The organism is Desulfosporosinus sp. FKA (genome assembly GCF_002196785.1).
GTDB lineage: Bacteria > Bacillota > Desulfitobacteriia > Desulfitobacteriales > Desulfitobacteriaceae > Desulfosporosinus > Desulfosporosinus acididurans.
Genome location: NZ_NAHZ01000013.1, coordinates 1 through 57,671 on the forward strand (window position 1 = coordinate 1; position 57,671 = coordinate 57,671).

The 57,671-nt window shown below is 40.2% G+C and carries 49 protein-coding genes, 2 pseudogenes and 2 riboswitches; of the genes and pseudogenes, 4 read left to right on the plus strand and 47 right to left on the minus strand.

The window, feature by feature from the left end; translation table 11 throughout:
* Positions 1 to 112: 112 nt before the first annotated feature.
* Both B5771_RS24080 and B5771_RS02685 read right to left on the minus strand, forming a co-directional pair.
* Positions 113 to 253, minus strand: coding sequence for a hypothetical protein (locus B5771_RS24080; RefSeq protein ID WP_172408129.1), 141 nt, complete (start codon positions 251 to 253; stop codon positions 113 to 115).
* Between the two features lie 66 nt (positions 254 to 319).
* Positions 320 to 478, minus strand: a complete 159-nt coding sequence (locus B5771_RS02685) for an aspartyl-phosphate phosphatase Spo0E family protein (protein WP_088186130.1) — start codon at positions 476 to 478, stop codon at positions 320 to 322.
* A gap of 365 nt (positions 479 to 843) precedes the next feature.
* Between B5771_RS02685 and B5771_RS02690 the strand changes: the two genes are divergently transcribed.
* Positions 844 to 1,209 carry a response regulator gene (locus B5771_RS02690; protein ID WP_088186131.1) on the plus strand — a complete coding sequence of 122 codons (366 nt, stop codon included), beginning with the start codon at positions 844 to 846 and terminating at the stop codon, positions 1,207 to 1,209.
* A gap of 309 nt (positions 1,210 to 1,518) precedes the next feature.
* Here the strand turns inward: B5771_RS02690 and B5771_RS02695 are convergent, their stop codons facing one another.
* From B5771_RS02695 to B5771_RS02785, 19 genes and pseudogenes are all read right to left on the minus strand, one after another.
* Positions 1,519 to 1,854: an Hsp20/alpha crystallin family protein gene (locus tag B5771_RS02695; protein WP_088186132.1), complete on the minus strand. Its 336-nt coding sequence runs from the start codon at positions 1,852 to 1,854 to the stop codon at positions 1,519 to 1,521.
* A gap of 123 nt (positions 1,855 to 1,977) precedes the next feature.
* Positions 1,978 to 2,067, minus strand: a riboswitch (cyclic di-GMP riboswitch).
* 169 nt (positions 2,068 to 2,236) lie between these two features.
* The gene (locus B5771_RS25005; protein ID WP_088186133.1) at positions 2,237 to 3,043 is read right to left on the minus strand and encodes a methyl-accepting chemotaxis protein; all 807 of its coding nucleotides are present in this window, start codon (positions 3,041 to 3,043) and stop codon (positions 2,237 to 2,239) included.
* Between the two features lie 78 nt (positions 3,044 to 3,121).
* On the minus strand, positions 3,122 to 3,583 hold the full coding sequence (locus tag B5771_RS02705) for a MarR family transcriptional regulator (protein ID WP_172408130.1): 462 nt from the start codon (positions 3,581 to 3,583) through the stop codon (positions 3,122 to 3,124).
* 123 nt (positions 3,584 to 3,706) lie between these two features.
* Positions 3,707 to 4,075 carry a TfoX/Sxy family protein gene (locus tag B5771_RS02710; protein ID WP_088186135.1) on the minus strand — a complete coding sequence of 123 codons (369 nt, stop codon included), beginning with the start codon at positions 4,073 to 4,075 and terminating at the stop codon, positions 3,707 to 3,709.
* A 64-nt stretch (positions 4,076 to 4,139) separates the two neighbouring features.
* Positions 4,140 to 4,244: pseudogene (locus B5771_RS24660) on the minus strand (YjbQ family protein); the annotation flags it as partial.
* An 89-nt stretch (positions 4,245 to 4,333) separates the two neighbouring features.
* A complete protein-coding gene (locus tag B5771_RS02720) occupies positions 4,334 to 5,059 on the minus strand; it encodes a SprT family zinc-dependent metalloprotease (RefSeq protein ID WP_088186137.1) in 726 nt (241 codons plus the stop codon).
* Position 5,060: 1 nt separating this feature from the next.
* The gene (locus B5771_RS02725) at positions 5,061 to 8,219 is read right to left on the minus strand and encodes an HsdR family type I site-specific deoxyribonuclease (RefSeq protein ID WP_088186138.1); all 3,159 of its coding nucleotides are present in this window, start codon (positions 8,217 to 8,219) and stop codon (positions 5,061 to 5,063) included.
* Between the two features lie 95 nt (positions 8,220 to 8,314).
* The gene (locus B5771_RS02730; RefSeq protein WP_088186139.1) at positions 8,315 to 8,548 is read right to left on the minus strand and encodes a DUF2188 domain-containing protein; all 234 of its coding nucleotides are present in this window, start codon (positions 8,546 to 8,548) and stop codon (positions 8,315 to 8,317) included.
* A gap of 11 nt (positions 8,549 to 8,559) precedes the next feature.
* Positions 8,560 to 8,886, minus strand: a complete 327-nt coding sequence (locus B5771_RS02735; RefSeq protein ID WP_088186140.1) for a DUF4160 domain-containing protein — start codon at positions 8,884 to 8,886, stop codon at positions 8,560 to 8,562.
* On the minus strand, positions 8,883 to 10,208 hold the full coding sequence (locus B5771_RS02740) for a restriction endonuclease subunit S (RefSeq protein WP_088186141.1): 1,326 nt from the start codon (positions 10,206 to 10,208) through the stop codon (positions 8,883 to 8,885). Before B5771_RS02740 ends, B5771_RS02735 begins: the two co-directional genes overlap by 4 nt.
* 48 nt (positions 10,209 to 10,256) lie before the next feature.
* Positions 10,257 to 11,822 (minus strand): type I restriction-modification system subunit M, encoded by a 1,566-nt coding sequence (locus tag B5771_RS02745; RefSeq protein WP_088186142.1) that lies wholly within the window; start codon positions 11,820 to 11,822, stop codon positions 10,257 to 10,259.
* On the minus strand, positions 11,819 to 12,415 hold the full coding sequence (locus B5771_RS02750) for a restriction endonuclease subunit S (protein WP_088186143.1): 597 nt from the start codon (positions 12,413 to 12,415) through the stop codon (positions 11,819 to 11,821). The genes B5771_RS02745 and B5771_RS02750 overlap by 4 nt, the downstream gene beginning before the upstream one ends.
* A 58-nt stretch (positions 12,416 to 12,473) precedes the next feature.
* Positions 12,474 to 12,677, minus strand: a complete 204-nt coding sequence (locus B5771_RS02755) for a hypothetical protein (RefSeq protein ID WP_088186144.1) — start codon at positions 12,675 to 12,677, stop codon at positions 12,474 to 12,476.
* 460 nt (positions 12,678 to 13,137) lie between these two features.
* Positions 13,138 to 14,295: a hypothetical protein gene (locus B5771_RS02760; protein WP_088186145.1), complete on the minus strand. Its 1,158-nt coding sequence runs from the start codon at positions 14,293 to 14,295 to the stop codon at positions 13,138 to 13,140.
* The gene (locus B5771_RS02765; RefSeq protein WP_088186146.1) at positions 14,292 to 15,602 is read right to left on the minus strand and encodes a hypothetical protein; all 1,311 of its coding nucleotides are present in this window, start codon (positions 15,600 to 15,602) and stop codon (positions 14,292 to 14,294) included. The genes B5771_RS02760 and B5771_RS02765 overlap by 4 nt, the downstream gene beginning before the upstream one ends.
* Positions 15,603 to 15,679: 77 nt before the next feature.
* The gene (locus tag B5771_RS24090) at positions 15,680 to 15,826 is read right to left on the minus strand and encodes a hypothetical protein (RefSeq protein ID WP_172408131.1); all 147 of its coding nucleotides are present in this window, start codon (positions 15,824 to 15,826) and stop codon (positions 15,680 to 15,682) included.
* A gap of 234 nt (positions 15,827 to 16,060) precedes the next feature.
* Positions 16,061 to 16,849 carry a DUF6602 domain-containing protein gene (locus tag B5771_RS02770; protein ID WP_088186147.1) on the minus strand — a complete coding sequence of 263 codons (789 nt, stop codon included), beginning with the start codon at positions 16,847 to 16,849 and terminating at the stop codon, positions 16,061 to 16,063.
* 689 nt (positions 16,850 to 17,538) lie between these two features.
* The gene (locus tag B5771_RS02775; RefSeq protein ID WP_088186148.1) at positions 17,539 to 18,423 is read right to left on the minus strand and encodes a VOC family protein; all 885 of its coding nucleotides are present in this window, start codon (positions 18,421 to 18,423) and stop codon (positions 17,539 to 17,541) included.
* Positions 18,424 to 19,225: 802 nt separating this feature from the next.
* Positions 19,226 to 19,600, minus strand: coding sequence for a YlbF family regulator (locus tag B5771_RS02785; RefSeq protein WP_088186149.1), 375 nt, complete (start codon positions 19,598 to 19,600; stop codon positions 19,226 to 19,228).
* 621 nt (positions 19,601 to 20,221) lie between these two features.
* Here B5771_RS02785 and B5771_RS02790 point away from each other — a divergent pair.
* On the plus strand, positions 20,222 to 21,409 hold the full coding sequence (locus B5771_RS02790; protein WP_088186150.1) for an MFS transporter: 1,188 nt from the start codon (positions 20,222 to 20,224) through the stop codon (positions 21,407 to 21,409).
* 118 nt (positions 21,410 to 21,527) lie between these two features.
* Here the strand turns inward: B5771_RS02790 and B5771_RS02795 are convergent, their stop codons facing one another.
* From B5771_RS02795 to B5771_RS02805, 3 genes are all read right to left on the minus strand, one after another.
* Entirely contained in the window at positions 21,528 to 24,032 is a 2,505-nt protein-coding gene (locus tag B5771_RS02795) for an FtsX-like permease family protein (protein WP_088186151.1), read from the minus strand.
* A 113-nt stretch (positions 24,033 to 24,145) separates the two neighbouring features.
* The gene (locus B5771_RS02800; RefSeq protein WP_088186152.1) at positions 24,146 to 25,240 is read right to left on the minus strand and encodes an efflux RND transporter periplasmic adaptor subunit; all 1,095 of its coding nucleotides are present in this window, start codon (positions 25,238 to 25,240) and stop codon (positions 24,146 to 24,148) included.
* Positions 25,234 to 25,905: an ABC transporter ATP-binding protein gene (locus B5771_RS02805; RefSeq protein ID WP_088186154.1), complete on the minus strand. Its 672-nt coding sequence runs from the start codon at positions 25,903 to 25,905 to the stop codon at positions 25,234 to 25,236. The genes B5771_RS02800 and B5771_RS02805 overlap by 7 nt, the downstream gene beginning before the upstream one ends.
* Before the next feature lie 337 nt (positions 25,906 to 26,242).
* On the opposite strand from B5771_RS02805, the gene B5771_RS02810 reads away from it, so the two are divergent.
* Positions 26,243 to 26,452, plus strand: coding sequence for a hypothetical protein (locus B5771_RS02810; RefSeq protein WP_047810628.1), 210 nt, complete (start codon positions 26,243 to 26,245; stop codon positions 26,450 to 26,452).
* 88 nt (positions 26,453 to 26,540) lie between these two features.
* On the opposite strand, the gene B5771_RS02815 is transcribed toward B5771_RS02810, so the two are convergent.
* From B5771_RS02815 to thiD, 6 genes are all read right to left on the minus strand, one after another.
* Positions 26,541 to 26,798 (minus strand): hypothetical protein, encoded by a 258-nt coding sequence (locus tag B5771_RS02815; protein ID WP_088186156.1) that lies wholly within the window; start codon positions 26,796 to 26,798, stop codon positions 26,541 to 26,543.
* Positions 26,799 to 26,828: 30 nt separating this feature from the next.
* Positions 26,829 to 27,149 (minus strand): heavy metal-binding domain-containing protein, encoded by a 321-nt coding sequence (locus B5771_RS02820; RefSeq protein WP_047810626.1) that lies wholly within the window; start codon positions 27,147 to 27,149, stop codon positions 26,829 to 26,831.
* A 71-nt stretch (positions 27,150 to 27,220) separates the two neighbouring features.
* Positions 27,221 to 28,015 carry a DUF3786 domain-containing protein gene (locus tag B5771_RS02825; RefSeq protein ID WP_088186158.1) on the minus strand — a complete coding sequence of 265 codons (795 nt, stop codon included), beginning with the start codon at positions 28,013 to 28,015 and terminating at the stop codon, positions 27,221 to 27,223.
* A 212-nt stretch (positions 28,016 to 28,227) separates the two neighbouring features.
* Positions 28,228 to 28,941: a purine-nucleoside phosphorylase gene (gene deoD, locus B5771_RS02830; protein ID WP_088186160.1), complete on the minus strand. Its 714-nt coding sequence runs from the start codon at positions 28,939 to 28,941 to the stop codon at positions 28,228 to 28,230.
* A gap of 918 nt (positions 28,942 to 29,859) precedes the next feature.
* Positions 29,860 to 30,597 (minus strand): SDR family oxidoreductase, encoded by a 738-nt coding sequence (locus B5771_RS02835; RefSeq protein ID WP_088186162.1) that lies wholly within the window; start codon positions 30,595 to 30,597, stop codon positions 29,860 to 29,862.
* Between the two features lie 187 nt (positions 30,598 to 30,784).
* Complete coding sequence (gene thiD / locus B5771_RS02840; RefSeq protein WP_088186164.1) at positions 30,785 to 31,588, minus strand: bifunctional hydroxymethylpyrimidine kinase/phosphomethylpyrimidine kinase; 804 nt, start codon at positions 31,586 to 31,588, stop codon at positions 30,785 to 30,787.
* 194 nt (positions 31,589 to 31,782) lie between these two features.
* Positions 31,783 to 31,898: riboswitch (TPP riboswitch) on the minus strand.
* A 277-nt stretch (positions 31,899 to 32,175) separates the two neighbouring features.
* Here thiD and rmuC point away from each other — a divergent pair.
* Positions 32,176 to 33,501: a DNA recombination protein RmuC gene (rmuC, locus tag B5771_RS02845; RefSeq protein WP_088186166.1), complete on the plus strand. Its 1,326-nt coding sequence runs from the start codon at positions 32,176 to 32,178 to the stop codon at positions 33,499 to 33,501.
* Positions 33,502 to 33,825: 324 nt separating this feature from the next.
* Here the strand turns inward: rmuC and cydC are convergent, their stop codons facing one another.
* The 17 genes and pseudogenes from cydC to B5771_RS25175 all read right to left on the minus strand — a co-directional run.
* The gene (gene cydC, locus B5771_RS02850) at positions 33,826 to 35,553 is read right to left on the minus strand and encodes a thiol reductant ABC exporter subunit CydC (RefSeq protein WP_088186168.1); all 1,728 of its coding nucleotides are present in this window, start codon (positions 35,551 to 35,553) and stop codon (positions 33,826 to 33,828) included.
* Positions 35,550 to 37,295 carry a thiol reductant ABC exporter subunit CydD gene (gene cydD, locus B5771_RS02855; RefSeq protein WP_088186169.1) on the minus strand — a complete coding sequence of 582 codons (1,746 nt, stop codon included), beginning with the start codon at positions 37,293 to 37,295 and terminating at the stop codon, positions 35,550 to 35,552. The genes cydC and cydD overlap by 4 nt, the downstream gene beginning before the upstream one ends.
* A gap of 118 nt (positions 37,296 to 37,413) precedes the next feature.
* On the minus strand, positions 37,414 to 38,418 hold the full coding sequence (gene cydB, locus B5771_RS02860) for a cytochrome d ubiquinol oxidase subunit II (protein ID WP_088186171.1): 1,005 nt from the start codon (positions 38,416 to 38,418) through the stop codon (positions 37,414 to 37,416).
* Positions 38,409 to 39,794 (minus strand): cytochrome ubiquinol oxidase subunit I, encoded by a 1,386-nt coding sequence (locus tag B5771_RS02865; protein WP_088186173.1) that lies wholly within the window; start codon positions 39,792 to 39,794, stop codon positions 38,409 to 38,411. The genes cydB and B5771_RS02865 overlap by 10 nt, the downstream gene beginning before the upstream one ends.
* A gap of 403 nt (positions 39,795 to 40,197) precedes the next feature.
* Entirely contained in the window at positions 40,198 to 42,084 is a 1,887-nt protein-coding gene (locus B5771_RS02870; RefSeq protein ID WP_242966712.1) for an LTA synthase family protein, read from the minus strand.
* A 154-nt stretch (positions 42,085 to 42,238) separates the two neighbouring features.
* On the minus strand, positions 42,239 to 42,508 hold the full coding sequence (locus B5771_RS02875; RefSeq protein WP_088186175.1) for a hypothetical protein: 270 nt from the start codon (positions 42,506 to 42,508) through the stop codon (positions 42,239 to 42,241).
* 126 nt (positions 42,509 to 42,634) lie between these two features.
* A complete protein-coding gene (gyrA, locus tag B5771_RS02880; protein WP_088186177.1) occupies positions 42,635 to 45,061 on the minus strand; it encodes a DNA gyrase subunit A in 2,427 nt (808 codons plus the stop codon).
* A gap of 21 nt (positions 45,062 to 45,082) precedes the next feature.
* The gene (locus B5771_RS02885; protein WP_088186179.1) at positions 45,083 to 46,996 is read right to left on the minus strand and encodes a DNA gyrase subunit B; all 1,914 of its coding nucleotides are present in this window, start codon (positions 46,994 to 46,996) and stop codon (positions 45,083 to 45,085) included.
* Between the two features lie 240 nt (positions 46,997 to 47,236).
* Positions 47,237 to 49,252 (minus strand): FAD-dependent oxidoreductase, encoded by a 2,016-nt coding sequence (locus B5771_RS02890; protein ID WP_088186181.1) that lies wholly within the window; start codon positions 49,250 to 49,252, stop codon positions 47,237 to 47,239.
* Between the two features lie 184 nt (positions 49,253 to 49,436).
* The gene (locus tag B5771_RS02895; RefSeq protein WP_088186183.1) at positions 49,437 to 49,868 is read right to left on the minus strand and encodes a MarR family transcriptional regulator; all 432 of its coding nucleotides are present in this window, start codon (positions 49,866 to 49,868) and stop codon (positions 49,437 to 49,439) included.
* A gap of 246 nt (positions 49,869 to 50,114) precedes the next feature.
* Positions 50,115 to 51,239: a toxic anion resistance protein gene (locus tag B5771_RS02900; protein WP_047810612.1), complete on the minus strand. Its 1,125-nt coding sequence runs from the start codon at positions 51,237 to 51,239 to the stop codon at positions 50,115 to 50,117.
* Positions 51,240 to 51,479: 240 nt separating this feature from the next.
* Positions 51,480 to 53,954 carry a YceG family protein gene (locus B5771_RS02905; RefSeq protein WP_088186185.1) on the minus strand — a complete coding sequence of 825 codons (2,475 nt, stop codon included), beginning with the start codon at positions 53,952 to 53,954 and terminating at the stop codon, positions 51,480 to 51,482.
* 35 nt (positions 53,955 to 53,989) lie between these two features.
* Entirely contained in the window at positions 53,990 to 54,328 is a 339-nt protein-coding gene (locus tag B5771_RS02910) for an ArsC/Spx/MgsR family protein (RefSeq protein WP_047810610.1), read from the minus strand.
* A gap of 93 nt (positions 54,329 to 54,421) precedes the next feature.
* Positions 54,422 to 55,384 carry a multidrug resistance efflux transporter family protein gene (locus B5771_RS02915; protein ID WP_088186187.1) on the minus strand — a complete coding sequence of 321 codons (963 nt, stop codon included), beginning with the start codon at positions 55,382 to 55,384 and terminating at the stop codon, positions 54,422 to 54,424.
* A gap of 103 nt (positions 55,385 to 55,487) precedes the next feature.
* The gene (locus tag B5771_RS02920) at positions 55,488 to 55,895 is read right to left on the minus strand and encodes a TIGR02328 family protein (protein WP_047810608.1); all 408 of its coding nucleotides are present in this window, start codon (positions 55,893 to 55,895) and stop codon (positions 55,488 to 55,490) included.
* A gap of 50 nt (positions 55,896 to 55,945) precedes the next feature.
* The gene (locus tag B5771_RS25170) at positions 55,946 to 56,440 is read right to left on the minus strand and encodes a TerB family tellurite resistance protein (protein ID WP_348982927.1); all 495 of its coding nucleotides are present in this window, start codon (positions 56,438 to 56,440) and stop codon (positions 55,946 to 55,948) included.
* A 333-nt stretch (positions 56,441 to 56,773) separates the two neighbouring features.
* Positions 56,774 to 57,352, minus strand: a pseudogene (locus B5771_RS25175) (TerD family protein); the annotation flags it as partial.
* Positions 57,353 to 57,671 lie beyond the last annotated feature (319 nt).

Here is a 57,671-nt window from a genome sequence, read left to right on the forward strand (position 1 = left end):
CCCATCAACCTTCTTTTTACTTCCATCACAATGGTGAGAACTTTTGTTATATAGTGACTACATCAAAAAAGCGGCCTCAGCAATATATAAGCTGAAGGTCGCTTTCGCATATTTATTCCAAATGATCCAACCACTGATAATACTCATTTTCTAACTGTCCTACGGTAAACTTATTTCTTGCATCCATTAATTCAGGGTTAATTTCGCATTTATCGGCATCACGAAGTAAGATTATTCGCTCAGGTGCGTCCATATGTCTCCCCCCTAAAACATGCTCATATGAACTATGTATGATACCTTTTATAAAACTATTCTCAACTTAAGCAACATCTCTCATGCTATAGTATACATTTAATAATAAATCGAGCCTCTGACTAAGTTGAATAACTTCAGGGTCGACGAGTGGTTTATTTGACCCCAAAGTATTTAATTTTCCTCGTAAAATCTCAATAGACTTCAGTATTTCTACAGCACTCATTCATCGTCTCACTCCCAATGGTATTTTTTGGACATTATCTCAACACGATTGCTATTATATTCCAAGTATTGACTAGAATCAATGAATCCGACAATATCTGTCATCTTAATAAAATTCATAAACCAATAGAAAAAATTCATGGTTCTTATGTTATTGGACATTCTGCGATTCCTTTGATTGCGAGGACAGAAACCAAACTTTTCCACTCTCATCGTTATGAGTAAAAGGATTTCGAAGGTTTATGTTGAATATTTTAAATATTATGTTAATACCCACTTATTCCCTAAATCATAGTACCGATTAGAAAAGAGACAACTCCAATAAGGACTATCTAAGAAATCTTTTGAAAGAGAGATGGATGCCTGTTGAAACAGAGTTCTTTACTAGTGGTTGATGACAATCCGGGAATTTGTATACTTTTAGAAGACCTCTTTTCCTCTCTAGGTTACACAGTAGGCACAGCTTCTACGGGACTCGAAGCCTTAGAATTGGCAAAAAAACAGTTACCAGATCTAATAATATCGGACCTCAGAATGCCGGGAATTAGCGGCATTGAGCTTCGGGAGAGATTACTTAGTCTCAATCGGAATATGAAGGTTATCTTGATGTCTGCATACGCTGACAAGCAAGAAATGGATAAACTAGCGCGTAAACACAAGATCGATTATATGTTAGATAAACCGTTTGATTTGGAACATTTAAGTGGTGTTGTTGATGGCCTATTGAAATGACACGATTACCGATAGCATTTTGACAAAACACATATTAACGGAACCTTTTTATGTATCCTTATTATGCCGTCCTTGCTGTGGGGCGGCTCTTCAATTTATTGGGGGTATTGGCAGAGGTTCCAGAACATAGTTAATCTGAGCTTCGTAACTTCCTTCTAACACGATCTAAAAAAATATCCCCTCACTTGGAGGGTAAATGGAGGAGAAGCAATGCCATAAAAGAATTTATGTTAACCGCTTTTAGAGGGAGTTAAACGTTTATGTATCAGGACGAGCGCCCATTACATAAGGGCACTCATCCTTGTTATTTTATTGAATTTCGATTTTTCGGTTAGTATCTTGAACTACTCTCTTAGGCAAAGTCACCACCAAAACACCATTTTCATATTTGGCTTGGATACCATCACTTTTAATACCATCAAACACGAATTTGCGAGAGATTGATTGCGGATAGCGTTCTCGGCGGATATAGTTTTCTTTCTCTTCCTTGACTTGTTTATCTTGTTCTACCGAGATTGTTAACACATTATCTTCAAACGAAACATTTAAATTTTCCTTATTCACGTTAGGAAGGTCTGCTTCCAGAATATACTCGTTGATGTTGTCTCTGATATCAACCTTTAGATTGTTGTCGCATTGTGTCATCCTGGAAAAGAAAGGCTCGTTGATAAAATTTTTGCCATGATAAATTTACTCCCGAAGAGTTTACTATTCTGGTTTCTACGAAACTTGTTATTGTGCCTATTAATACGATTTATGACTTAATACTATAGCAACCAGGCTATCATGTTCCATTTAAGAAATTTAGACCCTATGGCTTTGCGTCCCACTCTTTCAAGCGGTTTGCCCATTTACGGTTGGTGAAGTGAATCATCTTAGGAGCGCTAGGACTAAATAGTAATTGTCATTTATTTTCCTAAGCTGGAAAGGTCAAGACTTTCAAGGTGGTTTTCCGTGAGAAGTATATAACTGTCCTACCATTTTGGAAAATCTCTCTGTCGATCATAAAATGATTAACAAAATTATGCTAGACATTACCCATCATGACTAACTTCTCAGCCATTTGCGTAATTTGCGATAAAGCATTTGATAGTTCTGTTGCCGCGCTGGCCTGAGATTTTGTAACTTCACTGAGTTGCTTAACTGATTCTATCAAATTATTAACCGATACCCGAACTCTAGTAAGATCTGATTCAATTTCGAGAGTTGAAATTTTCGTAGTTTCAGATAACTTCCTTATCTCATTTGCAACCACAGCAAACCCTCTACCATGTTCTCCAGCACGAGCCGCTTCAATCGACGAGTTGATACCAAGAATGTTACTCTGGGCTGAAATTTTGTTAATTTGAGCTGTTACTTTATTGGTATGCTCTACTTCGTGTGTAACTTGATCGGTCTCATTGCTCATTGCTTTTGTAGTTGCTGCAAGTTCTTCCGAAGTAGCTGTGAGGTTTTCGGAAATCGAAGAAATTTCTTCTACTGCTGTAAGAATTTCCTGACCTGCCTGAACTAAGTTATCATAATGCTCCGTTGATATACTAACGGTGATACATCCAACAATCACTCCATTTTGTCGTATGGGATTAGCTATTCCTACGTAAGGTATGCCTAAGACCTCTTTGGAAATTCGCTTAACTACACGACTACCTGTACGGAGTGCTTCTTCTGAAGCAGTATTTTCTGGTATTCGATCGCCAGCATTTAGCTTTAAATTTAGTCGCGGTCCGTGATAAGCCGCAAGTACCTTCTCTATATCTAGCAGTGTTATAGCCGTTTCAGCATCAAAGAGATCCTGTAATTCTCCTGCAATTTCCAAATACGAATCAAGTTTCAATTAACTCCCTCCCGAAAGTCTTAATATAAAATGATTCCATTTTGAATTATATCCATTTCGAACTATGAAACTAAAAAATTAACCCCAGTCGTTCCTGATAATAGGTCTCAAATATGAAAGAATATCTTTGTTTTCTTGATGATCAATGCTTAGAATCTTCTCAAGATAGTTAAGACCTTCCGGGGAAATCGATAATGAAAAATCTATTACTTGTTCCATTATTTGTTTACCCGCTTCTGTCAAGGCCAGATATGTGACTCTGCCATCGTCAGGATTTGAGGTTTGGCTTATAAGCTTCTTTTTCAATAATGTCTTAGCAAGGGAAGAAAGAGTGTTTTTGGCAAGTCCACTTCTATAAGCTAAGTCAGAATAACTTAATGAACCATCAATAAACAATTCCCACAAAATGTAAAGCTGCGCTCCTGATAGACCAACAAGCTTTGCTACTTTCTCTCTATAGATTTCCATTTGGCGTGTTATTTGTTTGATTAAACGATAAAATTCAAATGCATATATTAATTTTTCCTGATCACTAGACATTTCGATCTCCTTAAAAATCTTTTGACTCATAAATGTTTCGACAATATTTTAATAAATTCCTCTATTTTGTCGCATATTTTTAATATTTAGTCTTAATGGATTTAGCGATCCGATCTATGAATATTAGCTATTACCATCTCTTGCAAGTTTTCGCTTTTTAGGCTTTGAGGGATTATTTCTAGATACCAATAAAGCTTTCATAGCCCATTCCGCTAATTGTTCTCTGTTTTCCAAAATATCAACAGGAACCTCGTAATATGGCATTAACATGGGCTTGTCATCAAATGGTTTGAATGGTTTCATGCCTGCCATTATATAATCTGACTTATTAGAGTCATCCACCTTAAAATAAAGGACGTCATCGGCAAGTAAACCGAAAATCAAACCGTCATAGTAAATACTCGCTCCTCCAAACATCTTTTTGACCGTTACAAAACCCAACTTTCCGAGTTGGTCGATTACATATTCTTTGAAGCTATCGCTAACTGACATGATGATCCTCCAGTGTTAGTTGTAGAAACTTCACATAACAACTCCGCTCCCTCGGACCATCAAACTAACAAAAGTAAATACCTTGCCAGCGGCCCAGGAGCAATTTTCCGTTATTAATAATCACGGTTTGGGATGCCCCTGCCGTACTGTTTTCTAGCGAGCTATCACTTATTCTCTCTCTTAGTTTTAACAGCAATATTCCTATTATTTTCCATCCTTTAGTTCTGTCACTTATAGGATGAATCACTCTCTTCTTTATCAGAGTCCATGAACCACATCCTGATCTAATATCTTTTTTCGGTCTTTCCAGTCTGGCATATGGATACTTAAGAAATCATAAAACTGTTTGCTGTGATTTGGATAAATAAAATGAACTAGCTCATGCAATACAACATACTCTATACATGCTGGTTTTGCCTTAACTAAATACTGGTTAAATGTCACAACGCCTCTTTGTACGCTGCAGCTTCCCCAAAGTGTTTTCATTTTTCGTAAAGCAATCTTAGGGTAGGCAACCTCATATTTTCTTATAATCGGATATAGCTTTTCCAATTCTGCTGACAAAATCACCAGGGATTCTTTTCTCCACCATTTTTCAAACAGTGCCAATAGATTACCTTGATTGTTAATGTCGTTGCTACAAACATGTATGACTTTTCCTTCTCTGTAAACAACTTTTTTATTGCTCCGTGTTACCGAAAATATTAAATCTTCGCCCAACAATTTTATCGACATTCCATTTCTAATCTCTACAGTTGCAGCATATCCCTTGGTTTGGACGAATTTGTCCACTTTAGCTTCTATCCAGCCACTTTTTTCCTTCAAAAATTCTTTTATCCATTCAACTGGAGCAGATCTTGGCGTGGAGAGCTTAATCGTTTGGTCTGGGAAAACTTTAAGGCGGGAAGTTTTCATCTGCTTGCGCTCGATTTCTACATATACAATTCTTTTTGATGATGGTAATGTAATCTCCTGTATCTCCATACTAATACCCCTTTTTGGCCACCATCATTATCTCATCAATAATAATGTCGATGGTATCCAACGACCAGCTCAGATTGTTATCCTCCATATAATCAAACAACAGGTCATCAAGTTGCTTTTTAATATTTCTATGGACAATTACGTTATCTCTCCAGTCACGCTTCGCATACTCAGCAATCGTGGATTTGATTTGCAATGATAACCTGCCCAGCCCATCCTCATTGTATCCAATGACTTCACCCAGCGACTTTTTAATTCCGCTGCACACTGCGCCGTAAAATCCCTTGGCATGACCATCGTCCATAATGATTTCGGGATACACAACAGAACTTCTGCCCTTTCTGTAGTCTTCTGCCATATTTTCCATGGACGAAAGATATTTTTCGCTGTCACGTTCTGCCATATACTCTTGAATCGTTTCGTTAATTCGATCCATAAAGGTCATATACATGATCGGATCATCATACCGGGTACTTTGCAGAACTTCCACTTGACGAGTTTGGATGGCTTCCGATTTTGCTTCTTTTGAACCAAGTCTTGCTAACTGTTCCTGCATCTTATCTTTATTCAAAATATCAAGGGGCTCAATAATTATCTTAGCGTCTTCGGCATTTACATAGGTATTCAGTAATTGTCTAATACCATCTTCATATTTGGAGAAGTCAACACTATCATTGAAACGGAGCGAAACACTGTCTTTTAGTTTCTTAAAAAAGAGATAATCACGACGGTATTCCTCAGACTTTTCAAATCCTACAGACTCAAACAGTCCATAACTTGCATAGAGAAAATCTACCTGCTTCGCAAATGAAGACAACTTCTCGTAAAAATCTTTTCTGGTGTTATATTCACGTAAGCGTTCCTGCCACACATTAGCACTGGTTTCTTTCTTAGATATTCCTTCAAAGACTTTCCAAAGTTCATTATGGGTCTTTTCAAGCTTTGTTTTTTGTTCAGACACCGCGGAAATTGCATTTCCGATGTCCTCTCTGTCAAAGCCGCTCATACCGGATTTTTCATCGCTATATAAATCCAATGCGGAATTCAGTTTTTTGAAAATGCCGATATAATCTACGATCAGACCAAAGTCTTTGCTTTCGTACACACGGTTCACACGTGCGATTGCCTGCAACAAAGTATGCTCTTTCAGAGGCTTATCAACATATAAAACTCCTGCAATCGGTGCATCAAATCCTGTTAAAAGCTTATCTTTTACAATAAGCAAATCAATATCACCGTTAGTGGCAATGAATCTCCCTGTAACAGAGTCTTCATACGTTTCATAATTGTTTTTGTATAATGGGTCAACTTCTTTTCGGAAAAAGTCTGCAATAATCTTTGCCGACTCTTTGGTGTTTTCTTCGTCTTCTCCCTCTTTTTGTGTGTTGGGTGTGATTACAACAGCAGGATTGATACCACCTAAGTTCTTAAGTAAATAGAACATTTCTACAGCGGCTGCTCGTGAAGAACATGTCAGCATTGCCTTATAGCCCTTCGGCTTTACATAACCGATAAAATGTTCATGCAAGTCAAATGCAACCATATTCAAGCGCTGCTTCGTCTGCGCAATGGCTACAAATCTGCTGTACTTTTGTTCTAAATCCTTGCGTGCATCATCTGCCAAACCGACAGTGATATGTTTTAAGTGCTCGTTGATTTGCTTGCTCGTAACCTTCTGTGGAACTACTCTTCCTTCATAAATAATTGGCACTGTAACACGGTCATCAATAGCATCCTGCAAGGTGTATTTATCAATCAGCGGGCCAAATTTAAGATAAGTGTTTTTAGCACTTTCTACCGTTTCTTTTCCGTTATTCTTTGGTTGCTTTAAAAGCGGTGTACCCGTAAATGCAATCTTTGCAGCATTGGGCAGTACCTTGCTCATATAGATATTCATCTTGCCATATTGCGTTCTGTGTCCCTCATCAATAAACAGAAAAATATTATCCTTTTGATTACTGTAATCTTTCTTAATTGCCGATTCGAATTTGTTAACCAGTGCCGTAATAACCGTATTACCGTCGTCTTTTAATAGATCAATTAAACCCCGGCCTGTTTTAGCTCGGTGAGGACTCATTTTTGTATGGATAAAGTTGTCACGGATTTGTTTGTCAAGATTGATACGGTCGGTAACCATAATGAACCTTGGGTCTTTAATCAGGCTGTTGGATCTCAGGCTTTCCCGTAAAATCATCTTAGTCAACATAATCATGGTCAGGGATTTGCCCGAACCTTGCGTGTGCCACACAACGCCATTTTTGGTGCCTGCGTCATCTTTTAACAAGATGCGATCCATGCACTTTTGAATAGCAAAATACTGCTTATAGCGGGCTATCTTTTTTACATTGTTATCGTAAATAATAAAATTACGAATGAGATCCAGCAAACGCTTAGGCTGCAACAGGGAAATAAGTGCTCTGTCCTGCTCTTTCGTATGCCCATCGGGCGAACATTTTCGGCACCAGTCCTGCAACCAGTCCTTGTCGTCCTCATGCCACGAAACAAAGTATTTGGCAGGGGTACCGCAGGTACCATACAAAACCTTATCAGGGTTCACCGCAAGAACAAGCTGTGAATATTGAAAAAGCTGTGGGATATAGTCGTTGCCCCAGTTTCGTATGTTTTGTGTGACGCCTTCCATAACATCAACACCGGACTTTTTGCATTCCATAACCACGAGAGGAATACCGTTCACCAAAATAACAATATCCGGACGGGCAAATTTACCATTCGGACGTTCTACTTCAAATTCATCTGTTATTTGAAAGGTGTTATTTTCGGGATGTTCAAAATCAATGTAGTCGATATCAAAAGACTGTCTGGTGCCATCAGGCAGGGATTCTTCCAGGCTTTTGCCCGTACAAAGCAAATCGTAGATTTCTTTATTAGCTGCAAACAACCCAGCTGCACTTTGCAGGTTGATGGCACGAATGGCACTGGCAATAGATCCACCCGAAAAGAAACGTTTTTCACTTCCGAATGGATAGGTTCGTTTGCTTAAAAACGACTGCAATTCATCCTCAAACAGCACGCTTTTACGAGAGCCACGCTTTTGCTCGGCGTCACTTCTTGGCACGATAGTGTATCCTAATTTTTCAAGAACTTTTAATGCCCTATCCTGCGACTCGGGTCTTTCATTAAATATTGTATGGGTTGGCATGGCATTCTCTCCTCGTATCTGTTTTGACATTGCTCAGACAGACACCGCTAAAGCAGATATAGCAGGACTGTAAACAGACCTGCTCGTCTTTTGCACTATTTTGAATCTTTAGGTGGGCACGGATCATTTCCGTGACTGTCAGAGGATTGGATTTTACCGTCCAGCCCATGAATTAAAAATTCTGTGCCTTGGCTGCGGCTTATCTCTCTGCCCGCATTAACTGCATCTTTCTTTGTATTAAAATGGCCGCTGGAGCGCTGTCCTCCGCCACGTTTTACATCCCAACCACCGTTGGTGTTGTGTACTACATGATGTGTATCTCTTGGCATCATCTTACCTCCTATGCTACGGAAATTTTTATTCCATTTGAGAACTCGTTCCAATACTTTATTACTAGGTCTTTATTATCTCTAATCCAATTTTGGGCAGCCTTTATTTGAGGCGGTGAGATTTTACCACTGCATGCTAGAATTTCCGCACCTTCAATTGCGATGGACATAGAAGCGCTTGATGTAGACACATGCAAATGAGCCTTATTGTGCTTGCCTTGTTCATTAGTATAAACTTCAAATTTAATTCCGTTTATCTTTGCTATTTGAACAAAATCGGAAATGTTTCTTAAAAACATCTCCCATTCCACAAACTTCATCTTTTCTTGTTCAGTCATACATTCACCCTCACAATTCCCGTTAACAGTAACTGCATCAGAGCTTTTTTCTTTAGTTGCCACTGTTCCAATTCCTGTTCTAAGAGCTCGATTTTACGATCGGCGGTGGAAAGGATGTCGGCAATTGCTGTTTGCTCATCAGTATGCGGGTATTTCAGTACGATTTTAGCAATATTCATTTTACTTAACCCAAACACCTTCATTCCTGAAGCGTAAAATGCGATTTGTTTTTTTATTTCATAACTTTGGAAACAGAACCTCTTGAAATCTAAAACCAATTCTTCACCTATGCTTTTTGCTGGTATAGTATGTAGTCCTGCAATAAACGGAATCGCATTCTCATTTTTCACAACAACATATTTACTAGCTCCTTCGTAATCCTCTGAAGCATCAACAAAAACAACATCACCATCATAAAGTAATACCTTGGAAGATATATTATCTATGGAAAGCTTAGGAATTGAATCAAAATTCCGTTGAACATCTACTACTCTAGATGTATTACTATGAATATCTCCATAGTGTAAATAGCATGTTCCAATTTCACTGAGTTGCTCACGAGATGCTGAAAGAGATGGCCCAAATTCAAAAAGTTCTCCCATCGTTTTCTCTTTCCACTCGCCCTCAAAGCCTTCCAAACGCACACCGCTATCAGGGTTTAACAGGTTTTGCATCAGCCATTTTTTCTGTTTGCTTTCTTCGGAAATCAACTGTTTTTTTAGTTTGATTACCTTATCACAATGGGTAAGAATCTCCACAATTTTTTCTTGCTCTTTAATTGATGGAATACAAATTGGAAGATCAAAAAATTCCTTGTCACCTATGTTCATCCGATCATGTCTAGCGCCATAATTGGCAACAGAATACATATACTTATTCCACAATGAAGAATCAAAGTAGAAATTAAGATACTCATATGACACATATTTTTCACCAATGAGATTAAACACTGTATATAGTGGTGAAACGATTCCGTCAATTCCTAATTGATTAGAATGAATTGGGCCATATGGAGCAAAAGCCGAAATTCTCGGATTATACACAAAATCTTTGTCTTTAACTACAAAGTAGGTATCTATATTTTCCGCATTCGCAATATCTTTTTCAAAATAATCACTTTGTCGTATTACTCCTTGTGCTGCCGTATTAGAGAGCACAATATCATATTTAAAGCCTTTGTTTTTTTGAATTCTCTTTTTGCAGAGTTTACTTAGTTTGAACTCATTCCATATTATTGGTGATAAGCTAAATCTATTTTGATACCCCTCCGGGATTTTACCATTCTTCACTTGTTCTATTCGCTTTTTTATTTCATTGGTCATCGAATGACCTCCTATATGTCTTTTCTGTTTTTCGGCCTTTGGATCTGTTTAAAGTCCCAGAGCCTTTAAATAAGCTTCCATCTGTGCCTCAACCTCTAAAATCTCTGCTTTAATTCGTTTGATATTACTCTGCACCTGCTCAATATCCACTAGCTCTTCTTCCTCAAAGGTGTCCACATAACGGGGGATATTCAGGTTGTAGTCGTTTTGCTGGATTTCGTCCAGGGTGGCCACATGGACGAACTTGTCAACATGCTGTCTGTTTTGATAGGCTATCACAATATCGTTGATATTCTTTTCGGTTAATTCATTTTGGTTTGTGGCTTTTACATATCTTAAGTTGCCGTTCTCATCCTTTTTGCTGGCATCGATAAATACAACATCGCTGTTAGCTCTGCCTTTTTTAAACACTAAGATACAAGCTGGGATACCAGTGCCGTAAAACAGGTTCTCAGGCAAGCCAATAACAGCATCCAACAGATTCTCATCAATTACTCTTTTACGAATAATGCCCTCTGAAGCGCCACGGAACAAAACACCGTGCGGAGCAACGGCGGCAATTCTGCCGTCAAGTGCAAGGCTGCCAATCATGTGGAGGAGAAACGCCCAGTCACCTTTGCTTGCCGGGGGTACGCCCCAGTCAAAACGATGGTATTTATCCAGTGTAGCTTCCATCTTAAACTCTTTTTTCCCTTTGCCCGTAGACTCGCCGCCGGGGTTAAACCCAGCCGCCCACTTATCCTTGGAAAAAGGCATATTGGCTACAATTGCGTCAAACAAAAGCAGATTCCCGTCCTCGTCCTTAAATATAGGATTGGCAAGTGTATCGCCCCAGGCAATCTTGGCGTCTCTGATTTCATGGATATACATATTCATTTTCGCCATAGCAACGGAAGAACCGTTTACTTCCTGTCCAAAGATTGAAACCGCATTCGCATTTTGCTTTTTTGCCGCCTTAATAAGTAAGGAACCCGAACCGCAAGTAGGGTCATACACCCGCTCGCCTGGTTTAACATCCACAATGCGGGACATTATCTCAGATACTGCCGCCGGTGTGTAGAAAGAGCCCGCCTTCTTGCCGGCCATGCTGGCAAATTGGCCGATCATGTATTCATAGGCATCGCCGATTACGTCGGCAGGCACCTGACCGTCCTTTACTTCAATTTGTGAAGGACGCAGGTCGAGCGGTTCGAAGTCCTCCAGCAGTTCTCTCAGAATTGCATTCTTATGATCTCTTGTTCCCAATGCATTTTCACTGTTATAGTCAACGGTATTCAGCACGCCAGCCAACTGTTGATTATTATCAGCTTCAATCTGACGCATTGCCATATTGATTAACTGACCAATATTATCCGCATGGCGCTGCTCGTAAAGCGATTGAAAAGAACAGTCACGAGCCACTGTAAACGGTAAGTATTGCTTTTGTCGTTCCAGTCTTGCACCCTGATAATCTTTTTCGAGCTTCTGAACTTCTTCTGCATAGGAGTCGCTCAAATATTTTATAAACATAATCGGCAATACATAGTCCTTATAGTTTGCCGCATCAATCGTATCTCTTAAAGAGTCAGCACCTCTCATCAATGCATTTGCTATATCTCTTTTTGTTGTGCTCATTGGGAATTACCTCCGATAATTTTGTTGATGAGGGCACTGATGTGTGCATCCTCTTGTTGAATCAATTCTTGGTATAGTTTTTTACGCTTTGTATTTGCCTGGACTATCTTTGCAATTGTTATCTGCTGGTCAAACGTTGGCAGTGGAATCAGCAAATTTGCTATTGAGCTTATTTTGATTGTTCGCTGGCTTTGCCAGCCTTCCTCTGCCAATATTTTGTTAAGGACGCTGTCCTGCGATAAATAGTAGCGAAGATATTCCGGCAAGACTTGCGATGTCTCTTTTATGCGGATAGTGGATAACTGCGATGGAATTACCAATCCGCTTGTTTCCTCTGTGATTGTGACAGGGCAAATCGGTGCAAACATTCGGACAATAACATCGCCTTTAACCGTAATGAACTGCTCGTCGAGAATTTCGCTGGCATCATAGTCATCAAGAGTTAATTCATCCACTTTTCCATTCTCATCAAGCGATCTAAGATTTAACCGCTTATATGTACAAATTGTACTTGCCTCATCTTTTGCTTCTTTTCTATTCAGCACCAATCCGCTCTGCACATTGGCAATCTCTAATAACTTTAAATACCTCATGGATATCCTCCAAATAAGTCTACCCGTCCACCGAGAGCAGACGGGTAGATAGATTTGTTTAGGAAGTATGTGTTTCTGGGCAACAGTAAGAACAACCGTTAACCTGGACGTTGTATTTGCTTGCTTCGTTAACGGCTTCCTGTGATGTATTAAAATCGCCAAGGTAAAGACGATTTTCAGCATCTGGCAGCCAGCTGCATGTAGAACGATGAACCTCGTGGTCGCCGTTCGTCTGTGACTTCTTGTTTACGTAAAAGCGCATTCGTTTGTCCTCCTCCTTTATTGAGTAACAAGACTCTCTTTGACAAACAAACCGCGGTGTGCGATAATATTTTATCAACTATTTAGCAAATGAGAGAGCTTTCACGAACAGTAGCCGCTGTTTTTGGAAGCTTTTTCTTGTCCTGCAATAAATATAACAGATATTTCGAAGCACGTAAAGTGCTTTTTTACAATATACGATGTCATTCATGATGCATGACTATATTTAGGATTGTACAAATCCTTTTTTCAGTGATACAAATCTTATTCAATCCGATTTGACTCCTAAGCAATATACAATAATAAACTCGACAACGACATGTCGAGTTCAAAGTTTAATATGTAATTTGGAATCGTTAGAGCAGATTTTTCTGTATCGGAGGCAAGGATACCAGTGTCTCCTTTAATAAATGCATGGACTACTTTCTAAAAAATTGGTTTAATACATTTTTTACTTATGGTTACGTATTTTTATTAATACAATCGTCCAATATTCTAAGAAATTCCGATGAAAATCCAAGCTGCACTAAAACTTCGGACAGTAACCTTGCATTGAAAATGAGTAACCTATACTGTCCAGTAGCCTTTTTGAAACTAACAACATCTTGCCAACAAGTTACAATATTAGTCGTAGCAATTATAATAACTCGTTTTGCATCAAATCCATCTTTGGACAAGTGATGCAAAACCTTTTCAATAGTTTCACTATTTACTGCAGTTGTGGTATAACACTTTGCATCAAATGTAAATGGAGCTTCAAAAAATTCGGCCAAATAGTCCGCCATATCAATAGTAAATTTATCTGGATTTCCTGCCCCAGCAGCATTAACTGATATTCTACTATAGATTGGGAAATGGTTAACCAACGTTTTATATTGATACCTTTGAACCTCGCGTTTCCTTATCTCCTCAATGAAAAAAGACGATACCTCATTTTCCAAGGCCTGCCAAGTTAAAGTTCTACTCTTGCTGAGTATTTCCTTTTCCACCCTTGAAACTTCTTCTAATCTCTCTATAACACTCCCAGAACCAGGAATGTCTCTCAAAACATATTTCTTATCTTCAAAGCCCTTCTCCAATATTTCTAATCCCGAAAAGGTAATGAGGTTTTCCGGAAGGGGAATACTATAAAAATCGGTAAACTTTATTAATAAAATATATTCCCCAGACTCGAGGGCACTTAGAATTGCCCGGGTATCTGATGGAAAACAGTCCATTACTACAAGATACCTTTTGTCCTCAAACACGATTATATAGTTTCCATACCTATCAAATGGTTGTACCTCTAAACCAGATTCCGTAATTTTATCCAAAGTATCCTTGAACAATTTTTCATAGTTTATAATGCATAACTCTAATATAGTTTTCTCAATGTCAGATAACTCATTATACTTGTATTCATTTCCGCAATTTTCACATTGAATAAGCTCATCTTTAGGTCTTAAACGGTAAACTATCTCGTTACCACAGCCGATTAACTGATCACCCAGGTTAACAGAATGTCTTCCTAAACATACCGCCACCTTATACTTATCAAACTTGATGTAACCCTGGTTACATAGGCAAACAAGTGGTTGGGGGAGCGTACCCTCAAACTTGGTTCCTTCCCTCGGTATCATAGGCTATACTCCTTAGACAATTTCTCAATTATTCTTAGATCTGTTTCCTGTCGAAGATAATCAATTAAAGCCTGCCTCTTTCTCACTCCCCCGCCCTGTCCAGAAATGTGTACATATGTACCGTTAACTATTCTAGTAAGAAAAATAGTAAAAATATGGTTTTTACTATTTAGATCATAAACGATCTTAAACTTACGCACCTGAGATGCTGGAATAATGTCAACGAAAGCAAGACCGTTTCGGTTGTCCGTTAGTGTATCCCCTAACATAATTGGACCAGAGTCCTTCTTAATAATAATAGACGGTCTACCTTGAAATGGTGTATTGCCTAGTTCAATTTCCGCCATTCTTACATTTGGGATTGCCTCCGAAATAATTCGTTGTACAAAATCGTTTACCGTGTCATCGGAATTACTGTCGCTCCGTGGTACATAATAGGCGGAAAGTGGTCTAATTAGTGATTCCACAATTTTTTGGGCGATTGTACTATAGACTACGGGCTTCACTGCTTCTACAGCTCTGACTTTCAAAAACCTAAAATCACTACTAAACCGTAAAACTAGCCAGTCAGCATTCATTCCCACAATAAACTCATTAAATGTCCTTAGTCCATTGCGCTGAGATTCTCGTAAGATGTAGATAATAACTTCATTATTATAAATTAATACTTTTCGGCATGTGCTGTTTAAATTGGTATTGTTCGCAATTTCAAATTGTCTAAGTATTGTCTCAACCAACTCGGTGGAAACATTTCCATTTGGTACTCCCGTTGCTTGTACTTGGCGTAATTCTGCAAGTATCAAAGGATCAGAGATCCCTTCGTTATTGGTCAATAATACAAAATCCTGGTAAGAATAGGTATCGTAATTGCTTAAATATAGGCAGTTTTTTAAATCTTCCAGTGATAATTCAGTGGTCAACAGAAGCGCCAGAAGAGCTTGTTTATCATCTCTAGCCGACGTCACCGTGTTTATAAAGGTACTTGCTTCAAGGTTTTCGCGAACCGACTCCACAACTACATTTCGTTTGCGTCTTCCAAGAAACTCTTTTAACAGCCGAATGGACCATATGTCTTGGACAAATCCTTGTGGCAATGATTCGGATAGTTGGGAAAAATTTTCGGCTCCTGCCCTTTCAAAAAGTACGTTCCTAATTAGTCTAGGTAATGAAGCAAGTAGTTTTTCGTAATCTTCGCTGATTAAGAATGGGGTAGTAGCTCCTGGATAATCTGTTTCCAAAGTATTCTTCCATTGTTCTTCAGTTATGGTCGCAAGTAGCTCAAGATTGGAACCTATGATTCTGTTCATCTATCCAGCTCCTCTCCATATTGTTCATGACGAGTAGCTCTCCACTCCAGAGAAGGGTTTCAAATCTTTCGGACGCCTTAAACCTTCCACGTTTTTCCTCGTTTTCCTGCCAAGATCGCGGAAATAATCGAAGAAAAAGCGAAAAAGCCAGACCGTCCATAAAAATATGGAACAATCTGGCGATTCACAACCCTACTGCTTTCTAAATAAATTGTTAAAATCATTAGCACTCTTATTCCTAAAATCAGCTCGACATGGAATTGGAAAAGCCCAAAATACTCCGGTGAGGAAGCGATACGCCACTCAACTATCCGCTAACCTTTATAAAAGAGGTTATTTAATTTCTTCTTTATTGATCTTAGCAAGAGCACAAATGAGCGAAGGTGATTTGCATCATTATTTTTAACCAGATATTCAATCTAAACACACGTCTAAACACATACAATTGACCAATATTTCTATTTATAATCAATATTTATGCTGGAATGCATTTCTTGTCCGATATAATTAATATTTACTGACTTGAATTCGGTGATTCTATCCATTAACCAGCAATAAAAATATTCAAAAAAATGGTGTGAAGGTGTAATAGGTTTGCCATCAAGTGTTGTTCCATGGAGTATATGTTCTTTAGTTGTAAGTGTATACTGATCAATTTCTTTGTTATAGAAACTTATCCCTGCTGAAAGGCAACAAACAATATCAAGAGCATGATATTTTGATGAATTCAACTTATTGACTATCGCTTCTAAACTTGATTCACTATTGTAAACAAATAAACTGCAAATAGGCTTAGGCGGCCATTTTTCACTATCCGAAGTATTTTGTATTGGATCATGAATAGCTTTTACAAGAGCGCATTTTTCCTGGATTTCATCAATAGAACTATTCCTGAGATTTGTCTTGCATTCAATAGTTGCAGCAACAGAATTTATCAGGACAATCTCATTTGACTCTCCTACATATAAGGGTGCTACATTATAATTATCATAAATAATAATATCTTGCTGGCTACTAATCCTACTTGCCCCATATATAAAACCAGAGCAAACTGAAAATCTTTTCGGTAAAGCCTTTTCAAAAAACTGTCTAAGGATTCCTTCCGCCTCTCGACCCCTCTCACCAAAATGTGTGATCTCATTGGCGATACTTAAGGTCCCAATTATTTGGTCAACATGCGAACAAATTATTCGAGAAAAAATTTGAGGAGTGTAATTACTTTTTGTTAAAAGTTCCATGTATTCCATAATGCTTTATTTTCCCTTCTTAAATTTTTCACTTTCACTTACTGCTTTCATATGAACGTGTAGTTATTTTGTTTGTACTCCGCAAATCACAATAGTAAACACATATTAAAAATTCTACAATTTCCCCCTCGATCTTTAGCATGACTTGACCGATTCTTTCTGAACATTCAACATATTTCTATATTTTCCTTCTAAGCCTACGAAAAAATTACCTATCTCCCCAGAAAAACCAAAATCGCCAGATCATCCACATAATTATGGAACAATCTGGCGATTACTGTTTTCTATTTTTTCATAGTCTCAGGGGTAGTCCTATATAAATATTCACTATTTTAATACAACTTAAACCCCTATGTCTGAAAGCCGCTCCACAAGCGGCTTATAATCATGTGAATGTTTTCAAACTTACGACCGTTTCGACGTGGTGTGTTCATGGGTACATGTTCCAAAAATGCTGTTTTCTAGACCCGACCACAATTTCGGAGGCCTTGTTCTAAGACGGTATGTAATTCGTGGCATGCTGCTACGGTTTAGGATCAGTTAGAAAAGAGGCGATTGAATCAAAAATGAATATCTCCACTAAACTAAAATGCAACTGACCTATTGGCCAGTTGCATTTTCCTTATCGATTGTTAATCCTTTGATTTTACACGTCAACCGGTATTCTAACGTTGTCTTAGTGTTACACCTTAAATCCCATCATAAGCTTTTTGCAAAGCGTCCACATCAAATTTCTTCATTTTCAGGAACGCCTCTGTCACCCGCTGTAATCGTTTTCTGTCACCAGATTTCATCATTTCATCCATTATCGCAGGGACAATTTGCCACGATACTCCAACCTTGTCCTTGACCCAACCGCATTGTTCAGCTTCAGGTACGGCAGAGAGCTTGTCCCAGAAGTAATCAATCTCCTTCTGGTCCTCACAATTTATCATGAGTGAAAATGCTTCATTAAAACCATAATCCACATCAAAGCCGTTGTCCATCGCAGAAAAAGCGATACCGTTCAGCTTGAATGCAGCATAGTTTATTTTTGCCTTTGGTAACTCTGCTTCTCCTTCTTTATATCTGCTGATTGTCCCTATTTCCGATTTTTCAAAGACCCCAGTGTAGTACCTTACAGCTTCTTCAGCTTTCCCGCATGATTCATCTGAGAAAAGCAAGTTGGGGGTAATCTTTTGAACACTTTGGCCATGGTCGGTAAGCATCAACTGCCAGGATAAACCGTACCGGTCCTGAACCCAGCTATACCGCTTACTAAAGGGGTATTCACCCAATGGCATTAATTCTGTTCCCCCTTCAGATAATGCTCTCCACTTGGTATTCACCTCTTCTATTGAGTAGCAAGCGACCATCAAGGAAACGGATGGGTTGAATTTGAAGAAAGGGCCAGCACTGATCGCCTTAAATTGCTGTCCGGCTAACTCAAAACTTACACTTTCTGCGTCACCTGATGGGGTGTTTTCTATAACTGTTACATCCAATAGTTTCGATTGGTCAAATAAACTGGTATAAAACAGGGCCGCTTCTTTGGCCTCCGTATCGTACCATAAATGCGGAACAATTTTTTGCATAACTTGCTCCTCCTTAACACCACTTAGCTGGATTTTATGGAGTTCATTGCATAGGGACTACTGGTAACAAATGTGGCAAGTGGAACTCAACTTGTTACGTTTATCAGAAGAATGCGCCTTGCCATGATTTCTAAATGTTTTATTTCAAATTATTCCATTCTTTTTAAGACAATACCAAATGTTAATTACTAATGCGACACTAGTTACTATAGTTATTTCTAAAATTAAAGGAATAGTTATTGGAGAAGAACGCTTTTTAACCACGTAAAGTATAATACTATCATTTAACGCAATAACGAGGACTCCTCTGATTATTAGCTCTGTAAATATACTCATTAACATCAAACCTCCTTTTACCATTGTTCTTCTAATCTATTATCCAAATAATTTCTTAATTCAATTCGCATTTTCCGACATACTCCTAAGGTTCAAAGTAACGGAGTTTCATAATTCTGATGCAAAACTGTAAAAAAAATGTTTCCCCACACTACTCTTGCAGTACAGAGAAACACATAATTTTTTACCAAAACCGCTATATATAGTGGTTACACCACTGGACTTTTTCCATATTTAGTCGTTGTGTTTTCTTTCGAGGCGAACGATGCTCTCAACGTGGACTGTCCACGGCAACATATCAGCCTTGTACAAAGGGCCTGATGTTAGTTTTTGGGACCGAAGGAAGTCACCCAGCAATTATTACCAACACGTTTGACCGTGTTCAAGCTGAAAGGCGCGTCGTAGTGATATTGAAACCGATATTGAGAGCCCAACAACGTCAAAATAATTTTGTGGAGATAGCATATCACAAAGTATGTTTACCGCAGGTGCAGCGGGCTGTTCCGATATTGTTTTTTAGTTGAATTGAATCATTTATCATCTTATTTATTTGCGATAACAATTCAGAAAATTTCTGCTGTGCCTTAAAATAGGGGCCAGCAGAAAGGTCTTTATTTAGCTCTTCTTCCAAAACTCTAAGTTCGCTAAACTGCTGAGCAGTAGCTTTTTTTCCTTGACGGAACAGATTTTCTAATTCAGTTTGTAACTTATTAAAGCGTTCAATCAAATCTTGTGCATCGATATCATTTATTAGTATTGTCTCTGTTTTAATTAATTCTTGAAATTCACCTGATTGAACAATAGCTTCACACAACTCCTTTGCTTTAGTCAATACAGTCATCTAAAATCCCCCTCTTAACATAATTAAATTACTTCGACCTTATAGGTCCACATCTCATTCTCTATACCCTTTTGTTATGCAACTTTAAGTGATCTCAGCTAAATTCATTTAAGTTCTTTTCTATTATTTTACCTTTAATACTTTAATTATTGTGTCGATTTACCTGACTTAAACTGATAAAGTTAATTTCTCATTAATATAATTTACTCACTCAATATGAAGTTTTACATTTTTAACAATCCGGTCTCAAAACTTCTTGAGGTGGCTCAATTTCATTGGCATGCCTCCATTTATCTATACTGATACATCTTTCTTCCATTTGCGAATAAACCGATAACATGTGGAAAAGGATTTTTTGAATCACGCCGCTGTTCGTCCATAGATAATTATACGCCAAAACCAGGGCAAGTTTTGTTTTATCTATTTCCTAATCGACTTTCTGGAAGATGACAAGGCCATCGAAGTCGCCAGTCACGATGAGAAAAACTATACGTCCTATTATTGAGTAAATTGCGGCATCGGCAGCTCATTGAAAGCAGCATTTTCTCGTGCTATAATGCACTTGCGGTTTATATCAAAAGCGTTAAAACTACATCAGACGGTTTTGAAAGGGTTCGGTTTATGGAAAGAGAACATATTGACGGTGATCGGAACTTTAACCTATTTTTATTGGCAGGGTTGTTCGCCGGGATCGGTACAGGCATTAATACATCGATATTCAACAACTATTTAAACGACATATTCAGGCTGTCCGAGAATGTCAGAGGTTTCCTTGAAGTACCGCGGGAAGCGCCGGGTTTCTTTATCATGCTAATTTTGGCGGTTTTAAGTTTTTGCGGTGATGTACGAATTGCAATGCTCGGTATGATAGCTGCAGGATTGGGGATGCTTGGGCTCGGCCTGTTGTCGCCGACCTTCGCGGTTATGATTATCTGGATGATGATGTACAGCCTCGGGACACACATGGTCATGCCCGTCACGCCATCCATCGGCATGTCCCTGTCCAAGCAGAATACTTTCGGCGCCAGGCTTGGAACAGTTAGCGCTTTCGGCCTGTTCGGTAGTATTGCTGCTTATGTTTTTGTCTTCCTGAGCTTTCACTTCCTGCACATGACCTATCAGCTTGCTTTTATCGTAGGTGCTGTTTTCTATATGTTCGCAGCTTTAGCGGTGGGACTGATGCATAAAGGTGAACCGAAAGCCAGGAAAATCAGGTTTATTTTTCGCAGACGCTATACGCTCTACTATGTACTAGCCGGCGTTAGCGGTGCGCGGGCGCAGATTTTTCTGACGTTTGCGCCATGGGTGCTGATTAAAGTGTTCGGTGTGCAGCCCCAGATGTTTGCCATTCTGGGAATGATTGTCGCCTTGGTAAGTATCGGGACTCGTAAAATGATCGGCAGATTGATAGACATCCGGGGCGAGCGATTCGTTCTGACTATAGAGGCCGCTTTATTGTTCGCCATCTGTCTTGGGTATGCGTTCTCTGCCGACATTTTTCCCGCCGGCATCGCTGCGATTATTATCGCCGGTTGCTATGTCATCGACAATTCCATGGCTGCGGTCGAAATGGCGCGGTCAACTTATTTACGGAAGATTGCCGTCGATCTTGATGATGTGACCCCAACGCTATCGACAGGCGTGAGCCTGCAGCACGTCGCTTCAATGACGATTCCCGTTTTTGGCGGGCTTTTATGGTTGGCTTTTGGATATCAAGCAGTATTTATGGGTGCAGCCGTTATCGCATTCCTCAACTTTATACTTTCACGCAAAATTAAGATTGAGGTTAATCCCGCCCTTAAAGCGTAATAAAACATATTTGGTAAGAAAGTACAATACCAATAGATAATTATTAATAAGCCTTGAGTTACATATCTAAATAATTTGTTGAAGAACGCCCTTAGCAATACCCTCAACCCCTTTTCACTCACTCCAGCTTGATCGAAGCAACTATATCCAGCTTTGAAGATTTAAGGGCGGGGCTTATTGATGCAATCAACATTAGAGCTATACCTGACAAAACATAAATAAAATATGAACTAACAGGGAAATGGATATCCTGGGAGTTATTCGTGCCAGCTAAAACAACGATCATTAACGTACCGGCCATAACACCCAGCAACCCGCCGATTATACCGCCTGTCAACGATTCAATAAAAATCATCTTGACGATCTGAACCTTGCTCATTCCTATGGAACGAAAGACAGCCAAAGATCGGCGGCGGACCAGAAAACTTATCAAAAGATTGTTTAAGACACCAAATACTCCTATGATGATGGCCAGCACTGAAAAGCCGGACATGAGTATAGTACTCTGCTGATTTTCATTCATATAGTCTTCCTGGATTTTCACTTTTGTCTGTAGGTAAGGCGATGACCTGATAAATTTAGCTTCAATCTTTTTCAGAACAACATCAGGATTTTGAGAAGTTTTAATATAGATACTTGAGTAGTACTCATCCTGATTGTCCGCTTTTAAAAATCTCTGGGATACCAGGCCAATATATTTGCTCGAAGCGAAATTATCAAAGAAGCCTATTACGTTGTACTCTTTTTCTCCGCCTTTCAGCTTAAGTTTAAGCAAATCCCCTTCCTTTAACTTCAGTTTTTCCTTTAAAGCATTAGTCAGTAAAATGTTGCGCCCTTCATCCAGCTGGTTAAACTCCTTTTGAAGGTCCTCGGACATTGGGAAATTCCAGAAGTCTAAAACCTTTGTTGTATCAATCCCCTTGATTCGAGATAGTTTATCATTCCTGCCGGGAAGTTCAACGCCATAAGCTTCGCTATCTCCATAGACCTCTTGAACACCGTCAATGCTCAGCAGCCTGTTTTCGACCGTCCGATCACCTTTTTGTATACCCATTTCAATATCATACAAGACATTTTTGTATTGATCCGTTATACTCATGACACTATCGTAGCTGGCTGTGTTAATTAAAAGCAAACAGGCAAGGCCAATGGCCAGCATTGATATATTGTTAATTATATTTTGGTTTTCTCTTAAATTCTTGGCAGCTAAAATTCCAATATTACCAAAAGCAAAAACATACAACCTTTCCAACAACTTAGCAAAAAGTGCCGTGAAATTAGGGACAAGCATGACGACAGCCAAGAGGGATAAGATCATCCCTACACTTCCCAGAATAGGTCTCAAATCATCAGAATCAATAAGCGAAAAAACAAAGGCTATAATCATGAAAGCTATCCCCAGCACCGGCCATAACTTTCTTCGCCTTGTATCTTTTTGCACAATGTTTAAAACAATTTCCTTTATTGGGATTTTAGATACTCTTAAAATTGGGATCAGCGAGCTTGCCAGGCAAAGAATCAAGGCCATGCTAAAGGCCATCAGAAAATTAATTCCTGAAAACTGAATGGTAGTATGAAACTCCATACCCTCGGAACCATTGACCATCTTACTTAAAGCATAGGACATCAAATACAAGATTCCTACTCCCACGACACACCCTAAAAGACCACCTATAATACCGTAAAAAATGCTTTCTCCTAACAATAAATAATTGGTCATTCGTTTAGTCGCGCCTATACTACGGAAGGTTCCTATTACTGGAAGCTTTTCCGTGGTAATTACCTTAAATGAAGAATAAATAATAAATATGCTCATAAAAAAAACAATAGATGACAGCATCAGAAAGACGGCCGATATCATGGAGGTTTCCTGTTTTATTTCCTCCAGAGGAAAAAGCTCAAATACCTTATAACTCTTATAATCGTCTGCTAACTGCTGAATCATCGTCTGTTTGTCTTCTGGGTTTAATAGTTTAATATAAATAGACCCTACCTTACCCCGAGCATTGCTATAAGTACTTAAAAAATCTCTCGGAACAAGAGCGGCAATTGATTTGCTGTCGCCTTTAAAAAATCCCGTTGCCGAACTGATAGCGCATATTTTCAACTGTAGTCTGGATACCTTGTTCTCGTGTTCTAATTCCAATTCCAGACTGTCGCCTACCTTCAATTGATACTTAGCGGCATCCGCCTGGCTCAAAACAATCTTCCTGCCCTCAAAAGGATATAAATTAGACTGCTGTTCAATTGTGAATGGGTTCATTTTTTGGATATCTTCAAGCTCAGCTCCCGTTAAGTTTACTGGAATCTTTTTATTTACCCCAGGTTGATAAATTGCATTATTCTTCAGCTCACCGATGATATATTCCGTACGATCGCGATACTTTTCCGCTCTTTGCATATAGAAAAAAGGAGATACCGATTTTTCAGTAGAAACGATGGTAATATCCGCATTTCCCACCGAAGCTTGAATTCCTTGAATAATCATTTCATTCAGGCTCCCGGAAATAGCTATTGAAGCGAAAAAAACTCCGGAAGAAAGAACAATGGCTAGAATAATCAGAAATGTACGCAGCTTTTTTTCACCCATACTTTTAAAGATATACTTAGTGATTACACCCATCATAACACTCCCTAAACAGCTTCTCGACCCGATAAGGACATGCTGCTTTGCTTGCTTCTTGCTTTATCTAGTTTTAAGCCCCCCACTTCTATAAGTGGGGGTGGGTCCTTCGTTCACTTCTGATCCTGTTTCTTATTTTCTGCACTGATCGTAACATCGACGTTAAATTCCGGGAGCAAAAAACTATCCTTTTTTCCAATTGCTATGCGTACAGGAATAATGGTTTCATTGTCCTTTTGAACTGCTTTCTCGGCGATAGTCACAACTTTTCCTTTATATGTCCGGGATTTGTCTGCTTGAGGGTTTATCGCAACCTCTGCTCCTATTTTCACATCCTTAATAAATTCTTCAGCCACATCAGCTTCAACATAAAGGCTGTCTTTATTGAGGATAGTTAGTATTTTTTTTTCCTGATCGGCACTGATAATGTCCCCTTGCGCGCAGCCGATTTCACCCACAACCCCATTGTCTGCATCGGCAATGATGTCATTGTCTTTTAAATAGCTCTTGCTCAGCTTTTTCTGCATCGTTTGAATGTCAAATTCCAGGGAGACTGCTTTACTGTTCTTCTCATCTCTGGACGTAATCAGATCGGCCAGCTCGTTTTGGATTTCTTTTCTCCTGCTTTCCTCAGAATAAACAGCATCATCGACGGCTTTTTTCTTCTCATTTGCTGTGTCCCTAAAATGATTCAATTCTTCGAGAGAAAAAACTCCTGCTTTATAGAGTTCTTCCCGCGCCGTCAGTTCCTTTACGGCACTGGCATATAATTCTTCCGCGTGTTTTCTCTCATTAATATATTTCTTAATATTTGGATCGCTGCTATTATCCAGACCGTCCCGTTTCGCTTCATAATTTCTCTCTATGTCTGCTAATTCCAACTGCAGATTGCTTAATTCCAGCTGCTTGCTTCTGATCTGATTCTGATAATTCTCCGTATCCAAACTGATTAATGTCTCCCCCCTGTTTACTGTCTGCCCTTCTGCCACATTAACTTTAGTTACAACCGCGGGAATATCTAGATTAATCGTTTTCACCTCGCTGGATTTTACGACGCCAAAAGCTTCAACAACTTGCTTAGTCACAGGTTTTGCCGCATTCTGACCAGTATTTTCGACTTTTTTGCCGCAGCCGGACAGGCTAAAAAGTAATAGTCCAATACTCCCTGCAATTAAGCTGCTCTTTAATAACTTTTTCACCGTTAGCATACCATCCCATCTTTTAAGTTTATGACCCTTTGGCCGTAATCTGCTGCTTCCTTAGAGTGAGTTACCTGAACAATGGTTCTCTTTTTTTCCGTATTGATGGCCTTCAACAGTTTCATGACTTCTGTCCCTGTTTTCGAATCTAAATTACCTATCGGCTCATCCGCTAAAATAATCTCCGGTTCATTGATTAGAGCTCTGGCAATCGCTACTCTTTGCTGCTGCCCCCCCGATAATTCCCTGGGAGTGTGTTTTTTTCTGTCCGCAAGACCGACAATCTCTAATATTTCATCAAGTTTACTTCTGTAACTCTTTATTTTTTTCCCGTCAAGCAAAATCGGCAGCAAAACATTTTCTTCCACACTTAAATTCGGAATGAGATTATAAAACTGAAAGACAAATCCTATATCCTTTCTGCGCATTGCACTTTCATCCCGATCTTTCATTTGAGAAATCTCTTTGCCATTGACTTTAATGCAGCCGGATGTTGGTTTATCCAATCCACCGATTAGATATAAAAGAGTGCTTTTTCCGGAGCCTGATGGACCCATGATAGAAACAAACTCGCTTTTGTGAATCTGTACATTAATATTTTTTAATACCTCTACCTCAACCGTTCCCAGCTTATAGATCTTCCGCAGATCCTCTACTTCAATCACCGCTTCCATTGCTTCACCTCATAAAACTCTGAAATTTATCAGTTCTAAATTAACAGTACCTTGACGCATTTATATCCCAGCAGAACCTTACGTTTCGCAGTACTATTTAATTGGACGAAAAATTTGCCTAAAACACTTCAAATTCTTCCCAAAACTCTATGCCCATTTTAATTCTCAGGTCTTAATTTTTTCTAAACAACTTCTTAACAGTTTATAAACACTACTTCTCATGGGGGCTTGGAGACCGGTTTTTGATTCCGCCATTGCCGTATCTTCAGAAGAGAAAGGAATTTCAAAACAAATACACTACAATTGGCATATACTGGTTATTAAGGGAGGTGCCAAAATGTTTCTTGGAAGAAATCGAGCGTTAAATCAAGGCGGAGAACTCGGAGGCACAGATGCGGGAGGTAATACTGAGTTCTTAAATCAGTCTAATCGAGCGATGCCTTACGGTATGCAACGCTTCTTAGCTAAAAAAGGGATTAACTCCTATGAGGACCTTGGGAGCAGATTTCAATCAGCTCCGCGAATGCCTTTTAGAAGGGCACGTTAATGGTTACTGAGATGATTAAAAAACAGCCCCCTCATTGCGAGGGGGCTGTTTGCTATGACTATGGCTATGACTATGGCTATGGCTATCGCTATCGCTTTAACTTCAATAGGACATTATCCGCTGAAGACTTCGGTGTAATATCAATGATTTCGCCAGAGGCAAAGTGATTGTGACTGTTATTCTTGTTAAAACTTCGGTTATGTTTTCTTTTCCAATAAAAACGTAAAACCCCTATTGTTCCGACCAGAAGAACACCCATTAATAGAATTCCCATGGTGAAAGCAGCCATTGTAATGACAAAGACCAAAATCGCCAAATACCAAAGAGCTTTATAAAATTTTGCCATATATCCTCCTTTTAGAGACAATGTAGTGAACTATTCTACATGTACGGCAGTACCAGAAGCACTAACCATCAGCATACTGCCATTTTGACCAATCACTTCGTAATCCAAATCGATTCCGACGACCGCATTAGCCCCTATTCGTGCTGCCCGATCTTCTAACTCTTTTAAAGCTACACTTCGCGCATCCTGCAGTTTCTCCTCATAAGCACCTGAGCGTCCGCCAATAATATCCGTAATACTGGCAAAGATATCACGCATAATGTTGGCACCCATAATAGCTTCTCCGGTTACAATACCTAAATACGAGGTAATACGATGTCCTTCAATAGACGGGGTTGTCGATAAAATCATAGATCTTCCCTCCCATATCATAATCGTTTATCTCATTGCCGGAGCTTTAAATTTTAGCACTCTTTAAGATTTTAATGGCGTAAGGCAATCTTTTGAAACATCACCAAAAGACCAACACACAACCTATAAATTGAATCAAGCTGGAGATTAGCTTCTGCAGTCTCATCGAAAAATACATTTAATTTTGATTCAATGTCCTCTGTTGGTTTAGTGTAACAAAGGAGTAAAGGAACTTTAGGCAAGGGATACAAGGCAAGAGAAATATCTGCTTCAAAACTTGTCTGAACAGGTTTGCCGCTGAAAATATGAATCATATCTTCAATCAAGTCTGGGTGGTCATCGGTTAGCTGTTTTAACGGCTTTTCAAACCGTTGCTCGAAGAAAGCAATCCAAACAGTCTCTTTACTAAGTTCTCTGAAAGGAACCCATTTTCCGCTAGGGGCTTTCCCGGCACTATAAATAACATAGTTGAGCAAAGGCACTATTACCCAGACATTAATATGGCAATCCGAGATAACCATTCCCTCAGAATCAACGTCAAAATCCTTTCCCAAACATTTAATGATCAGCTTATCTCCGGATAGAGCAGCCCCTAACCGTTCTACTGATGCAGGAAAGTTTATCTTACCGATTTCTTTTTTCAAAGGTACGAGAACTTGCTTCAATTGCTCTTCCGGGGTCGATTGGCGGACGATTTTTCCTTCTAATTCCTCTATAAACGTCCTCTCTAAATGAGGACATCCAGTAAGACGTTTTTCTCCCTTGATTACTGCTGCAGCAAAAGCAAGACAGGTCGCCAGGCCGCATTGTCTGCAATTCGATCTAGGGAGGAATTTGTAAACTTCCAAAGGATTATCCAGTGACATGTAATTTGCCACCCCCCTATTTTGAAACGCTGCATAAGTTCTTCTAAGACGTTATTTTATATTTTTACTTGTTTAAGAACCTTAAGTGATAAAATCTTGGCTCTTAGACTCATTCAGCTAAGGCTGAACATTGGGGGTCTACCCCTTAAAGCAAGGTATAGGAACCACTCTCACTTGAAATGGGAGTCTTACGATTCGGCAAAATCAAATGATTAATCTTCTAATTCTAATGCTGTTTCTAAGGCTATTTCAATCATATTGCGGAAGGTTTTTTGTCGCTCTTCGGAGGTTGTAATTTCATGCGTTATAAAGCTATCGCTGACAGTCATTATCCCAAGTGCCCTGACGTTAAATTTGGCAGCTAAAGTATAGAGGGCAGCCGCTTCCATTTCCACTGCCAAAACTCCAAACTTAGCCCATTGCTTCCAATCATCAGGTTCATCCCCATAAAAGGTATCCGTGCTTAATATATTGCCGACACGAACAGGGACCCCCAATTTCTGAGCATTATTATAGGCTTTCATGAGTAAGGAAAAATTAGCGGTCGGAGCATAATCCATAGTGTTGAATCTAAGTTTGTTCATGTTGGAATCAGTTGAGGTACTCATTGCCAGAATGACATCCTTAAGATGAATATCCTCCTGCATAGCACCACAAGTACCGATGCGAATTAAATTCTGAACTTTAAACTCTGTAATTAGTTCATTGACATAGATTGAGATTGAAGGCATTCCCATTCCTGTTCCTTGAACAGAAACTCGTTTTCCTTGATAAGTACCTGTAAATCCGAACATGCCTCTTACTTCATTATAACAAACAACATCCTGAAGAAAGGTCTCTGCTATGAACTTTGCTCTCAAAGGATCGCCGGGTAAAAGAACGGTCCTTGCAATCTCGCCTTCTTTAGCGCCAATATGTATACTCATAAACGTCACCTTCCTAAATTAAACAATTTTGATCAATCCTATTTTATCCTATTCAATGATGTTCTGTCCACTTTAATGAAATAAGCCCACCAAAAGGCGGGCTTATTTCTAAAATCTAATCCAAAAATTTTCTTCATTTATCCTCTAAGAAACTATAGGCAGTACGTTCCTAACTGCACTTGGAAAGAAGAAAAAGGTTCCCTCCGATTATGCTGTCCCGGAGGGACAAAGAGGATATACATGAAAAAGACTTAAGGACATATGTCCTTCCGCCTTATTATACAATATTCATAGGGATTTGTATTGGTTTGCTTCGTGGTAAGTTTTAGGTAAAGGCCCTGGAGGGGTTTTAACCCTCTGCGTTTGCACCACTGCGTGGTGCAAACGCAGAAAAGGCCACCAAATTAGTGGCCTTTCTTTTAACTGATATATCCCGCAAAGTCCCCCCCAGAATTAATGGATAAACGGCTCTGGATTAATTTTCAACATACTCACTAAAAGAAATATAAACCAAATCAAGTTAGGTTAGCAAACTAATCTCGACAAATCCTCCACTACTTCTGATAAAATGTGTTTCGGAAACAATCCTCTGAAATCTCGACCTAATTTCCCAGCAGAATCAATGACTTACTGATTACCAAAGAAATTTTATGGGACTAACGACAACAGAGTTACGGGGGAGGAACTTTGCGGGAAAGCTTTCTTAAAAGAAAAAACTACCTTCTTACTAGGTAGTTATCAATTCAACGAATTCAGCACCCATTAAAACCGCAATGCTGAAAACCTCCGAAGAATCGAAACTTTACCTAGCATGCCCTAACAAGAACTAAACTGAATTTTTTTATTCATTGACTATAATTTAATTATAATCATATTTTATTTCTTGTCAAGTACCTTATTATACCAGAGTTGTATGATTTAGATAAAGTTTCCGCCGTCCACAACAATCGTTTGCCCAGTTACAAAGCCGGCATGGGCAATAAGTGCGTAAACAACTTCGGCGATATCATCCGGGGTAGCCACCCGTCCGAGGGGAGTACCGGCTGCAAGATGGGCGATATGTTCATCCTTACCTGCTACCCAACGCGTCTGCACAATTCCCGGAGCTACAGCATTGACCCTAACCTCAGGAGCTAAAACACGAGCTAAAGATTTATTAATGCTGACAACGGCAGCCTTGGAGGCTGAATAAGCAATAGAGCTGCCTAATCCCGTCAGACCGGCAATGGATGCCATGTTGACGATACATCCCCGAGTTTTCTTAAGTTCCGGGGCGGCAGCACGGGAGCAGAAGAACGTTCCTTTAACATTTACTCCCATAATGTCGTCCCAATATTCTTCTTTTAAACCTTCTAAATCAGCATGATCTACAAAGTGAGTCATACCGGCATTATTCACAAGAATGTCTAATTTCCCAAAGTCGTTAACAACCTTCCTGATCATTAATCTGACGTCTTCATCCTTTGCGATATCGGCCCGGTAAGTTAGACAACGAACTCCCAAACTTTCGACCTCGGCCTTTGTCTTTAAGGCGTCATCTTCCGAACGGGAATAATTAACGGCAATCTGGACACCGGCTTTAGCAAGAATCAGGGCGATTGCTCTCCCGATTCCCGTACCACCGCCAGTAATTAAAGCTATTTTTCCTTGCAACATTTTAATTCCTCCTCTGCGTCTTAGTTCTGTATTATAGAAATCTTAAATATTGAATTCTAGTATAACGCACCCTCTAAAACTGTACAAGTTTAACCGGAGTCTCTTACCCAGAGCTTAGGATTCCAAAAATCATAAAACAAATCACTTTCCTGGTTTGTCGTCTAAATCTTGAACTAATGTTTAACCTTCAGTTCATCATTCCCGCTTTCTTATACAACTCATAAAAGTGATGAGTCGGTCCAACACCTTTGCCAATCTCTAAAGAGTGTTCAATCGCTGCAGTAATGTATTCTTTAGCACGAGAAACAGCTTCGTCAAGAGAATAGCCCAGGGCAAGGTTAGAAGTTATAGCTGAAGAAAGAGTACAGCCGGTTCCATGGGTATTCTTTGTCGCAATTCGTTTTGAAGCATAATACTCGAAGCCTTGACCATTATAGAGAATATCTGTTGAATCATCCTCCAGGTGTCCGCCTTTAAGAAGAACATTCTTAGCTCCCATTTGGCGAATTATTTTAGCAGCCACTTCCATCTGGGGAAGATTATGAATTGACATTTTCGTCATCACTTCTGCTTCCGGAATATTAGGTGTTACGACGGTCGCTAAGGGTAAAAGCTTACGAATAAGCGTCTCCTCGGCTTCTGGATTTAACAAATGGTAACCGCTTTTTGATACCATGACTGGATCTAGCACAACGTTCTGCGGAGAATAGTTTTTTAGAGATTCGGCAATGACCTCAATAGTGGGAATTTGAGAAACCATGCCGATTTTAAGACCATCGACCTCAATATCTTCAAAAATCGCCTTAATTTGAGCTGCTATCACTTCTCTGGAAATATCTTGAACGGCAAAAACTCCTTGTGTGTTTTGAGCCGTGACGGCGGTAATAACGCTCATGCCAAAAATGCCATGTGCGGAAAAGGTTTTGAGATCGGCTTGAATTCCTGCTCCACCACTACTGTCTGAGCCGGCAATTGTAAGCGCTTTTTTCATTGTTCTCCCCCCATGATTTTTCATCTAATCGTGAGACTCCCACTTCTACAAGTGGGAGTGGCCCCCGTTCTCCGCTTCGGTGGGGGTAGAGTCCCCCACCGAAGCCCCGATGTTCAGCTTTAGCTGAACGAGTTCACTCTTTCATATAAAAAGAGCCTATCTCCAGAATAGGAGTTAAGCTCTTAATTATTTAAACCGAAAGAGTAACTGCTTACCTACGCTGGCATTATCCAGATCAGGTTTATAGGGTCCTAGACTTTCCAGGGTCTAAATCTCAGCCGGCCTCTTTCCAGCTCCCCCGCTCTATATGTTTTTTAAAACTTAACACGCTCGAAATCGAAAGTCAACTCTTTGAGCTCGGTCAAACCATGATTTTCGATTTATTTGAAAGCTACAGAGACACTTGATCGTCCATGACCGGCGGTAGACCTGAAGTATTGCCCAGAGGTTTAGCGGAACAACCGCGTAAGTGAATGGACGAAACCTGGAATGCGAAGGTGTTGAAATCACAAATATACGAGATAAACAACGAAATGTCTTTTAAGTGTGTTATTGTAATTATAGATTTAAACTTAGGAGGCATTTTAATGGGAGATCCTTTACTTATGACTTTAATAGTTCTGGCAAGTATTTCGTTACTCTTACTTATTCTCTTACTCTTTCGCTCTTCTCAAAATTCAATGAACCATTTCCAGGGAAAATTTGAGGTATTGGAGAAGGGCCTTGAACACAGCGAGCGCTTAGTTCATGGTGAAATCTCTAAAAATCGCGAAGAATCAATGCTCAACGCACGTCAGGTGCGGGAAGAGCTAAGCCAAACGCTTCATTCCTTCAACGATTCAGTTTTGACGCGTATGGCGGAGATTGCTTCCCTCCAGCACAATCAGTTGGATATTTTTTCAGATCAGTTAGGCTCGCTAACTAAAACCACTGATTTAAAATTGGAACGACTGCGTCATACTGTCGAAGAACGGCTTACACAGATTCAACAGGATAACGCCCATAAATTAGACCAGATGCGCGCCACCGTCGATGAGAAACTCAGCGCTACCCTTGAACAGCGACTGGGAGAATCCTTTAAATTAGTCAGTGAGCGGCTTGAAGCTGTCTATAAAGGGCTCGGGGAAATGCAGACGTTAGCCTCCGGTGTTGGAGATTTAAAGAAAGTCTTAACCAATGTAAAAACGAGAGGCATTATGGGTGAGATTCAACTGGGGAATTTACTTGAACAAATCCTTACTCCCGAACAATATGCAACCAATGTCCCGACAAAGCTCGGAAGTAATGACCGCGTTGAATTTGCCCTGAAATTACCGTCACGGGATGATCAGGATAGTATCCTTTGGTTACCCATTGATGCCAAATTTCCCTTGGAGGATTATGAACGATTGCTGGAAGCACAAGAACAGGTAAATGTCCCGCGGGTTGAAGAGTTGGCTAAATCTCTGGAGAATCGCCTTAAGTCAGAAGGTAAAAGTATTCATGATAAATATATCGATCCACCCCACACAACGGATTTCGGCATCATGTTTCTGCCTATTGAAGGCTTATATGCCGAAGTTTTGCGGCGCCCAGGTTTATGTGAATTCCTGCAGCGCGAATATAAGGTGATCATCACCGGTCCAACGACCCTCGCTGCACTTCTTAACAGTCTACAGATGGGCTTCAGAACCTTAGCCATTGAAAAACGATCGAGTGAGGTTTGGAACCTCTTGGGTGCTGTCAAAACGGAATTTGGAAAATTTGTGGAGATCCTTGAGAAAACCCAGAAAAAGCTTCAAGAAGCAAGTAATACTATTGATTCGGCAACGAAAAAATCACGCACGATTGTACGAAAGCTAAAAACTGTTCAATCGTTGCCAGTAAATGAAACAAACCTTTTATTAGATCAGAATGATATTGTAGAAGATTAATTAGATTTAATGCTGTCGGTTTCTTTTTAAGAATTGACAGCTTCTTTAATCTCTATGGATAATTTTATCCAATCTTTAGGGAGCCGTTGCATAGTGAACTCGTTCAGATAAAGCTGAACTTCGGTGCTTCGGCGACGAAAGTGTCCTGGGGATAGTTTCGCTGAAAGCGCCTATCACTTAACAAATGCCTATCACGCTGAAGGATGGACTCTACCCCCACCGAAGCAGAGAACAGGGACCACTCCCACTTATTGAAGTGGGAGTATAACCCTGCATGTCAGTAGAGGATTCCAACCACTATTTATGGCAGGGTTTTGTTTAACCCTAACTAATAAATCTTGCTCGATTCCATAACTCATTATATTCCCCCTCGAATTGAAGGAGCTCTGTATGCGTCCCCTGTTCAATTACTCTTCCGTTGCCGAGCAGCATAATCTCGTCCATGCTCTCTAGACCTAAGATGTTGTGAGTTATCAATATTATTGTTCGCTCCTCCAGAAGATGAAAGACTTCCCTTTGCACCTCGCTTTCAGTAAGCGAATCAAGGCTTGCAAATGCTTCGTCTAGAATTATGAGCGGTGCATTCTTTAGTAAGACACGGGCAATAGCTAAACGCTGCCTCTGCCCGCCGGAAAGTTTTAAACCTCCTTCACCGACATAACTATCATAGCCTTGGGGTAAGGACAGGATGAACTCGTGGAGCTGGGCCTGTTGAGCAACCTCAATCAGTTCCTGATCTGTGGCCGATGGTTTGGCCAGAAGAAGATTTTCCTTAATCGTTGCATTAAAAAGATAGGTCTGTTGAGAAACGACTGCGAATAAGTCCCTCAGTCGTTCTAAATCATATTCCGGCAACGAATGTTCAGCCAAGAATATTTTGCCCTTCTCAGGTTCCCAAAATCTTAAGACAAGGTTAATGATACTGGTTTTGCCCACTCCGCTCGGTCCAACGATTGCCGTTTTGCTTCCCTCTGAAATGACCAAAGACAGATCTTTTAGAACCCAAGGTTCATCTTGGTTATAACGAAAACTCACATCTTGGAAACGTAAATCCAAATTATTTCCTGGGGGAAGAAGATCGCCCTTGTCATTTAGCTCGTGTTTGTTCTCTATTAGCTCTAACAAACGATCAGCCGCCGCAAGGTTTTCTTCACAATAGTTAGGGAGCATGGCTAGGGGGAAAATTGCTTCGAAGCTGCTTAACGTTCCAAGAGCCAACATTCCTAAGTCAACTCCCTTTAACCTCCCTGCTTCCACAAGCAGAATTCCCCAGACAAGGACAGACAGCATGCCAAGATTGGCAATCAATCCCATCAGTGATGAGGAAAGTGCTGAAAGCTTCACGAGTTTACGCTCATGCTCGATTATCTTGTTACTTGTCCGTTCAATTTTGTGCAAGTGTTTACTGACCTGATTATAAGATAACAGTTCGGTCATTCCCAACAGGCCGTCAGCAACTTGGGTATTTAATTCTGCTTTAAGGGAGATAATCCGAGTTGAGATACCCCTCCCCAGTATCTTAATTAACCAAGGCAGTAATAGACCTGCCATTAAGAAACCGGCAGCAAGAATATAGGAAAAACGAATATCGAACCTCGCTAAAAAAACTCCATATCCAAGCAAAACCAGGAAAGCTACCAGAGGCGGAGCAAAAACTCGAAGATAAAAATTCTGCTGTGTCTCCACGTCCCCAACAATTCGGCTTAAAAGATCAGCACTGCGGTAGTTGCTTAAACGAGCCGGAGCAAGGGGCTCTATTTGTTCATAAAACGTTACCCGAATTCGGCTTAAAACACGAAACGTCACATCATGGGACAAATAACGCTCCAGATAACGGAAGACAGCGCGCGATAGCCCGAAAAAGCGCACTCCTACGATGGTTACCATCAAATCCAGAATGGGAGGATGCAGAGCAGCTCGAGCCAAAAGATAAGCGGACGCAGCCATTAAACCAATATGACTGGTAACAGTAAACACGCTTAAGACCAGGGCTAACAGTATTCTTGGCCAATAAGGAATCAGCAAACGAACTAACCAGATTAGTCTTTTCATAATGAGAGCCCTCTTGCTTTCTGAACAAGCTGATAATACAGCCCTCGTTTGATCATTAAACCATCATGGTTTCCCTCTTCAACGATGCGGCCTTGATCCAAGACAAGAATTCGATTTGCCTGCCGAATGGTATTAAGCCGATGAGCGATGATAATGGTGGTCTTCCCTTGAGCTAAATTCCAGAGAGCTTCCTGAACAGCCTTTTCACTCACGAGGTCTAAAGAAGACGTCGGTTCATCGAAGATAAGCAGCGGAGGATTTTTTAAAAAAATCCTCGCCATGGCAATTCTTTGAGCTTGACCTCCACTTAAACGATACCCACCCTCACCCAGGATTGTGTGGTACCCGCGGGGAAATGTCATTATAAAATTGTGAGCATTGGCGCTCTCCGCCGCCTTGATGATCTCATTCATAGTCGCTTCGGGTTTTCCGAGAGTAATATTCTCTAAAATGCTGCCGGCAAAGAGATAGGGATTTTGAGAAACATAGCCAATCTGTTCTCGCCATATATTGGGTGAGATGGCCTGAAGCAACTCTCCGTTGACAGAAATTTGACCTTCTGAAGGCTGAATAAAGCCCATTACAAGTTGAACCAAAGAGGTCTTCCCTGCCCCGCTGGGGCCGACAAGGGCAATAGTTTCCCGGCAATTCAAAAATACAGTGATATCTTGTAATGCCGGAGTATCCTCCTGCTCGTAAGTTAAGGTAACATGGTCAAACTTAATTTGATAATCGTCTGCCAAAATCCTTGAATGGCGGGTATCGGAATTAGGCTCGATGCTAAGATTTGGCTGAGGAACGTTTAAAATCTCAAAAATTCTGTCAGCAGCATTTACTCCAGATAGTCCAGCATGAAAATTTAAGCCAAGTGTTCTTAAAGGAGTATAAAATTCAGGGGCCAGCAATAAAAGGAACAACCCGGAAGAGAAAGAAAGTGTACCGTAAACAAGTCTTAAGCCAATAGCGACGGCAACAAGTGCAGTACTCATTGTCGCCAAAAATTCAAGAACCAGAGCCGATAAAAAGGCAATTCGCAGCACACTCAGTGTCGACTCTCGAAAGGATTCACTGACCCTGGCAATAACTCTAATCTGATCTTTAGCCCGTCCAAATAGTTTTAAAGTAGTGATTCCGCGCAAGATATCCAGAAAATGTCCGCTCATCCAACTCAAACGCTGCCACTGCTGTAACGACTTTTTCTCAGCTAATTTGCCAATCATCACCATAAAGATGGGAATCAGAGGTCCTGTTAAAAGAAGAATGCTCCCAGATTTCCAATCCAAGGGAAAAACAAAGGCTAAGATGATCAGCGGGATACCGACCGCTATCAGAAGCTGAGGCAAATATTTGGCAAAATAATCTTCAAGAGCATCTGTTCCGCCAACAATAGTTGAGATGACTTCGCCGCTCTTTTCTCCCCGAACATAAAAAGGACCTAAAGCAAATATCTTTTGCAGCAATCGCTGCCGCAAATCGCTTTTAACACGCAAGGCTGCTTCATGGGCACATACTTCGCTTGACCATTGAAAGAGAGCCTTAACGACGACAATGGCCAAAATTAAACCCAGAGCATGGTCAACAGCTTTAAAGGGCGCCTTAGCAAGAAATACTTTAGCGACAATCTGAGAAAAATACCAAGCTTGGGCAACGGCCAGGAGTGAAATTCCGACACTCAGACCAACGGTAAGTATAAGGTACCCCTTCACTTGCCTCCCTTCATTTATTAATCGCTTATCAAACATGCCATTCATCTCCTAAACCTTAGCATGACTAGACGAAAAAATGAGGGCTTAGTTTTCCAAGGCATTCACAGTCGAAGTAAAAGTGGAATCCTTGGAGAACAGGCCCTCAGGCTTATTTTTAATAATGCAAGTCTTTTTCAGTAACCCGTTTACGGAAGACCCAATAAGTCCAGCCTTGATAAAGTAAGACGATAGGCACCATGGTAAACGCTACGATGGTCATGATTTTCAAAGTATAAGGACTGGAAGAGGCATTATAGATTGTCAAACTCCAATTCGGATTTAAACTTGAAATCATAACGTGAGGGAAAAGTCCCCAGAACATTGCCACAGTAAATAAGAGGATTGTCAAGCCATTCAGGACAAAAGCAGCTTTCACCTTTTGCGAACGCAAGAAGACATTGGCAAGTACTAGAGTAATACCTGAGGATAATAAGGTGATTCCGGCGCCCAGGCTGGAAAATAGTCCTGTTTGGAAGTACGTGCATCCTGCCATGATTAGGACAATAACAATGGCTAATAAGCCAACACTTCGGGCTGTTTTCGCAGCTTTTTCAGCCATTTTCCCTGTAGTTTTAAGGCTAAGAAACAAAGCACCATGAAAGACGAATACAAAAAGTGTCGTTAAACCGCCGATAATTGTATAGGGAGAAAGCAGATCAAAGAACGTTCCGACATATTGCATCTTCGCATCAATGGGTACTCCCTTAATGAGATTTGCTACAGCAACTCCCCAGAGAATTGCCGATAAAATACTCCCCGTGAAGATTGCCCAATCCCAAGAGGTACGCCAGCCGGCGCTTGAATGACTGCTGCGAAACTCAAAAGCCACTCCCCTTATGATCAAGGCCACTAAGACTAAAAACAAAGCAAGAAAAAAACCGCTGAATAAGGTAGCATACCAATTGGGAAACGCTGCAAATATAGCTCCCCCTGCCGTAATCATCCAGACTTCATTGCCATCCCAATGGGGACCGATGGTATTAATAATTTGACGGCGATCCACATCATTCTTTCCTAGGATAGGCAAGAGTATGCCTACGCCAAAATCAAATCCTTCGAGGAAAAAGAAGCCGACAAACAATACAGCGATTAAGATAAACCATAAACTATTTAAGTCCATAACGACGCCCCCTTCATTTCATGATTCAGTGCCTCCGGGCTTGCCTCTTCAGGACCTTGTTTGATAAATTTAACGAGGAGATAAACATCGGCAATAGCTAAAATCGAATAGATCAGTGCAAAACCGATTAGGGCTATGAGCATTGACGCCGCAGGTACGGAAGTCGAAACAGCCGCGTCCACTTTTTGCAGACCATAAACAATCCAGGGCTGACGACCGACTTCTGCCATATACCAACCCGAGGTATTGGCAATATACGGAATGGGAATTGTAAAAAGTAAAAGCTTTAAGAACCAAGTCTTTTGCTCTAAGCGTTTTGATTTATAGAAATATAATCCTAAAAGAGACATTAAAACCAGCCACATACCGGCCGCAAGCATAATTCTAAAGCTCCAGAACAGAGATGTTACGGGCGGAATATAGTTTCCCGGTCCATATTGCTGCACATCGGCAGCCTGAAGTTCATTAATTCCTTTAACCTCCCCGGTAAACCTATCATAAGAAAGAAAACTCAACATGCCGGGAATTTCAAGTTGAGACGTATTTTTATGCCCTTGTTCATCAATAGAAGCAAATACTAGCAAGCCGGCAGGATTTTCAGTTTCCCAATGTGCTTCCGCAGCAGCCATCTTCATAGGCTGAACCTTAACAAGATACATACCTTGTAAATGCCCAATACCGGCAACTCCGAAAGTACTAATTATTCCAAAAACTATGGCCATATGAAAAGAGCGGCGAAATACGTCCAAATGGTTCTTTTTGATTAGATGATAAGCACTAATTCCCATGACGAAAAAGGCAGCAGTTACAAAACCGCTTAAGACGGTATGAGGAAATTGATAGAACACATGGGGATTGGTCACTAAAGCCAGGAAACTTGTCATTTCGGCCCGGCCATGACGCAAAGCATAGCCTACAGGCTCCTGCATAAAAGAGTTGGCAATTAAGATCCAAAGTGCTGACAAATTCGAGGATATAGCTACCAACCAGATACTAAGCAAATGTACCTTTTTGGGCAATCTATCCCAGCCAAAAACCCATACACCTAAAAAGGTTGATTCCAAGAAAAAAGCTAACAAGGCTTCAACGGCTAAAGGTGCCCCGAAAATATCTCCGACAAAGCGGGAATACTCAGACCAGTTCATACCGAATTGAAACTCCTGAACCAAGCCCGTGACAACACCCATGGCAAAATTGATCAGGAATAATTTACCCCAAAACTTAGTCATTTTTTTATAGGTTTCATTGCCTGTTCTTACGTACCAGGTCTCCATCAGAGCAACTAAAACTCCAAGCCCTAAGGTCAGGGGTACGAATAAGAAATGATAAGATGTTGTAACTGCAAACTGTAATCTAGATATTATTAGTTGAGTCATCACTGCACCTCCGCTTTCATTTTTAACTCAAACTACGTCTATTTAGACATAGGGTTCTTTTTTACACAATTTACCACCCCATTTCTTATCCTTCATTGATAACTGACATTTTGTAAGATAAGTCCGTTGATTGAAGTTTGATTAGTTTGTGGATAAACTGGATTAACTGAATCAGAGTGAAGTACGTTTGCTTATGTATATGTATTATTTACTTTATTGTTATTATACTAATTATAAATAAATTCGTCAACAGAGATATTGTCGAAGAATTGTTGACAGCGAGGAATGGAACCACTCCCACTTGTAGAAGTGAGCTTCTGACAATTGGATAAATAACTAATGCCTAAGCCAGCCTGGAATTCCTAACTGACTTAGGCATATTAGTTTTTAACTATTTCTCAAATTATTTATAGCCTTGTGCTTTAAAGTAATTCTTCTCAATAACAAGATCTGCTAAATCTATTCCTGTTATTTCTTGATTTTTCTCAGTCTCGGAGGAGGCTTGTCCTACGTATTCTTTATTAGCTAAAACAGCAAAATTCTTATGCGTATTTAAGAGATTTCGTCCAAAGGCAGTGTTTTGATACGTTTTTTCACTAATACCCATTAAAGAAGCTATTGTCGGCAGAGTATCAATCTGGCCTCCGGTAATTTTTAGCTCTTGCCCCTTCATTCCTTTATGAAAAATAATCAGGGGAATTCGTTTGCTGTCATCAAGCCACCAGCTTTCTTGGGGCTGTACTTGCTTAACTTCATCATCATAATATTTATGAACACCGGTATGATCACCATAAATAACCACTACGGAATTGTCCAAAACTCCTCGTTGGTCCAAAGTATTCAGGAACTTTCCAATCTGTTCGTCGGTATAATGGACACTTTGGAAATATCCCCCCAGCTTCGATTTGTTTAAGTTATCACTTAACTTGAGAGTTCGATATTGAGCGGGCAGATCAAACGGATTGTGACTCGTCAAGGTGACTATAAAATTGTAGAAAGGCTGTTTTTCATTTTCGATAATTGGTGCAATTTGCTTTAAGTAGCTTCCATCGCTGATCTCTAAGCCAATTTTCTCAGTTTCCTTAAAATGAGAAGAATCAATAGTTTTTTCAAAACCTATAGACTTCAGAGCGGGCATCCAATTCCAATAGGACCCCTTGTCGGGATGAATAGCTACCGTTGCATACCCTTTATTGGCCAACATTTTGGGCAAAGAATTATAGGTATTATTGGGAAAGCGGAAAAACGTAGCCCCTGTTCGGATAGGGTAAACGGAAGTGTTGGTCATAAGGTCGGCATCGGAGCTCGTCCCATTATTCACTTGTTCATAAAAATTAGAGAAATATAAGCTGTTTGCTAGTAATTTATTTAGGTTAGGTGTAATTTCCTGTCCATTAATTTTTTGCTTAATGACAAAATTCTCAAGCGACTCTACTTGAATCACGATAAGGTTCTGATTGGCAAACCTACCGAAATATTGATTTGGCGGCAGATTTTCTTGCTTTTCCTTAAACCAATTCTTGATTTCAGCGGTTTGCTGTGGGGTAATCGGCTGGATATTTTTATTTTTGTAAAAATTATATAAATCAAATGCATGATAACCTAAAGGCGACAAATTGGACATCGTTTGGTTCGGAGACCAAGATACTCTAAACAACATTGTCTTGTTGTTTCCATGTAGATCAAGTTGATAATGCTGATAATAGATATACGAAATGGGCAGCAGCAATGTCAGTAAAAAGGCAATTCCGCTTCGAGTCCTATGGAGATAAAGTGTTTTTTTACCAAAGCCAAGGGTAAGATATACTATAAGATCTATGATCATAAAGATATCAATAGGACGAAGCATAGAAATTATGCTGTTTGATAAATTATCAAGATTCGTAGTCTGACTAAAGATATAGGGCGAAATAAAACTATTAAATCCACGATAGTACATTAAATCAGCGATTAATAAGAGGGTTATAAGGCTATTGCAAAACTGCAGGAACCAAAAGCGTGCCCGCCCTCGGAATAAAAAGCTAAAGCTTAGCGGAATCAAAATCATGGAAATATAGACAAGGATCGGCGGAGGTGAACTAAAACTAAAGAATGCCTTCATGAAGCTGAATTTTGAGGAATCATCATTATTAACTAAGCCTAGAAATAGAACAAACTTTAATAAGATTGTCAAAACCATGAAAAAAAGTAAAATGTTGTTTTTCAGGAACTGCACGAGTCCAAATCTCTGTCGTTTTTCGAAAAAACCCCGAGTTTGAGATGGCGGCAAATTCAATGGATTGTAGATCAATGGTTCCTCATGTTGTGACAGAATATATCAATCCTTTACAATATATTTAGGCACATTTGAAATATTCGAGAAATATCCGAAAATTCCTCTATTTTCTCCGAAGGAGTTTGTGTATTAACACGCCCTCCTTCCCGGGACAAAATATTTTGCATTTCTAGTGTAAAGTATTCGGACGATCTTCAAAAACAGTTTTGAAATTCTCATTATCAATAATTTGGGCTATTAACTCTCTTTTTTCAGCAGCAGAATATTCATAAAAAATCGGATTAAGATCCCATTCGTGATTTGCAGGATAATAGCGCAAATTTGCTCTAACCGTTTTTTCTGAGCCGTTGTTTTGGAAGACGAGAGTCAAAGCATAATTGTTAAAGTTATATTCAGGATCAAATCCCGCACCATTAACTGTAACATCGAAAATTTCCATCGTTTTAATCCTCCCGTTTTACCTCTTGTTTACTCTTTAGTATGGTGCACCGTCATAGGCATTATGCAATTTCCTCTTAACGAGCTAAACAAAAATCATTGGCGGAGTAAATAGTTAGGCGTTATCTCAAAACATTCTAAGGCTTAAATTATTCTGTAAAACAGGTATCCATTGTATTCCGTATTTGGTCCGAGGCTCAGTTTTCAAATTCTTTAGATCCAGTTTTGTAATCTCACCGTTGACTTGAAGAATTTCTAAAACCTCATCCGCTTTAGCTTGAGTGATGCCGACAAGAAAACCCGTCTTAGCCGGGTTGATTTTAGTAATTCCGATCCCCTTGCCGGTTCTTCCCTGTGGTTTAAATTCATTAAAGGATGTCCGTTTGACAAATCCCCGCTCGGTGAGAGTTACCAGGTCGCCTAAAGAATCATCTGGCGAGGATACTACTAATAATGCATCGACAACTCGATCCCCTTCGTTCAAGGTAATACCTTTAATACCACGCGCTTTACGGCCCATTGGGTTGATATCCGTCAAGGGATAGCGAATCCCTTGTCCATTATAAGTGGCAAGGAATAACTCTCCTTCATCAAAACCCATAAATACTTTGATTAAACGATCTCCTTCTTTGAGTCCCATGCCCTCGGAGCCGCGAGCGTGAACAAAGTCCTTAACTGGACTCCTCATCACTTGTCCTTCTTGCGTTATAAAAACAAAGTAACTCTGACCGCTCTGCTCTGCCCCATCTTTTAGAGCTACAATCGAAACGATGGTTTCCTGAGCTTGCAGCTGAAGCAGATTATTCAGCGGGCAGCCTTTCTCTTTAAACCCAGCTTCCGCTACCGTCTTGGCTTTGATACTATAAAAATTACCGAGTTGGGTGAAGAAATAAAGTGTTTCTTGATCTGTGGCCGGGACTTTTATGGCGACACTGTCCCCATCTTTAAACGATAGTAACGGTGTCGATTTAAGATTCTTGACCGGCAAAGGAATTCGTTTAATATATCCCTGTTGGGTCAGCATTACTTCAATGGGATGTTCTGCTTCTTCAAAGGAACTGAGGTCAAACTCGTTTCGCATTTCCTCAGGCAAAATATGTGTACGGCGTTCATCACCATACTTATCGGCGATTTCTTTAAGTTCCCGCTTAATAATCTGGTAAACCTTAGACACATCGGCCAGGATTCCTTCTAATTCTGATATCAGATGCAGAGTATTTTCATAATCAGTTTTTATTCCTTCCAGTTCATAATTCGTGAGGCTCTGGAGCTTCAGGTCGAGAATTGCTTGTGATTGTATTTCCGAGAGCTCGAATCTTGTCATAAGTGCTGCTTTGGCGAGTGCCGGTGTTTTACTAGTACGAATAATCTCAATAACCTCATCAAGATGTTTAATCGCAATCATCAAACCTTCAAGAAGGTGAATCTGCTTTTTGGCTTTTTCGAGATCAAACTCTGTTCGCTTCGTAACAACAATTTTGCGATGTTCGATAAAGGCCTCATTAATCTCGCGCAACCCTAAAACTTTGGGTGTTCCATCCGCAGTAATAACAAGATTGATGATACCAAACGTCTCCTCCATCTGGGTGTACTTATAAAGATTGCGTAAAATTTCGAGGGGGTCTGCTTCTTTACGGCATTCCACAACCAAGCGAATCCCTTCACGGTCCGATTCATCTCGAACCTCACTAATCCCGTTGATTTTCCCGGAATCCGCATGGGCCTCGATTTTAGAGGCTAACGTTGCTTTATTGACTTGAAAGGGAATTTCAGTGATGACAATTAAACTTTTGCCATTCTTACCTTGCTCTAATACTGTTTTACCACGCATGGTCACTTTTCCGCGGCCAGTCTTATAAGCGCTGGTAATTCCTCCAGCTCCTATGATCAACCCACCTGTAGGGAAGTCGGGGCCTTTCACTTTTTCCATAAGCTCTTCGACGGTGATGTCCGGCCGGTCAATTTGCAGGATCAACCCTGCAACAACTTCTCTTAAATTATGGGGAGGAATATTCGACATCATGCCTACGGCAATCCCTGACCCCCCATTAATTAACAGATTGGGAAAAGGGCTGGGAAGAACAACGGGCTCTTTAAGTCGTTGATCATAATTTGGTTTAAAAAGTACGGTGTTTTTATCAAGATCTTGGGTCATTAGTTGAGCTAAAGGGGTCATCCTCATTTCCGTATAACGCATGGCGGCTGCATTATCGCCATCGATTGAACCAAAATTCCCTTGACCGTCAACCAAAGGATAACGAATTGCCCAGGGCTGGGCCATACGAACAGCAGAATCATAGATGGAAGAATCGCCGTGAGGGTGATATTTCCCCATACAATCACCAACAAGACGGGCAGACTTACTATAGGGTTTATCTGGAGACATGCCGATTTCGTCCATAGAGTAAAGGATTCGGCGGTGTACAGGTTTCAGTCCGTCCCGAACATCCGGAACGGCCCTCTGCAAAATTACATGTTTGGAATAGCCTAAAAACGATTCAGGCAGGACTTCTTCCAATGGCCGTTGACTAATCGTTTCTTCAGTTACACTCATTGGGATACTCCCCCTTTCACGTTACATATCATCATCAGTAAAAATAATATTTTCCATTAAAAAATCACGCCGCGGCTCAACCTGTTCACTCATAAGAATCCTCAGTTTACGTTCCGCCTCCAATGAATCATCTATAGTTACTTGAATCATGCGCCGGTTGGCAGGATTCAGGGTTGTTTCCCAAAGTTGTTCGGGATTCATTTCACCAAGCCCTTTGTAACGTGAGATCTTGGCCGTTTTCCCCAATTCTTTAAGCTCTTTCTTCAATTCTTCTTCATCATAGGCATAGCGGGTGATCTTTCCACGTTCTTTTTCCACTTTAAAAAGAGGCGATTGGGCAATAAATACTCGACCGTTTAAGATGAGAGGCTTCATATAACGGTAAAAAAACGTTAATAAAAGACAACGAATATGAGCTCCGTCAATATCAGCATCTGTCATGATACAAACACGAGCATAATTACCTTTCTCCAAATCAAATTCTTTGCCAATTCCCGAACCTACTGCCGTAATAATACTTCGAATCTCTTCGTTTTCCAGGATCTTATCTAATTTCGCCCGATAGGTGTTAATAACTTTGCCTCGCAAAGGAAGTATAGCTTGAAAACGCCGGTCCCTCCCCATTTTAGCTGAGCCGCCGGCGCTGTCTCCTTCTACTAAGAATAGTTCATTGCGAGTTTTATCCTTGCCGCTGCAGGCAGCAAGTTTGCCGCTTAGAGCTTTAACCTCCGCATCTCGGGCCTTCTTTTTTAATTCTTTCGCTTTTTTAGCAGCCAAGCGAGCTAAACATGTTGTTAAGGTGCGGTTAATCACTTGTTTAGCTATGGTTGGGTTTTGCTCAAGAAACTGACTTATGCCCTCGTTCGTTAAGGATTGAACTATCCCTTCAATCTCTAGATTGGAAAGTTTCGTTTTGGTTTGTCCTTCAAACTGAGGATCTTTGATTTTAAGAGATAAGATACAGGTTAGACCATCACGCAGGTCATCCCCGATAAGACTCTCATCTTTTTTGAAGAGGTTATTTCTGCGCCCGTAATTGTTAAATGCTTTAGTTAAAGCAGTACGAAAACCCGATTCATGGGTTCCTCCCTCATCTGTTGGGATGTTATTAACATAGGAGTGCAAGGATTCATCCTCGCCATCATTATACTGCAAAGCGCATTCAACAATGACCTCGTCCTTCTCTCCGGTAAAATAGATCGTTTTTTTATGGACAGGTGATACTCCAGCCTCTTTCATTAAATGTTCAACAAAACCGACGATCCCTTGTTGTTGTAAAAAGGTCTCAGTCTTTGCCTCTCCCCTGTTATCCGCAAGTATGATCGTCAATCCCATATTCAAAAAGGATAACTCCATTAAGCGGCTGCGCAAGGTAGTGTATTTAAAAACAGTTGTCTCCTTAAAAATCAAAGGATCGGGTTTAAAGGTTACCGTTGTTCCAGTACCTTTTACCTTTTTATCAACAATTTTTAAATCAGACTTTAATTCCCCGCCTTGAACATATTCAACTTGATATTGCTTGCCATCCCGTTTAATTTGTACCATTAAAAACTCCGATAGAGCATTAACAACACTTGCCCCAACTCCGTGTAACCCGCCGGATGTTTTATAAGTATCTCCGCCAAATTTACCACCAGCGTGCAAGGTTTCAAAAGCTAAGCGAACTGCGGAGATTTTTTTCCCTGGATGAATATCAACGGGAATTCCCCGCCCATTGTCTTCAATCGTAATTGATCCATCCCGATTAAGGGTAACCGTAATTCGATCGCAAAAACCTGCTCCCGCTTCATCAATAGCATTGTCAATAATCTCATAAGCAAGATGGTGTAGTCCTTTGCTTCCCGTGGAACCTATATACATGCCCGGACGGCGGCGTACAGCCTCCAGGCCCTCTAAAACTTGTATGGATTCTGCATTATACTGCGTTGCTGACAAACAGTTCACCTCCGTAGTGATTTTACTCTACTTTTGACATTATGTACAATAACACCTATTTCTCCTCCTTGTCCAGTTACTTTAATAAAAAAACTCTGAGCATCACTGTATTGATAACTACAGTTTTACTCAGAGACAGTATAAGTATCTGAACAACTCAATCTCTAAAGAACTGCATTATCACCATGTAAGCCCCCCACTTCTGGATGTGGAGATTAGCGATAAACGCAAAATTATTCTCTAGAGCCTCAGACCTCGAGCTTCCTGATAGCCCTGATGAATAGCATCTAATACTTTGTGGGGTTTTAGCGCATCTCCAATCAAAGTCAATTTTTCAACCTTTCCCAGCAATGCGTGGTATAGTTCATTTTGAGAGATAGAGCCCACAGCAAAGATCACAGTATCGCAAGAGATTTGACGTTGTTCCCCTTCGCGCTCAACCAGCACGCCATCTGTTGTAATTTCTAAAACTTTCGTTTCGTCCATACATTTAACGCCATAGCGTTTCAAATCGGCGAGCATTGACCAGCGCGTACTTGGGCCGATGTCTCTGCCAATTCCCTTGGCCATTTCTAACAATGTAATTTGCTTATTACCTTGGGTTAATAAGCGATATAGTTCTTTGTCAGATTCAGCTTGCTGTAAGATAAGGAAGCGAAGGCTCTCGTCATCCAGAGCAGATGGTTCTGCCAAATATAAAGCCGTTTCCACCCCAACTGCACCGCCGCCAACAATTATTATGTTCTGACCAGGTGTTTTACGGCCAGCCAATACATCCCATGCTTGAAGAATGTTCTGATGTCCCTGATTGGGAAGCGGCGGGCTGATGGGAATAGACCCGGCAGCGATGACAACTTGATCAAACGTGACTTTTTTTACCGCTTCCAGAATCATTTCCGGCGTAGCCGCAACACCAAATTCAAGGTGTACTCCTTGTTGCTGACAGGCCGCTAGCAAATAGGTGCTGAGATAAAGGAAATCTTTTCGCCCCGGAGGAGCAGCAGCTAGTGTCAATTGTCCCCCAGGTTTTTTGGTTTTTTCCCATACAGTAACCTTATGCCCAAGAAGACTTGAAACTCGAGCATATTCTAGTCCGGCAGCCCCGGCCCCAATCACTAGAATTTTTTGGGGGTTCGATATTGGCTGAATTGATCCTAACTCAGCTTCATGTCCGGCTTCAGCATTGACTAAGCAAGCAACCGGTTTTAAGCGAAAAATATTATCGAGACATCCTTGATTGCAAGCGATGCAAGGACGAATGGCTTCCGAATTTCCTTGAATGACTTTATTGGGGAAATCCGGATCGGCCATGAGCTGCCGGGCCATGCCAATGAAGTCCGCTTTACCTTCTTGGAGAATCTTCTCGGCAAGCTCTGGGGTGTTGATCCGATTGCAGGCAATGACGGGAATCGAGACCACTTTTTTAATCCCCGCAGCTAAGTAAGTAAAGGCTCCGGGCGGGACATTCATGGTAAGTTGAGGTACGGGTGTTTCATGCCATCCCCCTGTCACATTGAGTGCGTTGACCCCTGCATTTTCAAGAGCCTGACAAAAAGCTCCCGATTCGAGATTTGTATGACTTCCAGGCATAAAATCATTGCCCGCAACCCGAACGATGATTGGATAATCCGCTCCAACAGCTCTGCGAACGGTTTCAACGACTTCTAAACCAAACGTCATTCGAGCCTGAAGATCTCCCCCGTAACGATCTTTACGTTGATTAGTTAAGGGAGAAAGAAACTGGGAGATTAAGTAACCGGCACTGGCTAATATTTCAACCCCATCAAAACCGGCTGCCTGGGCACGTTTAGCTGCGCTTTCATATGACGCAATAACTTCCAATATTTTCTCTTGCGTCAATTCCTGAGGCGTTTGGCCTGTAAGCCGAGAAGGGATCGCTGAAGGAGCTACGGGAGATTGACCGGTATGGGCAGAGTGAGCGTAACGACCAGCTTGGTAGAGCTGAGGTACAATTTTTGCTCCTTCGGAGTGTACTGCCTCAACTAAGCGAATTAGTCCCGGTATATAACGATCCTCGTCAAGCTGCGTCATGCCAAAGGCGTTGCCGATTTTGTCAATGCCACAACCGCCGACTATAATCAAACCTACGCCTCCGCGGGCGCGGGTTCGATAGAACTCGATCAGTCGATCCGTAACTTCGCCCTCCGGGCAGTACCCCAAATGCAGCGGAGTCATGATCAGACGATTACGCAGTTGAAGGGTTCCTATCTGGGCGGAAGAAAACAATAGAGACATCCTATAATCCTCCTTTTTCATTCTTGCATTGTCTGTATCTTTGTCCACAGCTTAAGCGGTATCAGTTCATAAACCTGACACAACTATGTATCAACGGAAGTATCCATTAATGACAACATTAAGTTAACTTGTTCAGCTAAAGCTGAACATCGCGGTTCCTATCTAAAGCAACCAGAGTTTTTCCTCAATCTTGGAAAAGACTCTCCAAAACCTTTTCAAAAATAGCGTATTCTTCTCTGGAAAAACGCTCTTTGATCTCTTGATCCATTTTTTCTGCAAGATTAGTCATTTCCAAGATATTTGCACGTGCCTTTTCTTTTAGACAAACTAATAGAGACCGTCTATCTTCAGGATCGTCCCTCCTCTCTACTAAGTCTTGTCTCTCCATGCGATCCAGGATGGACGTCAGGGTCGATCCATCCATTTCTAAACGTTTAGCAAGATCTTTAAACTTGAGTCCGTCATTCTCCCAAACTACGGTCAGAACGTAAAACTGAGACGGAGTAATACCATAGGTGGAAAGATTACTCTCGTAATAACGATATAGTTTTCTCATAACACGGCTCAGCTTATAACAAATATATTTTGAGGGACCGCATGAATTATCGGTGATCATTTTTGCCTTCAGACCTCCATTTTGTTGGTACTACAATTAATGGTATACAAATGATTGTAATACCATTATAGTTTTCAGTTAAGTAATTTTCAAGAATTTAATTAAATTTTCAAAACATTATATATAAATTAATCCTTACTTTTTTATAAAATTAACGGGCACGATTTATTGGATCGGCCCGTTAATTTCTTTCATCATCGGAACGTTGCATTATGGTTGTCTGCGATTTTGAATTGCCGTTTATGATCAGCGAATAATTCCACGATTTATAAAGTCTTGTTTCAAAACCTCTAAACGTTTTGTGCCATCAATACGTTTTTGCCTCATTTCATCTTGGATAGCCTTGGTCTCTTCTATTCCTTTAACGATTGTTTGCCAGGATTTTTCCAGAGTCTCAATACTCACTGAACTTCCCGAAGCTAACTTAGCAACCATTTTAGATTGCAAGGCTGTGTTTTCTGCGTTGCGGAGCAGAAGTTCATTCGTCTTTTCATCCAAAGCGCTCATTGCCTTAGCTTGGACCGATTGCCGTTTTAACATAATTGCCTGAACTAAACATTGTTTGAAGATTGGCATGGTAATAACAAAAGCTGAGTTAATCTTACGGATTAAATTATAATTACCATATTCAATAGATTTGATGGTCGGCATACTTTGAACAGCAACATTTTCGGCCAGTTGTAAATCATAGATTCTCTGTTCCATAATCTCTTGTATTTGCAAGAGGTTATTAACCTTAATTTGATCAAGCTGATTACCCGTCTGATTAGCCGCAGTTTGGGCAGCAGGAATAATATTGTTTTTCAGCTCGTCCAGGACGACTTGACCGGCATAGATATATTGACCCAGTTGCTCATAATATTCCGTATTTCTCATAAACATGTCTTCTAAATGCTTGTTTGCAGTATTGATTTCCGCTTCGTATTGTTTTAGAGTAACAAAGACTTTATCAACTTCATCACCCATAGAGTTATATTTATGGAACAAAGCTTCTACAGAGTTTTTAGCTTTAGAAAACATCTTTGCTAAAAATCCCGGCGATTTTTCTTCGAAGTCCTTAATATCAAATTTGTCCATGATTTTATTAAGCTGCAATAAGAGTTCACCTGAATCTTCAACTTTCGTTGTCTGCATGGAATGCAAAATAGCATCGGCAAATCTTGAAACCTCTTCTGACGTATTTTTCCCAAAGCTCATAATTGAACTAACATCTTCAATATTGATTTGGCGAACAATACTGCGTACTTCCGGGCTTTCTTTAACCTTAGCCATAATTTCGTTTTTAGTTTGTTCAACATTAAACTCTGGAACAGGCGCCGGAACTAAGCTTTTGTCCTCAGTCAATGTCGTTGTAAAACCTTGGATTTCCATGTTCTTTTATACCTCATTTCCTGCTAAATTAAGAGCATCTCGTGGTCATTTTTTCGACCTCTAATTAGCTTCAGTGAACTCGTTCAGCTAAAGCTGAACATCGAGACTTCGGTGGGGGACTCTACCCCCACCGAAGCAGAGTACGGGGGACCCACTCCCACTTATAGAAGTGGGAGTCTTACAATTGGATAAAAGCTTATAATCACCTATCCCTTGATATTCCCAGCCTTGACATCAATACTATAGCTTATTACTATTGAAAAATCTCGAGAAAAACCCTTGCTTATGAGTCGAAGGGGACGGAATATTGTATAGTTCTGGGAGATCAAGGTCATATTTCAACAAAGGCAGCTGAAATACATCAAAAAGGTTTGGCCTGATTAGTTGTTCAAGGGTATTATACTTAGTAGGAGTAAAAACAAGAATATCCAGTCCGACTAGATTCAGAAAAGCAATCAATATCGCGTCAAATTCCGAAAAACTTTCCTTATTAGAATCATAAACAATAAGTTTGGGAATTTCTTGAGGAAAATCAAAAGTTTCTATGAGCTTGATCAAAGAATCATCCATGGTCAAAACTGTCATTAAAATCTTCAATTTCATCCGTTCATCAATTTGGAAAAGAAACACATTCGAATATAGAAGTTCGTTGATTTTAGAAAGCAAAAACTCTTGCAAAGGTGTTCTCAGATACGCAAATTTATAATGTTGACTTTTCATAACTTTATCCTCATCAAGATAACCTTGAGGATTAAATAAATAATCGGCTTGATAAAGTTCTTGTCTGGAATAGGTCACTTTGCAGAAAGGTACAGCTTTGATCAAGTGAGTATTGGAAGCCTGGGCAAAAGTTTTTAGATCTTGCCAATACTCTCTTAAATCCTCATGAACTCCATTTATCTTGGCGAAGAGATTAGGAATATAAACTTTATGATTTTGAACTTTGAATTCAGGTCTAATTTTAGCTGCTTCCTGCCAAAGTATCTTCAGCTCATCATACGTTGTTTTCAGAGTAATTGGTTGAGTCAAGTATTGTTCGAATTGCCAAGGTTTATATAAACCGACATCCTCACTGTAAATAACTTCTTCAATTTCTCTTGAGGCATTATACGCCACGGTACTTTTACGGATTAATTGTTCTTTTTGAGGAAATAGCACTAATGGTAAACTATTTAAGTTTCTGATCACTTGAGTCATTGTACCATTATTGTCGAAATTTTTAAACGTTGAGTCACCGTCCAACTCGGAATGAATAAAAAGCACATCACTTCCGATCCTATGAAAAAAATCCAATAAATAAACCTCATGAAGTTTAATAGGGCCATAAAAGAGAATTTTAAAGCATTGTTCCTGAAGAATTCCTCCCTCCCCATCTTTCGACAAGGGGTCGCTTCCTTCCAGCAGTTTGGGCAGATAGCGATTAATCCATACTACGAGCTTCAAACAAAAATTCAAGAAAATTGAAGATGTGAAATGCGATTGACTATCACAAAATAGATTTGCTGAATCGATAAACGATTGTTTAAGCGTATTACTGAAGATTGAGTTTTTTAGCTGAGGCAATAAATTAGCTTGCAGAATCTTTTCTAAGATATCCTCACGAGTCTCAAAGGAACCATGGGCAAATTGCTCCGGAATTAAGGAACTTTCCACGGGGGTAGGAGCAGAAACACCCTCAATAAACTTCAGATAATGACCCGAACGCTGTAAGGTTCGGTCTAAATTATAGAGGTCGTTATAGTATTCTGCTTTCCAATCATCTGAAGAAACAGGCACACCGATATAACGTGTAAATAATGTCGGTAAAATCGGGAACTGTCCAGAAATATAACCACTGCGTTTTGGTAACGGAAGGAGAATATCTTGCAAAGGATTATCTGAATGCTGCAATTTCACTACGATTGCAGGATCAGTTTTTATTTTAGAGATTAAATTGGAGGGCCTTTGCGCTGCCTTTGTTGGGGATTGAATAGCAGAGATGTTTTTGGGGCTATTTTCCACCAGCGGCCGTCTTTGGGGAAAGGAAGGAAGGGGTATTTCTTGGGATAATTTTATGGGCAGGCAGAAATGATTTTGCTTATCGACGTTATCAAAGCGGTCGTTAAAGGTTGTATTAATTACAATGACATCACCGCCGAGCAGGAACACTAAAATCAGAAAGTATACTTCATGGGTCTTAGGGCTTCCCCAATAGAGAACTTTCGGCTTAATCCGATTTTTTGGGCAAAGCTGCCCAAAATCAGTGTACCAGAGCAGAACTTTTGTCACAAAGTTCATGGCGATACTAATATTTTTAGGTTGATCATTAACCATATATAAATTAATTACAATCGCAAAAGCCTCGCGAATGGTTTGAGGACTCAAATCATCTATCGTTAGAGAGAAATAGCCTTTGCCTTCAAGAACATTGAGAAGAGCCCCGTTATTATAATCTTTGAGGGAAATCGGTTCTAGAATTCCCTTAATTCTTTCAATAATTTTTTGATCACTGGGCAAGGGAATTACCGTGTCCCAAATCTTAAAATTGTCCGTAGATTGTAGCTTTTCCGCAAAACTAGCGACTCGACTTAATAATTCCTTCTGATTATCGCAGCCGACAATTCGATAGAAGTAAGCAGGTGGACCCCCTTCTCTTTCCTGCAAAGGAGACAGAAGATCCTTAAAAAGTTTTTCGATTTCCAACAACATCATTTGATCATTTGGGCTTGTCTCCATCCTATTTCACCTCTTTAGAAAAACCATGATTTGTACTAGACCCAAGAGTCCCATACCTCCGGTTTATATCCTACTGTTGCCAATTTCCCATTACGTACAATCGGTGTTTGATAAAGGCTCGAATGCTTCAATAACATCTCTTCCTTGCCCTGGGGTGTAATCATTCGCTCCATCATTAATAGCTTATAATCTTTGGCCTCAGAATTGATTAAATTATTTAAACCAACTGCAGACTTAACACTTTGCAGTTCGCCTTTACTTAAACCAAATTGTGCTAAATCAATAAATTGATAAGAAATTCTTCTCTCTTTAAAATAGCGTTCTGCCTTTTTAGTATCAAAACATTTCTTAACACCAAAGATTTGTATAGTCATTCCTTAACTCCCCTTACCATAGTTCTCCATCAAATGCATCTGCTTAAATTATGGCATTATTCCAATAAACTGATACTTACACCAAGTAAACATTCATAGTGAGACAGATTCGTCTTTCCTTCTTATTCCAGAATTGAAACTATGAAGCGTCATGCCAAGAATTACAAGTCCGATACCTATGATTGAAATGATGCTGGGGTAATTTCCCTTTAAAACAAAAATCTCTCCCAAGAGCGAAAAAATAATTTCACCGGACTGTGTTGCTTCAACTGCAGCTAGTTTATGAAGATCGCCTCTGCTAAGATCAGTTGCTGTGAAAAAGAGGACAGTGGCAATTACACCGGACGATAGAGCTACAATCAAGGATTGAATAACTTGTTGATGACTGGGGAGTCCAACACTCATATAGCCATAGATAGAAAGAATCAGCCAGAACGGAAGGCTTGCTAATGTCATTCCCAGAACTCTTTGATAGGTATCCAAACGTTCTCCGCAAACTTCCATCATTTTACGATTTCCTAGAGGATACGCGAAAGCCGCAGCAATAACCGGAAGTACTCCGAGTAGAATCTCCCGTAGAGCGAGATGTTGTATTTCCTGACATTGGATAACAGCAACCCCTATCAGGACGATTAGGGAAATCCACAGGCCTTTCACAGGTATTCTCGAACGTACTTTTTGTAATCCATTGTCTGAAGAAACAACTTCAAAAAAAAATGGGGCCAGTAAAGAACCCGCGACAATCGTAATTTGCCACGTACTAGCCACTAACCAGGCCGGGCCGTAGTCAGCGGCAAAACATAAAGGAGCATAAAATAAACCAAAGCCAACTGTACTCCAACCAAGCCATAACCAAGGCCTTCTTAGCAAATCCAACAGAAGGTTTTTTAAATTTCCCCGGAGAAGGACAATTAAAAGCAACGGCCCTACCATAAACTCATAGCGCAGAACTGCACTCCATACCCAACTGCCTCCGGCAAGATTCATTGCCCGATTAAGCACAAAGGTGAAAGCAAAAAAGAATGATGCTAAAATACCCAGAATAATGGCTTTCAAAGTGTTCCTCCTCCAGAACTATACAACCTATTTTAACCATTTTGGAAATTGTATAGGTTAGTTGGTTTATACCATTACCATAATATTATTGTATAATATAACGTTATGGAGGACAAGAATCCTCGTTAATAGGCACTTTAAGCTCTATCCCTTTCTGTCTGAGATTTAATAAGCATTCTTCTAAATACGCCTTATCATGTTCAGGGTAAATATGAGCAGCTACTGGAATGTCTGATTTTTCAAGTGAAAGGCCGACCCACGGCCCTATATTTTTCCCCCTGTATTCAGGGGTATACCACTGTTGATCTGGTTTGTAGCCGCGGCGTTTCATTTCATTAAGAACAAGACGATGAAAGCTAACAAGCTTTTCGACGTCGTAAGCAAAAACATAATCGACTGTCGAATGTCTTTTCCCCCACCCTTTGCCTCGCAAAGCGCAGCACTCGCGGTGTTGTCCAAGGAGTTGGGCGCGAGGCAAAAAAGGTAAGAGATCTTGATGCCAGAGCCGCATAGAACACCCTTCCTTAGCTGCTATAAGAATAAACCTTAAACCATATTGTATTAATAAATGAATTCCCTGGGATCCAAGTGAACTTCCCGACATATTTCACTCACAACATTCTTTTCGACCGGCGAAAATTCTCCATCTGCAAAACCAATAGCACAACACAGACGGACAACTAAACGAGCTGCTTCCGGTTTATGAGCGACTTTGCCAACAGCTCTCAAGGCTTCTGCTTTACCTAACATGGGGTCATTTTTTATTTTTTGAACAAATTCGGTAAACCGACTGTCAACGTCGCGAATATTTATACCACGCATTTCTTGACTCGTCCTGAAATAATCTATGAGTTTCTCCCGTTCTGAGGGATCAATTACTCCGTCTGCCATAGCGACCAAGGCACTCCCAGCTACCAGAGCATCCGTTAGGTCTTTGCCCATATACTTATTAACGACATTTTTGGCATTTTCCGTCTGTTGTTGAAGCCACTGAGCGGTATTGGTATTGCTCGCCGCATTCCAACGTTCTCGACAGCTCAAGCAAGCAAATTCCATATTTCTGCTGCCGATAAAACCAGCCAGCAGGCCGACAGGTCCAAGTAAAATACCCCCCACGAAAGCTTTGCCGATTCCAAATCCTTTCTTTCCTGCCGTTATTTGAGTCGAATGACAACGCGGACAAGTCAGACCACCATGATCCTGTTGATACCCTGAATTTCGGGATAGTTCAGAGGAAGGATAGTTTGTCTGTCCAGATGATGGGCTTGCATAAGAACTTCCATAAGTTGCATGATCGATGCTTGTCTCTTGTCTATTTCCATAATTACCTGCAGAGAAATTTCGTTCATTATTGATATTAGGGTTTCTGCTTGTTGACGTTTGATCTTCTTCAACCTCTAAGCCAAAATTTCGACAGAGGGCGGCCAAACCACCTTGGAACCCGCTTGCAATGGCATGGAATTTCCACTCACCACCATGGCGATATAGTTCTGCAGCTACAATAGCCGTTTCGACTGAAAAATCTTGACCCAAGTCATAATTTAGCAGTAACTCATTGGTGTTTGCGTTAATAATTCGAACGTAAGAGCTTTTTATATCGCCAAAACTTTGTCTCTTTAGTTGAGCATCATTGATGGTAATCGTAAAGGCAATTCTTTCAATATATGATGGCACAGCTTGAAGGTTAATTCGGATCTGCTCATCATCTCCGCTTCCGGATCCTTTCTTATTGTCGCCGCTATGTTTAACAGAACCTTGGCCACCTGATGGGTTATTATAAAAAACCAAATCATTTTCATCTTTGACAAGTCCATTGGTACTTAACAGAAAAGCTGAAGCATCTAAATCATAATCATAACTATTCGTTGAAACATTTGGAGCCCACCCCAGGCCAACAATAATTTCTTGCAAATTCGGATGACTCTTAGTTAAATCGACCTTTTGCCCTTTACTCAATCTAACAGCCATTAGCTTTCCCCGCCTTTCTATTTTAAACGTCAAAATTCTTATTAAATTAAATGAAGTTTACCATATAAAACCAAGGCCATGCAAACATTATGGTAAAACTATATAGCTTATTCCGCTGCATTGCAAAGGAACTTGATCTTATGCTTAGAACACTTTTTACCTATAAAATATTAAAACGCTCCTAAATGTAATAAAATAAACAGTTTCTTTTTAAACTGTCTTCTACTACAAGAGGAGCATTTCATTCCTTTTGACCTTTTGGCTGGATTATCTCCAGTTATTCTTATGTTTCAGCAAGGTATCGTCTTTTAAAGTGAGT

Excerpts from the sequence above, each read along its gene's own strand:
- B5771_RS02900 (WP_047810612.1), bottom strand. The coding sequence starts at position 51,239 with ATGGAAATCCAAGGTTTTACAACGACATTGACTGAGGACAAAAGCTTA.
- B5771_RS02835 (WP_088186162.1), bottom strand. The coding sequence starts at position 30,597 with ATGTTGCAAGGAAAAATAGCTTTAATTACTGGCGGTGGTACGGGAATC.
- B5771_RS02735 (WP_088186140.1), bottom strand. The coding sequence starts at position 8,886 with ATGACTGAACAAGAAAAGATGAAGTTTGTGGAATGGGAGATGTTTTTA.
- B5771_RS02710 (WP_088186135.1), bottom strand. The coding sequence starts at position 4,075 with ATGTCAGTTAGCGATAGCTTCAAAGAATATGTAATCGACCAACTCGGA.
- B5771_RS02795 (WP_088186151.1), bottom strand. The coding sequence starts at position 24,032 with ATGGGTGTAATCACTAAGTATATCTTTAAAAGTATGGGTGAAAAAAAG.
- B5771_RS25170 (WP_348982927.1), bottom strand. The coding sequence starts at position 56,440 with ATGGAATTTGCTTGCTTGAGCTGTCGAGAACGTTGGAATGCGGCGAGC.
- B5771_RS02875 (WP_088186175.1), bottom strand. The coding sequence starts at position 42,508 with ATGGAAATTTTCGATGTTACAGTTAATGGTGCGGGATTTGATCCTGAA.
- B5771_RS02905 (WP_088186185.1), bottom strand. The coding sequence starts at position 53,954 with ATGGAGACAAGCCCAAATGATCAAATGATGTTGTTGGAAATCGAAAAA.
- B5771_RS02910 (WP_047810610.1), bottom strand. The coding sequence starts at position 54,328 with ATGACTATACAAATCTTTGGTGTTAAGAAATGTTTTGATACTAAAAAG.
- B5771_RS02695 (WP_088186132.1), bottom strand. The coding sequence starts at position 1,854 with ATGACACAATGCGACAACAATCTAAAGGTTGATATCAGAGACAACATC.
- B5771_RS02720 (WP_088186137.1), bottom strand. The coding sequence starts at position 5,059 with ATGGAGATACAGGAGATTACATTACCATCATCAAAAAGAATTGTATAT.
- B5771_RS02810 (WP_047810628.1), top strand. The coding sequence starts at position 26,243 with ATGTTTCTTGGAAGAAATCGAGCGTTAAATCAAGGCGGAGAACTCGGA.
- B5771_RS02790 (WP_088186150.1), top strand. The coding sequence starts at position 20,222 with ATGGAAAGAGAACATATTGACGGTGATCGGAACTTTAACCTATTTTTA.
- B5771_RS02865 (WP_088186173.1), bottom strand. The coding sequence starts at position 39,794 with ATGACTCAACTAATAATATCTAGATTACAGTTTGCAGTTACAACATCT.
- B5771_RS02765 (WP_088186146.1), bottom strand. The coding sequence starts at position 15,602 with ATGAACAGAATCATAGGTTCCAATCTTGAGCTACTTGCGACCATAACT.
- B5771_RS24090 (WP_172408131.1), bottom strand. The coding sequence starts at position 15,826 with ATGATTTTAACAATTTATTTAGAAAGCAGTAGGGTTGTGAATCGCCAG.
- B5771_RS02755 (WP_088186144.1), bottom strand. The coding sequence starts at position 12,677 with ATGCGCTTTTACGTAAACAAGAAGTCACAGACGAACGGCGACCACGAG.
- B5771_RS02725 (WP_088186138.1), bottom strand. The coding sequence starts at position 8,219 with ATGCCAACCCATACAATATTTAATGAAAGACCCGAGTCGCAGGATAGG.
- B5771_RS02920 (WP_047810608.1), bottom strand. The coding sequence starts at position 55,895 with ATGCGGCTCTGGCATCAAGATCTCTTACCTTTTTTGCCTCGCGCCCAA.
- B5771_RS02895 (WP_088186183.1), bottom strand. The coding sequence starts at position 49,868 with ATGATCACCGATAATTCATGCGGTCCCTCAAAATATATTTGTTATAAG.
- B5771_RS02800 (WP_088186152.1), bottom strand. The coding sequence starts at position 25,240 with ATGCTAACGGTGAAAAAGTTATTAAAGAGCAGCTTAATTGCAGGGAGT.
- B5771_RS02685 (WP_088186130.1), bottom strand. The coding sequence starts at position 478 with ATGAGTGCTGTAGAAATACTGAAGTCTATTGAGATTTTACGAGGAAAA.
- B5771_RS02775 (WP_088186148.1), bottom strand. The coding sequence starts at position 18,423 with ATGCAAAAAATTGTTCCGCATTTATGGTACGATACGGAGGCCAAAGAA.
- B5771_RS02815 (WP_088186156.1), bottom strand. The coding sequence starts at position 26,798 with ATGGCAAAATTTTATAAAGCTCTTTGGTATTTGGCGATTTTGGTCTTT.
- thiD (WP_088186164.1), bottom strand. The coding sequence starts at position 31,588 with ATGAAAAAAGCGCTTACAATTGCCGGCTCAGACAGTAGTGGTGGAGCA.
- B5771_RS02805 (WP_088186154.1), bottom strand. The coding sequence starts at position 25,905 with ATGGAAGCGGTGATTGAAGTAGAGGATCTGCGGAAGATCTATAAGCTG.
- deoD (WP_088186160.1), bottom strand. The coding sequence starts at position 28,941 with ATGAGTATACATATTGGCGCTAAAGAAGGCGAGATTGCAAGGACCGTT.
- B5771_RS02750 (WP_088186143.1), bottom strand. The coding sequence starts at position 12,415 with ATGAGGTATTTAAAGTTATTAGAGATTGCCAATGTGCAGAGCGGATTG.
- B5771_RS02890 (WP_088186181.1), bottom strand. The coding sequence starts at position 49,252 with ATGTCTCTATTGTTTTCTTCCGCCCAGATAGGAACCCTTCAACTGCGT.
- cydC (WP_088186168.1), bottom strand. The coding sequence starts at position 35,553 with ATGAAAAGACTAATCTGGTTAGTTCGTTTGCTGATTCCTTATTGGCCA.
- B5771_RS24080 (WP_172408129.1), bottom strand. The coding sequence starts at position 253 with ATGGACGCACCTGAGCGAATAATCTTACTTCGTGATGCCGATAAATGC.
- B5771_RS02825 (WP_088186158.1), bottom strand. The coding sequence starts at position 28,015 with ATGTCACTGGATAATCCTTTGGAAGTTTACAAATTCCTCCCTAGATCG.
- cydB (WP_088186171.1), bottom strand. The coding sequence starts at position 38,418 with ATGGACTTAAATAGTTTATGGTTTATCTTAATCGCTGTATTGTTTGTC.
- cydD (WP_088186169.1), bottom strand. The coding sequence starts at position 37,295 with ATGTTTGATAAGCGATTAATAAATGAAGGGAGGCAAGTGAAGGGGTAC.
- B5771_RS02740 (WP_088186141.1), bottom strand. The coding sequence starts at position 10,208 with ATGACCAATGAAATAAAAAAGCGAATAGAACAAGTGAAGAATGGTAAA.
- B5771_RS02760 (WP_088186145.1), bottom strand. The coding sequence starts at position 14,295 with ATGATACCGAGGGAAGGAACCAAGTTTGAGGGTACGCTCCCCCAACCA.
- gyrA (WP_088186177.1), bottom strand. The coding sequence starts at position 45,061 with ATGAGTGTAACTGAAGAAACGATTAGTCAACGGCCATTGGAAGAAGTC.
- B5771_RS02745 (WP_088186142.1), bottom strand. The coding sequence starts at position 11,822 with ATGAGCACAACAAAAAGAGATATAGCAAATGCATTGATGAGAGGTGCT.
- B5771_RS02820 (WP_047810626.1), bottom strand. The coding sequence starts at position 27,149 with ATGATTTTATCGACAACCCCGTCTATTGAAGGACATCGTATTACCTCG.
- B5771_RS02770 (WP_088186147.1), bottom strand. The coding sequence starts at position 16,849 with ATGGAATACATGGAACTTTTAACAAAAAGTAATTACACTCCTCAAATT.
- B5771_RS02730 (WP_088186139.1), bottom strand. The coding sequence starts at position 8,548 with ATGCCAAGAGATACACATCATGTAGTACACAACACCAACGGTGGTTGG.
- rmuC (WP_088186166.1), top strand. The coding sequence starts at position 32,176 with ATGGGAGATCCTTTACTTATGACTTTAATAGTTCTGGCAAGTATTTCG.
- B5771_RS02705 (WP_172408130.1), bottom strand. The coding sequence starts at position 3,583 with ATGTCTAGTGATCAGGAAAAATTAATATATGCATTTGAATTTTATCGT.
- B5771_RS02785 (WP_088186149.1), bottom strand. The coding sequence starts at position 19,600 with ATGACTGTATTGACTAAAGCAAAGGAGTTGTGTGAAGCTATTGTTCAA.